Genomic DNA, 57,671 nt, shown 5'->3' with positions numbered 1-57,671 from the left:
CTTCAGCCACTGGGTAATGGTGCCCTCGGTGACGGACTCACCGAGCTCCGGCATCTCGACGTTGGTGCCGGAGGCGGAACCGGAAGACTTCTTCTTTGCAGGCTTGTCTTCGTCCGCAGAATCCTTGTCGGACGAGTCTGCGTCCTTCTCCTCGGCAGCGGAGTCGTCTTCGGCGTCGTCGCTGTCGGAGTTCTCGTCCTTTTCGTCAGCGTCGCCGATCACGGCGATAACGGAGCCGACGTCGACGGTGTCATCCTCGTCGGCCTTCAGCTCCAGGAGGGTGCCGGAAACAGGGGAGGGAACCTCGGTATCGACCTTGTCGGTGGAGACCTCGAGCAACGGCTCGTCGGCTTCAACGGTGTCGCCGCCTTCCTTCAGCCACTGGGTAATGGTGCCTTCGGTAACGGATTCGCCCAGCTCGGGCATTTCAACGGAGTGCGCCATGAGTGTTAAGACTCCTCTAACGTCGGAAAATAATACGGAAGGTTCAAGACTATCTTACAGGTCACCAACTTACTCCGCGCCGCAATGGTGTAGGCGCTTCCCCGCGAGGTCACGGCTATAGACTGATACCCCGTGTTCAACTTCTTCCGTCGCTCCGCAAAGTCCCCACTGCGCCCGCCGCGGGCTCCCGGTGACACCATCCGCGAAGCCGATGCGCACGCTCTTCGTCGATGGGCGGCGGGGCGCGCATTCGTGGAAGCATTCGTCGAGCCGGAGACCGTGATCAACGAGATGTCGGTCGTGCTTATTGACGAAGAAGGCGATTTCATCCGCCGGCCCATTGGCGGGCCGCGGGGAATCGACGCGCTTGCCCGGTTACTCGGATGCCCGGTCTACGACGTCGAAGAAACCGGTTATCCCCAACGCATGCGGGAAAAGATGGAACGCGACCGCATCCTGCGCAAACGGCGCGAACAACGCGAACGCCGCGCCCGTTTCGAGCGCGGCGAAAACCCCGGTCCGGCGTTTTAACTACTTATTCTGCGGCGTCGCGGTCCGCGATCTTGCGCAGGGTAGCGAGGATGGTGCGGGTAGGAACGCCCGTGGCGCGCTTCGGGTGGTAGCCACGGGGGCCGCCGCCGTTCCACGCCGGTCCGGCGACGTCGATGTGAGCCCAATCGACTTCGTCGCCCACAAACCGGCTCAGGTAAGTGGCGGCGTATTCCATTCCGCCTTCCCGCTTGGCGTTGATGTTGCGGATGTCCGCCACGGCGGACTTCACGTCCTCCTCGTGCTCTTCCAACAGCGGCATCGCCCAGGCGCTCTCTCCCACGGAGCGCCCCGTGGCAGCAACCTGATCGCGGAACTCGTCGGTGCCCATGACACCGGCGGTGCGATCGCCCAAAGCCACCATCTGCGCACCGGTGAGCGTGGCGGTGTCGATGAGGAAAGTCGGATCGTCTTCACAGGCACGCGCAATGGCGTCGGCCAAGACGACGCGGCCCTCCGCATCGGTGTTGAGGATCTCGGAGGTGATCCCGCCGTAGTGGGTAATGACGTCGCCCGGGCGGGTAGCGCTACCGGACGGCATGTTTTCCGCCAACGGCAGGGTAGCGGTGATGGGAACCGGCAGCTGCAGGCGCGCGGCGGCGATGATTGCCGCGGCCACGGCCGCGGAGCCGCCCATGTCCATCACCATGTCCCACATGCCGGAGCCAGGCTTGAGGGAAATGCCGCCGGTGTCGAACGTGATTCCCTTGCCCACAAGCGCGACGGTGTCCGAGTTAGCGGGAGCGTCCGGCGCCCACTTCAGGCGCACCAACCGCGGCGGGCGGGTGGAGCCACGGCCGACCGCGAGGATGCCGCCGTAGCCCTGGCGGGACAGCTCTACCTCGTCGAGGAGCTCCACCTCGATGCCGACGGCCTCGGCCTCCTTCTTCAGAAACGCCGCGTAGGTCTCCGGGTACAGCTCGTTGGAGGGAGTATTCACCAAGTCGCGAGCCATGGCGGTGGCTTCCGCGGCAATACGAGCGGCTTCGAATTCGGCGCGGGAGTCCTCAGTGTCTTCGGTAATGAAGACAAAGCGTGCCTTCGCGGCGGACTCTTCCTTATCTTCCCCCGTATTTGCGGGGGTGTGGATGCCCGCGTAGCGGTAACCACCCAGCAGGACGCCTTCGACAGCCGGGGCCAGCCCGAATTCAGGCAGGGTAGTCGTCACGGTCAGAGGCGCACCCTGCGCCTTAGCCACGTCGTGGGCGGCGCGGGAGGCAGCGCCGGCGGCGCGGCGCACGGTTTCCGAATCGACCTGAGCGGCATCCCCGAGACCGACGGCGATGAGGGTGGCCACCGGGGCATCGGCAGGCGCCGGCACGACGGACACCTTTTCCGCGGCTCCAGAGGCACCAACGGCGCGCAACGAGCGGTAAATAGATTCAGTCAGCGCCCCCGGCAGTGCATCGCTAGCCGGAACTTCGAGTTCCCCGTCGCCGGTGAAGACCGGAATCAACAGAGCATCAGTTGCGTCAGCGGCAGGTTCGGACGCAGCGGTGGGCAGCGCGGAAGCCACATCGACTGCGGGTAGGTAGCCCCGAGCAGGGAGTTCGCCCGTGGCTGCAGCTGGGTTCTGGTCCGTAGTCATGAAAACCTCCTTGTGCTAAGCCCGCGCCGGTGAGGCGGGCGGTGACGGTTCCGGGGCAAGGCCCGGTGCCTCCCCGGTTAGGTCATTACTGTACTGATTAGCCGGACACGTGTGACCGAAATCCGCGTACATTGGCATCCATGGCACAGCTTGATTACACGATTAACCGCACTGACAATCCCGTAAGCGACGAGCGCCGGAAGGAGATCCTCTCCGATCCCGGCTTCGGCGTGTACCACACCGACCACATGGTCACGATCGACTGGAACGAGGACGACGGCTGGCACAATGCGCAGGTGACCGCCTACGCGCCGCTGGAGCTCGAGCCGAACACCTCGGTCTTCCACTACGGTCAGGCGATCTTCGAAGGCATCAAGGCGTACCGCCAGCCGGATGGGACCATCAAGACGTTCCGCCCGGAGCAGAACGCCCGGCGTTTCCAGCACTCCGCTGAGCGCTTGGCTATGCCGCAGTTGCCGGAAGACGAGTTCATCAACTCCCTGGCACAGCTGGTGGACGTGGACCAGGCATGGGTTCCGGAAGCCGGTGGCGAGGATTCCCTCTACCTGCGCCCGTTCATGATCTCCACCGAGTCTTCCCTGGGCGTAAAGCCGTCTAGCACCTACCGCTACGTGGTCATGGCCTCCCCGGCGGGCGCATACTTCGAGGGTGGAGTGAAGCCGGTGTCGGTGTGGATCTGCGAAGACTATGTCCGTGCCGCGCCGGGCGGGACTGGCGATGCCAAGTTTGCCGGCAATTACGCCGGCTCGCTCTTGGCGCAGCAGCAGGCTTCCGAAAAGGACTGCGACCAGGTGGTCTGGCTCGACGCCATCGAGCGCGACTACATCGAGGAGCTCGGCGGCATGAACCTGTTCTTCGTCTACGGCACGGGCAACGACGCCAAGATTGTCACCCCGGAGCTGTCTGGTTCCCTCCTCGCGGGCATCACCCGTGATTCCCTTCTGCAGGTGGCCAAGGACTCCGGCTACGAAGTCGAGGAGCGGCGCATCACCAAGGAAGAGTGGAAGGAAGCTGCCGAGTCCGGTGAGATGTCCGAGACTTTCGCTTGTGGCACTGCGGCCGTGATTACCCCGGTAGGTGTCGTCCGCAGCAAGGACGGCGAGTTCACCATCAACGACAACGAAGCCGGCGACATCACGATGGGGCTGCGGGAAAAGCTCACCGACATCCAGCGCGGTGAAGCCGCAGACAACCACGACTGGCTGCACACCCTGGTGAGCTAGTCACTACTGAGAGCGCTCGCCGTCTCGATGGCCGTATTGATCATCGGGAGGGCGAGCAGCGCACCGATATCCAAATCCGCGCGCACATCGAGCTCCAACAGGGGGCTGACGCCTAGTTCGCGGATGGCTATCCGGTGCGCCGGATCGTGGCTGCTGCCGGTGGCCAACACCCAGTCGGCGCAGCCGCGGTGGAGGCGATCTGCGAAGACGGCGGCGGTGGTAGTCACCATGCCGTCCACGATGACTGGCGTCCGGCGAGCGGCAGCCCGCGCCGTGAGCGCCATGAGGGCGACAATTTCGGGGGAACCGACGCGACGGAGAAGGTCGGCAGGAGTTGAGTGCGTGGGGCCGGGAGTTTGCCCGGCGCCAGGGGTGTTCCCGGCGCCAGGGGCGTTCCCGGCCTCGGGGGAGTTCGCGGTTGCGGGGGAGGCGAAGCGGGCGCGAAACATTGCGTCGCGGATGATGGTAACCGTGGCTTTCCAGGCGGCATCGTCACGCGCGGCGGTTGGCCCCGTGCCCACGATCGCGACCGGTTCGGTGCGGGTGAGCGCGCCCATCAGCGCGGCGGCGGTGACTGCGCTTGCGGATCCGAAGGTCAGGGGAATTAGCGCCTGCGCGCCGGAATCAATAGCGGTGTCGGCGGCGGACGCCCCGATTTCTACTGCGCGGTCGTAAGTCGCTTCATCCATCGCGTCCGCCGCATCGATGCTGCCCGCCGGGGTAGTGGTCCATTCGTCGATGAGCTGCAGGTGCGCCCCCGCTGCGCGCACTGCGCCGGCTATCGGACCGGAGTGCGAGCGCAGCTCATTAGTCCAGTTCTCCACGTCGGTCGCGGTGGTTTCCGTCGCCCGCGCGCCGGCGACGTCGCGGTCGGCGCATCCATGCACTCCGGGGATGGCAATCGCATGGACATCGTCAAGCACGTGCGGCGGGGCCGCGGATTGGGCCCCGGCGATCCAGGACGCCACCTCCGCAAGGCGCCCCAAGGAACGGCCGCGGGCAGTGCCGCGTAGTTGCTCGGTGAAAGCTGCGCGGGTGTGGTGGTCAAAGTCCGCGGCGGTCATCTGTTCCATCGTCTACTGCTTTTCTGCCTCGGCGGGGTGTGGTGTAAGCGGAGATTAGACGTCAGCGCCGCGCTCAACCTGCGGGCGCGGGGTGCGCCAACGGCGCGGCTGGGTAGCGCGCATGAACGCGTAGTACCCCAGCGAGAAACCGGTATCGGTCGTTTTCGGGAACTTCTGGCGCACGGCCTTGTTCGCGCGCCGGCCGAGGATGATGCCCTCTACCGTCACGGTGATGATAAAGGCCATCGCCACGATCGTGGCGATCTGGGAAACGCGAGGCGCGATGTTGCCCAAGAAAAGGATGAGCAGCATGACCAACGCGGCCGGCATCGTCCACTCCAGTACGTAGCGGTGCGCGTCGACGTAATCGCGGACGTAGCGCCGCACCTCGCCCTTGTCGCGGGCCATGAGGTAGCGCTCGTCGCCGGCTGCCATCTTTTCCTGCGCGTTGCGGCTGCGTTCGCGGTTCTCCGCGCGCTCCTGGCGCTTGTAGTCCTTCCACTCTTCCTTGGACATGGAAGCCTTCAGCTCCTTGCGGTGCTGATGTTGCTGCGCAGGCGAGAGCTTGTTGGGGTCGCGCTGCACGCCCTTAGCGCGCTCTTGGTCCTTTCGCTTTGGGGTAGGGCGCCCCTTCGGCGGGGTGTAGCCACCGGTGTGGTGGGTGGGGCGGTCGCTGGAGGCGGAGCTGTTGCTTGCCGATGCCCCAGCGTCGCCGCCGCGTGCCGATGCGTCTGCGGCATCGCCGCGCTTATCCTCGTCGCGCGAAAGCGGGCGCGCTACGCCTTGAGATTCCTTGTTCTTCCACGGGAGTTTCACGTTGCTTAGATTACAAGGTCAGGGGGTGGTGATGGCCAACTGGGAATAGGCCAGGGGACAATGGGGTTGAGGAAAACGTAGTGGGGAAGACGTCATCTTCCCTCAAGCGGGTGGCCGCGCGTACTGTGGTGCCTGGAAACTATTTTGGACGTTCCTACTGACTACAAGGAGTAACTATGACAGCCCCAGCTTCTGCTACTGGTGTCATCCTTACTGATGCAGCAGCCGCGAAGGCGAAGTCGCTGCTCGATCAGGAAGGACGCGAAGATCTGTCCCTGCGCATCGCTGTGCAGCCGGGCGGCTGCGCCGGCCTGCGCTACCAGCTTTACTTCGACGATCGCTCCCTAGACGGCGACAAGGTCGACGAGGTCGGCGGCATCAACTTGGTCGTGGACAAAATGTCCCTGCCGTACCTCAGCGGCGCGAAGATCGATTTCGCGGACACCATCGAGGCACAGGGTTTCACCATCGATAACCCGAACGCCACTGGCTCCTGCGCTTGCGGCGACTCCTTTAACTAAATAGTCTGCGGCCGCAGCTTGGCCGTAGCACGCGTAAAGCCCCTCGGCACCCAGCGAGTTTTCCGTCTCGCGGGGCCCGAGGGGCTTTTTGCTTACGCTGCGTAGGTGGTGGGTCCTAGAGACGCACCGGGTAATCGCGCTCTTCGATCTGCGGGTCGATGCGGTCTTCAACGAAGATGCCGTGCCAGATCATGAAGGACAGAACCGTCCACAGGCGACGGGAGTGATCGGAGACGCCATCGCGGTGCTCGCGCAGCATCTCGAGGACTTCCTTCTTGTTGAAGATGTCGTCCGTCTCGGATTCGCGAATCTGCTCTTGAGCCCAGCCGTAGAGTTCGTCGCCGGCCAGCCAGTGGCGCATCGGCACTGGGAAGCCAAGCTTCTTACGGTGCAGGACGTGCGGCGGAACAATCTGCTCGAGAGCCTTGCGCAGCGCGTACTTGGTCGTGCCGTGGGAGATCTTCAGGTCGTGCGGAATCGTTTCCGCGACGCGGAAGACTTCCTTGTCCAAGAACGGCACGCGCAGCTCCAGCGAGTTAGCCATGTTCATCTTGTCTGCCTTGACCAAGATGTCGCCGCGCATCCAGGTGAACAGGTCGAGGTGCTGCATGCGGGCCACCGGATCCATATCCTCCGACTGCGCATAAATCGGCGCGGTGACCTCGCGGTGGTCCCATTCGCGCTTGGCCCAAGGGAGCACGCGCTGGAGCTGAGAGTAGTTGAAGGAACGTGCGTTGCCGTAGTAGCGCTCCTCCATAGTCATGGACCCGCGCTCTAGCAGCGACTTGCCCTTCATACCGTCCGGCAGCACCTGCGACAGCTTGCCCAGGCCGCGGCGCAGCGGGGAGGGGACCTTCTCAAACGGCGCCAAGGAGAGCGGCTCCTTATAAATGGTGTAGCCACCGAAGAGCTCGTCGGCACCCTCGCCCGACAGAACAACCTTGACGTGCTTACGCGCCTCAGCGGCAACGAAGTACAGCGGCACGAGAGACGGATCGGCAACGGGGTTGTCCAGGTACCACATGATCTTCGGGATCGCGTCGGCGTACTCCTCCGGGGAGACCACCTTCACAATGTGTTCGGCGCCAATTGCGGCGGCCGACTCCGCGGCGACATCGACCTCGGAGTAGCCTTCCCGCTCAAATCCCGTGGTGAAGGTCAGCAGATCGGGGTTGTGGCGCTTGGCCAGGGCCGCGATCACCGTCGAGTCGATGCCGCCGGAAAGGAACGAGCCAACCGTGACATCGGCACGCATGTGCTTTTCCACCGAATCTTCCAGGGCTTTAGCGATGCGGTCGAAAAGGTCCTGTTCCTTATCCTTCGGGACCGGCGTGGTCTTGAACTCCGGACGGAAATAGCGGTTCTGCTGCACCTTCTCGCCGGGGCGGAGGGTCACAGTGCAGCCGGATTCCACGCGGCGGATCCCGGCGTGGAGCGATTCTGGCTCGGGGACGTACTGCAGGTCCACGTAGTGCTCGATTGCGCGGCGGTCCAGGCTCAGGTCGAGACCCATTGGCTCCGCCAGGGCGAGAATGGACTTCATCTCCGAGGCAAAGGCGGTGCCCTTGTCGGTAGTGGCGAAGTAGAGCGGCTTGATGCCGAACTGGTCGCGGGCGGCGAACATTGTCTTCGTCTTGGTATCCCAGATGACGATGCCGAACATGCCGCGCAGGTGCTCAACAACCTTGTCACCCCAGTGGTGGTACCCGACCACGATCGGCTCGCCGTCGCCTTCAGTATTAAAGGTGTAGCCAGCCTTCTTCAGCTCTTCGCGGAGCTCGAGGTAGTTGTAGATCTCGCCGTTGAAACTCAGGGCGTAACGGTCGGGTTCGCCCTCGGGGCCCCAGCGCAGCGGCTGGTGGGAGTGTTCGAGGTCAATGATTGAGAGGCGATTGAAACCGAAGACGGCATCATCGTCATGCCAGGTTCCGGCGACATCGGGGCCGCGGTGTCGCATGCAGGTCAGGCCGTTTTCCACGGCCGGCACAAACTCAGCCGCGTTCGAGGATGCGGCGAGAAAGCTCAACAAACCACACATTGGGTGCCAGCTCCTTGCGAAATAAAACGAAAATGATCCGCACCTACTTTACGGCCGATGCACGCCGCAGCCATCGCGCGGCACGGCTTCACTGCCGGGTGGCATCGTGAAGCCGCGTCTCGCGCAGGTGGGTTTACCGGGGTGGGGGATTAGTTGTCCCGCGGACGGGTGCAAACTTTCGGTGGACGTCTCTGACGTGAACCTGTGAAATAAACAACAGGAATAGCGGGGCGGATGGCGTCTCTGACGTGCTCAAATGCACTGCTTGCAGGCACAGTTGGTGAAAAGTAGGCGGGCAGTTTGAGCTGAGAATTCCATCGATGACAGCTGGGGCGGGCATCGACACCTGTCCCGCGGGGCGCATGCTCTATCCTAAGAAAATAGGAATGTTCTCGGAGCGTCCGAGACGTTTGTGTGGACAGAAAGGCAGAACGCACGTGGGACAGCGTATGAAGCGCAACACCGGACGGAAGATGGCCCTCGCTGGCGCTATCGCGTTCGGTGGTTTTGCGCTCGCCGGTTGTGACGTGACCCCGCCATCGTTGATGCAGGATGTGCTCGGATTCGGGTGGCCGGAAGGCATCACCCCGGAGGCGCACGCCATGCACAACTTCTGGATTTGGGTGTGGGTCGTTGCTTGGTTGGTCGGCATCGTCATGTGGGGCTTCTTCCTCACGGCGATCTTCCGGTGGAGCGCCAAGCGCGCGAAGAAGCAGGGTAAGGGAGAGTTCCCGAAGCAGCTGCAGTACAACGTGCCGCTGGAGCTGGTGCTGACCATCATTCCGGTCCTCATCATCATGACGCTGTTCTTCTTCACGGTGCAGACCCAGCAGAAGGTCACCGCCCTGGATAAGAACCCTGAGGTCACCGTCGACGTGACGGCGTTCCAGTGGAACTGGAAGTTCGGCTACAACCACGTCGGTTCCGAGCTTGCACCGGGTGGCAAGGACTACGACGGGACCAACGAGGAAGCCAACGCTCAGGCGGAGAAGACCTCGAAGGATCCGGAAGGCATGAAGAACGCCAATCCGATCCACGGTAAGTCGCAGGGTGACCTTTCCTACCTGAACTACAACGACATCGAGACCGTCGGTACGTCCGACGAGGTTCCGGTTCTGGTTCTCCCGACCGGGACGCCGATTGAGTTCCGCCTCGCCTCTGGCGACGTCTCTCACGCGTTCTGGATTCCGGAGTTCCTGTTCAAGCGCGACGTTTACGCGCACCCGGAAGCTAACCAGCAGGAGCGCACCTTCCAGGTGGAGAAGATCACCGAAGAGGGGGCCTTCGTTGGTCGCTGTGCAGAGATGTGCGGTACCTACCACTCCATGATGAACTTCGAGCTGCGTACCGTCAGCCCGGAAAAGTTCCGCGAGTACATGAAGTTCCGTCAGGACAACCCGGATGCTCCGAACTCCGCGGCACTTGACCACATCGGTGAGGATCCGTACGCAACGACCACCCAGCCGTTCAACTCCAAGCGTGACACCGCCGACGGCGATAACGTCGTCGACGCAAACGTGCGGGCGAACTCCTAAGGAGCCAGAACCATGCGAGCTACATCTAAGGTCTTCTACAGCATCGCCGTCTACCTCATCGTTTCGCTGATTGTTTACATCTTCGGCGTGAACTTTGTGAAGGACGACGGCTACCTCTTCGGTCCGGAGTGGGTCGGCATTGTCGGTATGGCGCTGGCTGCGTTGCTGTCCATCATGCTGGGCGCATACCTCCACTTCACCGATAACCGCAGTGACATCGTTCCCGAGGATTGGGAAGAGGCTGAGGTGGAAGACGGTGCTGGAATTTACGGCTTCTTCGCACCGACTTCCGTCTGGCCTTTCTGGATGACCATGTCCATCGCTGTCCTGGGCTTGGGCATCATCTTCCTCTACTTCTGGATGATTGCGCTGGGCGCCGCCATGCTTGTGTACTCCGTGGCTCGCCTGTCCCTGCAGTACGCAATGCCGAAGGAAAAGCACTAACCCACACGCGGGTGCCCAAAGACCCCGGTTCCGAGAACTCCGTTCTCAGAGCCGGGGTCTTCTCGTCGTATAGAAGGGGTCATAAGTTCCCGCGAAAACGGATCTTTTTACGTGGGGCGCTGCGTCGGCGTGAAATTGGGGAGTGGCCCATTGCGTGCGAAGGTATATCCGCCGGCGATGACCGCCGATTATCGCAGCTCATTGACGGTTACGCGCGGGGGTCAACCGAAAGTTGCAACGGGCTCGGGAAACGGGGTTCCCAGTTGTGAGAAATGACACACAGGAGTTGCTGAGCCTTAACCGATGAGATCGGAAGGATTTCTCTCAATCTCCGCCGATGGCGGTTTGAACGTGAACGCGGTGTTGGAGCGGGCGCGCTACCTGCACGGAAGTGGGGGAGTGGGTGGCGTGGCTTCGTCAGCGAGGTTTGCCGGCCGCGCCAAGTGACGCAGGGCGCGAAGAATCCAAGCGGCAGAGGTTGAAAATTGAGCCGTTTTGCTGGGGGTAATGGGATGACTCGGGCCAGCTGAGCCGTCATACTGATAGGCGTGACGAGCGCAATTTCAAACCAAGGTACGGCAGCACCACGTGTTGCCACGCTGAACCGACCCAACATGGTCAGCGTGGGCACCATCGTGTTCCTGTCTCAGGAATTGATGTTCTTCGCCGGTCTGTTCGCGATGTGGTTTACATCCCGAGCTAACGGCCAGGACGGAGACTGGTCTGCACAGACCAGCAACCTCAACGTGGCCTTCGGTGGCATCATCACCGCAGTCCTTATCCTGTCCTCCGTTACCTCGCAGTTCGGCGTCTTCGCAGCCGAAAGGGGTGACGTTTACAAGCTACGATTGTGGTACGCGGTCACCATCGCACTCGGTGTCGTCTTCTTGGGTCTTGTGGCCTTCGAGTGGACCGAGATGGTGACGGAAGGCGTAACCGTCCAAGCGTCCGTGTTTGGCTCCGTCTTCTTCATTCTGACGGGCTTCCACGCCGCGCACGTGACGGCAGGCATCATCGCGTTCTGCATCATTATGGCGCGTCTTGCCAAGACGAAGTTCACGCCGGCGCAGGCTACCGCCGCCATGGCGGTGTCCTACTACTGGCACTTCGTCGACATCATCTGGATCGGTGTGTTCGTCGTCATCTACATCATCCAGTAGGGCCGTAGGGTGACCGAGCAGCCCTCGGCCTTACAGCCACTCACTTTCCGGGCACGAGTTATCTGAAGGAAAATGATGGATAGCATTCCGAACAACTCCGCGCAGTCCCCCGAGCGGTCTGCGGCAGCGGCGGCGGGCAAGAAGTCCCGTCGTCGCCGCAAGGCTAAGCGCACCTTGGCCGGCGCTTTCGCCCTTACGATTGGTCTGACGGGCGCGGGTGTCCTCGCTTCTGCGTTGACCCCTGATTCCCAGGTGGCGACCGCAGAGAAGGACGACCAGGCCCTTATTGATGAAGGCAAGGACATCTACGACACTGCCTGCATCACCTGCCACGGTGGCAACCTGCAGGGTGTCGAAGAACGTGGTCCTGCTCTGACCGGCATTGGCGCGGGTTCGACCTACTTCCAGGTCCACTCCGGCCGTATGCCGATGATGTCCAACGATGCCCAGGCGGAGCGCAAACAGCCGCGCTACACTGAGCAGCAGACGCTGGCGCTCGCTGCCTACGTGGCCTCCCAGGGTGGTGGCCCGGACATCGTGTACAACGATGACGGCACCATCGCCCAGGAATCCCTGCGCGGCCGCAACTACAACGGCCAGATTCAGGCAGAGGACATCGCCAAGGGCTCCGAGCTGTTCCGTATGAACTGCGCCTCGTGCCACAACTTCACGGGCCAGGGTGGTTCGCTGTCCTCCGGTAAGTACGCGCCGCCGCTGGCCCCCGCCAGCGAGCAGGAGATTTACCAGGCGATGCTCACCGGCCCGCAGAACATGCCGAAGTTCTCTGACCGTCAGCTCACCGCGGACGAGAAGAAGGACATCATCGCCTACATCAAGTCTGCGAACGAGACTCAGTCCCCGGCGGGCTGGGATCTGGGCGGCCTCGGCCCGGTCGCTGAAGGCTTGGCAATGTGGATTATCGGTATCACCGCTCTGGTCGGTATCGCACTGTGGATTGGATCGCGCTCATGACAAACAAGGACACGAAGTACACGGAGGAGGACCTCCGTTCGATGAGCAACGAAGAGCTCGCCGAGCTCGGTACCGAGCTTGACGATGTCACCGTTGCTTACCGCAAGGAGCGCTTCCCCCTGGACAACGATCCGGAGGAAAAGCGCGCAAGCTTTAGCGTCGGCGTGTGGCTGACCATCGGTATCTTGGCCGGCCTCGCCTTCCTGGGCGTTTACCTCTTCTGGCCGTGGCAGTACCAGATGAAGGGCGACGAGAACTTCTGGTACCACACCCTGTACACGCCCTTGCTCGGTGTGACTGCGGGTCTGTCGGTTCTCAGCCTCGGTTTCGCCATCATCCAGTACGTCAAGCGCATCATTCCGGAAGAGATTTCGGTGCAGCGTCGCCACGACGGTCCCTCCGACGAGGTTGACCGTCGCACGCTGACTGCGCTGCTCAACGATTCCTGGAAGACGTCCACCCTGGGCCGCCGCAAGACCCTGCAGGGGTTGCTCGGTGGCGCGGGCGTGCTGGCCGGCCTGGTTGTTATTGCCCCGCTCGGTGGCGCCATCAAGAACCCGTGGAAGGTTCGCCACGAGCTGGACTACTCCGGCGATGGCACTCTGTGGACCTCTGGTTGGACCATGCACGATAAGGGCGTGAAGCTTTACCTCGCCCGTGACACTGGCACTATCGCCGAGGAGCACTCGGATTCCGTCGGCTCCGGCTACACCACGCAGGGTGTGACCCGCCTGGTTCGCGTGCGCCCGGAGGACCTGGCCGCGGGCGGCATGGAAACCGTGTTCCCGCTGGCTGAGGATCACGTCAACGATGGCGACCGTTACGACCCGCAGGCGGATGTGTACGAAGAGCACATGCACTCCATCCACGGCAACCGCAACGCGGTCATGCTTATCCGCCTGCGCCACCAGGACGCCGAGAAGGCCATCGAACGCCAGGGGCAGGAAGACTTCCACCACGGCGATTACTACGCCTTCTCCAAGATTTGTACCCACATTGGCTGCCCGACGTCCCTGTACGAGCAGCAGACCAACCGCATCCTGTGCCCGTGCCACCAGTCGCAGTTCGACGCGCTGCAGTACGGCAAGCCGGTCTTCGGTCCGGCCGCTCGTGCACTGCCGCAGCTGCCGATCACCGTGGACGACGAGGGCTTCCTCGTGGCTCAGGGCAACTTCATCGAGCCTGTCGGCCCGGCATTCTGGGAGCGTGAGTCCTAATGAGCAACAAACTCGCAACTATCGGCGACAACATTGACTCGAGGTACACCGCCTCTGGTCTAATTCGCACGCAGATCAACAAGGTCTTCCCGACCCACTGGTCGTTCATGCTGGGTGAGATGGCGCTCTACAGCTTCATCATCCTGCTGCTGACCGGTATCTATCTGGCGCTGTTCTTCGACCCTTCCATCACGAAGGTCATCTACGACGGTGCCTACACCCCGCTGAACGGCGTGGAGATGTCCCGCGCTTACGCCAGTGCGTTGGACCTGTCCTTTGAGGTGCGCGGCGGTTTGTTCATCCGCCAGATGCACCACTGGGCCGCCCTGATGTTCATGATGTCCATGGTGGCCCACATGCTCCGTATCTTCTTCACCGGCGCATTCCGCCGTCCGCGTGAGGCCAACTGGATTATCGGTTGCGCCCTCATCCTTCTGGGCATGGTCGAGGGCTTCCTCGGTTACTCCCTGCCGGACGACCTGCTGTCCGGTGTTGGCCTGCGCATCATGTCCGCCATCATCTTGGGCATCCCGATCATCGGTACCTGGATGCACTGGGCCATTTTCGGTGGCGACTTCCCGTCCGACCTGATGCTGGACCGTTTCTACATCCTCCACGTGCTGGTTATCCCGGGCATCATCTTGGGTCTCATTGCCGCTCACCTGATGCTCGTCTGGTACCAGAAGCACACCCAGTTCCCGGGGCCGGGCCGCACCGAAAACAACGTCGTTGGTGTGCGCATCATGCCGATCTTCGCCACCAAGGCAATCGGCATGGGCCTGGCTATCGCCGGCATCCTGGCGCTGATGTCCGGTCTGCTGACCATTAACGCCATCTGGAACCTGGGACCGTACAACCCGTCGCAGGTCTCCGCTGGTTCGCAGCCGGATATCTACATGCTGTGGACCGACGGTGTGGCTCGTGTCATGCCGGCGTGGGAGCTCTACATCGGCGGCTACACCATTCCGTCCGCATTCTGGGTCGCCCTGCTCTGTGGTCTGATGGTCATCCTGCTGTTTGCTTACCCGTTCATCGAGAAGGCGATGACCGGCGACGATGCCCACCACAACTTGCTGCAGCGTCCGCGCGACGTGCCAGTTCGTTCCGGTATCGGAGCCATGGCCATCACCTTCTTCCTGCTGGTGACGCTGTCCGGTGGTAACGACCACGTTGCCCACTTCTTCCAGATTTCGCTGAACGCGATGACCTGGGTTGGACGTATCGGCCTGGTCGTTCTGCCGCCGCTGGCTTACTTCATCACCTACCGGCTGTGCGTGGCTCTGCAGCGTTCCGACCGTGAGGTCCTGGAACACGGCGTCGCCACCGGCGTTATCAAGCGCATGCCGAACGGCGCTTACGTGGAGATCCACCAGCCGCTCGGCCCGGTGGACGAGAATGGCCACGCCATCCCGCTGGAGTACTCCGGTTCCTACGTGCCGAAGCAGATGAACCATCTCGGCTACTCCGACAACGAGACCTCTGGCTGGTTCAGCCCGGACGATCCGGAGCTGATGGAGCGCAAGAAGGAAATCGCGAAGAACAACCACCACGAGGAGGCGGAGATGTTCCGTCGCCTCAACGAGCAGAACCGCCGCAACGACGAGGACAACGGCCTCATCTAACGGCTAGCCGCTCACAACTCACCGCCGCTGCTTGGCACCCACAGAACGAACTGTGGGTGTCCGGGTAAGCGGCGGTTTTCTTTTTCTAAAGCTCGGAAGGCGAGTGCGGCATCGCCAAGCACATGCTTGCGGTCCCCGAGTTCCTCCGTGCGGGGTGCGTGGTTTGGCAGCGTCAATCCGCTGTTGCAAAAAGGGGGAAGAGGGGTTGTAAAGCCGGGTGTGAGGCAAAACACACTTGTCTAGTCTGTTTTTTCCCTGAGGGCAACCGGCTTTTAATTGCACCCCTTCGTTTGGGTTATCGGAGCAGGTAGCGGTGCAGTTTGGAGGGCTTTGCTTGGTGTTGTCTGTCGGCAACCTGTTTATGTTGCGGTTAAGTGACGGGAAGATAACGGGGATATAACGAAACCGAGTTGCTTGCCCGATTCGACAGTGCCCGTAACTGTTTCGTAACCTATTTGAGACATTGCAGCACGGACGCGACCGTGGTTCGCGCTAACGCAATAAGAACTGAACATTTCCCGCCGCTATTGACCCCGTCTCCGGGGTCGAGCAGAGACGCCTCTACAGGAACGGGGTCGTCGAAGACGCTAGGCCCATCCCAGGGGTCAATATCGGCTTCCTTCAAACAGTAAGGAGGCCGGCGGCGAAATATGGTTAGGAGAAAATTTCGTGACTCAGCACCGTCGTCAAGGTACCGCCGCTCGTCGTTTCGCTACCGCTACCGTTGCGGCCGCTTCCGCGACCGTAGCTATCCCGGCTGTCGCACAGGGCGCAGAGGTCGTTGTTCCGAACACCGACTACTCGGTCAACGTTGACGGTATTGAGAACGTTCCGCACATCCAGGACGTTCCGAACGTTGAGGCATTCATCCCGTCCATGAGCGCCAACGCTCAGCCGGCTGAGGCTTCCGCAGACAACTTCGAGGCAGCGTCCGGCATGCAGTCCGCCGTTCCGGCCTCTGACAACGCTGCAGTTGTCGATGCTGCTCGCTCCGCAATCGGCTCCCCGTACGGCTGGGGCGCTGCCGGCCCGTCTGCCTTCGACTGCTCCGGCCTGACCTCTTGGGCCTACGGCCAGGCAGGCAAGCAGATCCCGCGCACCTCCGAGGCGCAGGCTGCACAGGGCACCCCGGTGTCCCTGGATGCCCTGCAGCCGGGTGACATCATTGCCTACTACGGCGGTGCTTCCCACGTCGGTATCTACACCGGCAACGGCACCATCATCGATGCCCTGAACGACGGTGTGCCGGTCCAGGAGCGCCCGATCGACTACATGCCGATCCACTCCGCAGTGCGCTTCTAAACCGTAGCGCGCGGTAGCAACCAGTCCCGCACACGCGCTTCGTCTGCACCATCCGGCAGGCGGGGCGCGGTGCGGGACTTCTGCGTTTTCGGCGCACTGCACCGTCGCCTCTCAGACCTCGCTGATAGTCAACATTCGCAGTAGCGCCCAGCCGGCAGACCACCCTCACAGGTCGCATCGGCAACAGTACTTTCTGAATTCTTCCTGACTATTGTGCACTGCAGAAATTGCTCTATAGTTGCATGGGTATCTCTTCTGTCATGACGCCATTGAGGAAGAAAAATCGTGCACGAAAACTCCATCCGCCGCAAGAAGTATGCGGTGCTTGCCGCGCTGACCATCGCGGCGTGTGTCACCCCGGCGGTGTCCGCCCAGGAACTGCCCGGTGATGCCGAGACTCCCGCAGCCGCTGAACACGGTGAGGGGAGCGATGCCGATCTCTCCGCACTGATGGACCGGATCGGCCAGCTGTCGGAACAAGCGACGGCCAAGTCTGAGGAGCTCAAAGCAAAGCAGGACGAGCTCGATAAGGCCAATGAGGAACTGCACGATCTCGAAGGCCGTGCAGCAGCAGCCGGCGCGGACGCCGACTCCGCCGCAGACGCGGCGGCGCAACAGCGTGAAGCAGTCAAGAAACTCGCGGGTAGCCGGTACCGCGGTGTGAACTTCGACTCGGTGACCGCCGCGCTCTCGTCCGGGGATCCGCAGGTGGCCGCCGAGCGTCTTGGATACTTAGGAGCTCTCTCGCGCTCTGCGCGCGCCAGCCTGTCCACCATGAACCGCACCGCCGAGGAAGCGTCTGAGACGCACAGCGACGCTGAGCACGCCGCTGAGCTCGCGGCGCAGAAGCGGGACGGCATTGAGCGCGACAAAGCCCGCCTCGAACGCGAAGCGAAGGAACTGGACCGCCTGAAAGAAGAGGTGGAAAAGCAGGTCGACGATCTCAGCGCCGAGCAGCGCGCAGCGTGGGAAAACCGCCTCAACCCGGTCCGCCCTGATGACGTGAAGGTGCCCACTGGCGGCGACCTGTCCTCTGTGGTCGCTGCCGCGCTGTCCAAGCAGGGCGCCCCCTACGGCTGGGGCGCTCAAGGCCCGGACACGTTCGACTGCTCCGGCCTGATGCTGTGGGCGTACAGCCAGGCGGGTAAATCCATTCCGCGCACCTCCCAGGCGCAGATTGCGGGCGGCACTCCGGTGCCCATCGACAAGCTGGAGCCCGGCGACATCGTTGGCTACTACCCGGGCGTCACCCACGTCGGCATGTACATCGGCAACGGCCAGGTCGTGCACGCCTCCGATTACGGAATCCCAGTGCAGGTCGTTCCGCTGAACTCGATGCCCATTACGGGCACCGCCCGCTACTAGGCGGACGTACCCCGCCACCGGCACCGGGGCTTGTACAGTAAGCCGCATGACGCGGACGCTGCTTGTCACCAACGATTTTCCCCCGACCATCGGGGGAATCCAGTCTTACCTGCGGGACTTCGTAAACACTCTGGATCCCCGCAGCATCGTAGTCTTCGCCTCCACACAGGATGAGCAGGCGGCCGCGGCCTTCGACGCCCAGCAGACGTACCGTGTCCATCGCTGGCCGGGCTCCATTCTCCTTCCTACCCCGAGCGTGTCTCGTCGCATGCAGGAACTCATCCGCGCCGAGGACATCGACACTGTCTGGTTCGGTGCCGCAGCCCCGCTGGCGCTTCTGGGGCCGGCCGCCAAACGTGCCGGCGCGTGGAAAGTCATCGCCACCACTCACGGCCATGAGGTGGGCTGGTCGATGCTTCCTGGAGCGCGGCAGGCGCTGCGGCGCATCGGCACGCACGCGGACGTGGTTACCTACATCTCGCGTTACACGCGGCAGCGTCTCGAGCGCGCCTTCGGCCCGCACCCGGAATGGGTCCACCTACCGTCGGGGGTGTCCACCGACGTCTTTCAACCTGCGACGAAAGAGGACAAAGCCCGGGCACGGGAGGAGCTGGAGCTTGACGATGACGCTGAGGTCATCGTCTGCATATCCCGCCTGGTGGCGAGAAAAGGGCAAGACCAGCTGTTGCGCGCCATGCCACGCATCCGCGAGCAGCGGCCGAACGCGCAGCTGGTCATCGTAGGTTCTGGGGGTTACCGCGCGACGCTGGAGCGGCTCCGTGACATGTACGACCCCACGGCGCGTTTCGTTTCCGCCCGCGGAACCGAGGAGTTGGTGCGCGCACTCCACGCGGCCGACATCTTTGCCATGCCGGCCCGCACCCGGGGCGGCGGTCTCGACGTCGAGGGGCTCGGAATTGTCTACCTCGAGGCGCAGGCGGCAGGTTTGCCCGTGGTCGCCGGGGATTCGGGAGGAGCGCCCGAGACCGTCACGCCCCGTACCGGAATTGTGGTGCGCGGACGGGACGTGGGGGAGATTGCCGCGGGCATCGTCACGCTGCTGAGCCAGCCTGCCCTGCGTGCGCAGATGGGCCAGGAAGCCCGCTCCTACGTGGAACGCGAGTGGACGTGGGACGTGATGGGCAACCGGCTGGCTAAGCTTTTGATGTGACCGGTAAGCAACGGCGGTTGTATCCTGTTAGCCATGCTTAAGGCCGCTTCTGCACCCGAGCCCGGGACACCGCTGACAGCCGGATTCGACGTCGGGGGCACTAATATCCGCGCCGCGCTGGTGGCGCCCGACGGGACGTGCAGCCATCGGATCAACGAAAAGACGCCGCAGGACGCGAAAGAATTAGAAGACCTCTTGGTGCAGCTGGTGGGCCAGTTGAACGAAGCCGCGCGCGCTGCGGGCTACGGCGAGGTCGCCGCGGTGGGCATCGCCATCGCCGGGTTCATCGATCCGACGTGCGAGTGTGTGCGTTTCGCGCCGCACCTTCCGTGGCGCGATGCCCCCGTGCGCCGCACCATGCACGAGCGCTTGGGTGTCCCGGTGCGCATTGAACACGACGCGAACGCGGCTGCGTGGGGCGAGTACCGCTTTGGCGCCGGCCGGGGCGTGGACGAGTGGGTTTTCGTCTCCATCGGCACCGGCATCGGCGCCGCCATCATCCATGACGGTGAGTTGTACCGCGGCGCGCACGGCACCGCACCGGAATTCGGACACATTGTCGTTGACCCCAGCCCACATGGCCGGAAGTGCAGCTGTGGAAAGCGCGGCTGCCTGGAGCGCTATGCTTCCGGCACCGCGCTGCCGGATACCACCCGTGAGCTAAGGCCAAAGTATGAGACCGCTTTGCCTGCCGATGCCGCCGGGCGCGAAGTCACCGACGCCGCGCGGGCCGGGGATCGGCTGGGGCAAGCCGTCATGCACGAGTTCGGCGTCCAGTTGGGGCGCGGCCTGTCCATAGTTGCCGACGTGTTGGATCCGCAGCTCATCGTCGTGGGCGGGGGAGTGGCTGATGATGCCGACTTGTTCCTCGGCACCGCCTGCGAGACGATGCGCGACAACATGGTGGGGGCGGGCTACCGGCCAGTTCCGACCCTGGCGACTACGGAATTGGGCGGGCCAGCCGGTATGATTGGCGTGGCTGATTTAGCCCGGTCTGCTCTCACACCGAAGCAGTAAGGCTCACGGAGTGGAGGCGCGCTCCCGCCTCCCGGGGCCCGCAGACCGGCACGCTTCACGACGCTGAGGAGGAACCACACGTGCGCAATAAATGGTACTGGGCCTTTAAGAATGTCTTTTTTGGCCCAGCGCTGCGGCTGTGGAACCGGCCGTGGTCGGAGGGAATGGACCGCATCCCAAAGACTGGTTCGGCCATTTTGGCCTCCAACCACCAGGCCGTGATGGATTCCTTCTACTTTCCGCTGTTGTGCCCGCGGCAGATCACCTTTTTGGCCAAGTCTGAATACTTCACTACCCCCGGCTTCGTCGGCGGGATTCAGAAATGGTTTTTCACCTCGGTGGGGCAAACACCTATTGACCGCACGGCCAAGTCGGCGTCAGACGGGATGATGGTCTCCGCCCGCCGCGTCCTGGATGCGGGGGATCTGTGGGGGATTTACCCGGAGGGCACTCGGTCGCCGGACGGGCGCGTGTACCGCGGGCGTACCGGGATGGCGCGCGTGGCGATGGACACTGGCGAGCAGGTTATCCCCATCGCGATGATTAACTCGCGCAAGGCGAACCCGATTGGCACCTGGATCCCCCGCCCGGTCAAAGTTGGCGTGCGGGTCGGCGACCCCATTGACCCGCGGGCGTGGGCCGCTGAGCGCGGATTGGATCCGCACGACCACGCGACGGCCCGCGAGTTCACCGACTACGTCATGCGCACTCTTGCAGACCTCGCCGGCAAGCCCTACGTCGATGTGTACGCCTCCGACGTCAAGAAATCCCTGGCAGCCGGCGAGGGGTACCTGCCGGGAGCGGAGCTGTAAACCGGGAGCGGAGCTGAAAACCGGTGCTGAGCTGAAACCCGCAGCAGAAGTTTTACCCACCTTTTCCCACATTTTCGGAGGACGCACACACACGTGCAGGCACAGCAGAAGCAACGCCTGGCCTGGCCCGATGTAGCCAAGGGAGTGTCGATTCTCGGAGTCGTCATCCTGCACATTTCGCTGGCCGTGCCAGGGGCGCAGGAGACGTGGCTAGCTAGCCTCAACAACGTTATCGACCCGCTGCGCATGCCCCTGTTTTTCCTGGTGAGTGGGTTCTTTTCCTACAAGGTGTTCCGGTACAGCCTCCCGCAGCTGTTTCGCCGACGCCTGTGGTACTTCATCATTCCCTACATTGTGTGGTCGGCCGGCGAGCTGTGGACCAACTCGGTGCTCAACCACATCAACTTCGGCGATCCGATTTATTCGGTGCGCCACGTGGCAGTGCAGCTGCTACTGGGGCACACGATGGGCTGGTTCTTGCACGCGCTCATCCTTTTCAACGTCGCCCTCTGGGCAGTGCGGAAGCTGCCTACCCCGCTCGCACTAGCGGCGAGCTTTACCCCCGTGTTCTTCTTGCCGTGGGCGGATACGTACTTCTTCATCGGCAAGGCATTGATGTACTTGCCGGTCTTCATCGGCGGCGCGTACCTGCGGCGGCATATCGCGGATTTCACCGCGGTGGGAAACCGGCTGATCCGGTGGGTTGCCCACCCGCGTCAGGAAGCTCTTCCCGGCGCCGGGGTGGCGGCGTTTTTCGTCGCCGGCGGCTTGTACGCGCTGGGGTATTGGGTGCGCAGTGCATGGGATGCGCGCGAGACGGTTCCGGAAGTGCCGTGGTACCTGCCCGGGCCGGATACCTTGAACGCGGAGCAGATAAAGCTCGTGGTCCGCTTGGTGGAGCAGCTGCTCATGGCGCCGGTGGGCCTGCTCGGGGCAGTAGCCCTTGCCGCGGTACCCCTGGTGAGCCCGGCCCTGCAGTTCGTGGGGCGGCACACGCTGCCGGTCTACCTGTCCCACCCCATCGCACTGGATCTGTCGTTCGGCATGTTGCTCGCACACTCGTCGTTGGAGATCTACCCGGGCGGTCCGTGGCCGGTGCACGCCACGTCCTTCTGGGTGGCTGTCTGCATCGCCGTATGTGCGGCGGGCTCGGTGCTTTTGTGGGCGGCGGGCCGCGTGCCCGTGCTGCGGTGGACCCTCAAACCGCCGGCGCTGGAAGGCCGGCGCGCCTCCCGTGAGCCGCTCGTCGGGGCGGGCAACGTGGACTCATAGCTGGATGTAGCCCGCCGCCACTCGGGGGCGGTGGGTCTACTACGCTTGTAAGGCGTGCGCTATTTCTACGACACCGAGTTCATCGAGGACGGCCGGACCATCGAGCTGGTCTCCGTCGGAGTCGTAGCCGAAGACGGGCGCGAGTATTACGCGGTATCCACGGACTTCGATGCCTCCCGCGCGAACGCTTGGGTGCGGGGGAACGTGCTGGCGAAGCTGCCGTCGGCCGCGAACCCGGTGTGGAAGCCGCGGGATACTATCCGCCAGGAGCTGTTCGCGTTCCTGACTGCCGATGGCGAGCGGCCGGAGCTGTGGGCCTGGGTTGGTGGGTACGACCACGTCGTCATCGCTCAATTGTGGGGAGATATGTCGGAACTGCCCCCGCAGATGCCACGCTTTACGCGCGAGCTCAAGCAGTATTGGGAGTTCGCCGGCAAACCGCAGCTGCCCAAGACCCCGAGCGGTAATCACGACGCGCTTGTCGATGCCCGCCATAACCTCGCCAAGTTCCGGGCCTGCGAGAAAAAGGCCCCGTTGAATAAGGCGAATCGGACTCTGAATAGCTAAGTGGAAAAGCAGTTAGGGATTGACTGTGACCTGGTCGAAAAAGAATAGAGACGCGCTCGAGGCGGTGCTCGCGCGCCCGGCACAGCAGCAACCGACGTGGGGCGCGGGCAGGGTCGCGCAGCTAGCCACAGCGCAGGAGCGCGCAGAGCAGGTGAGCGCGGAGCGGGTGAGCGCGGAGCGAGTGCGTGCGGCTCTGGAGTCGGCCCCGCCTATCGTGGCCACCTCGGAGATCGACGCTTTGCGCACAACGCTGGGGGACGTGGCTCGCGGCGAGGCGTTCCTCCTCCAAGGCGGCGACTGCGCGGAAACCTTCGAGTCCAATACCGAAGGGCACATCCGCGCCAACATCAACACGCTCCTGCAGATGGCCGTCGTCTTGGCCTACGGTGCCTCCTTGCCAGTGGTCAAGGTGGGCAGGATTGCCGGGCAGTACGCCAAGCCACGCTCGTTGGATACGGACGCGCAGGGCCTGCCTAACTACCGCGGAGACCTGGTCAACGGCGTGGAGCCCACCGCCGAGGAGCGGGCGCATGATCCACAGCGGATGTTGCGCGGTTACGCACACTCCGCGATGACCATGAATTTCATCCGGGCGCTCATGGCCTCCGGGACGGCGGATTTGAACCGGCTGCGCGAGTGGAACCGGGAGTTCGTGGTCCGCTCCCAGGCGGGCGAGCGCTACGCGGCACTCGCCGCTGATGTCGAGGATGGCCTGAAATTCATGTCGGCCTGCGGCGTGAACGATTCGCCGCTGCGCACCGCGGATATCTACTGCTCCCACGAAGCCCTGGTGGTGGACTACGAGCGTGCGCTGCTGCGCGAGGCCGTCGACGATGCAGGGAGGGCGCGTCTCTACGACGTTTCCGCCCACCAGCTGTGGGTCGGGGAGCGTACGCGGGGGCTCGAGGATTTCCACGTGAACTTCGCGGCGCTCATTGCCAACCCGGTAGGCATCAAGATCGGCCCGGGGATTACGCCGGAAGAAGCGGTGCGCTACGCCGAGCGCATCGATCCCGATCGCGCGCCGGGCAGGCTCACCGTGGTCTCCCGCATGGGCTCGGACCGAGTGCGCGACGTGCTCCCACCAGTGGTGGAAGCGGTGGAACGCGCGGGCCACAAGGTGGTCTGGCAGTGCGATCCGATGCACGGCAACACCTTTACCTCCTCTAATGGGTATAAGACCCGCGACTTTGCCAAGATTGCCGAAGAGGTGCAGGGCTTTTTCGATGTCCACCGCGAACTGGGCACTCACCCAGGCGGGGTGCACCTGGAATTTACCGGCGAGGACGTCACCGAGTGCCTGGGCGGGGCCGAGGCCATCACGGATGTGGATCTGCCGGGGCGCTACGAGTCTGCCGTGGACCCGCGGCTTAACACCCAGCAGGCCTTGGAGCTGTCCTTCCACATCGCGGAGATGCTCCGCGCTCGTTAGTGCAGCAACGCGGGAACCTGCTCGTAGAGACCGGAGCCGAACCACCAACCGCCGAGTGCCACCATTGCGGTGGCCATGGCGGAAAACAGCAGCCAGACGATGAGCTTGCCGATGCCGCGGTTAGTCAACGGTTTTTCCCGCGGTTCCGGCCGAGTGCCCACAGGCTGCGGGCCGGTTGCCTGCGCTCCCGCCGCCATGGCCGCGGATTGGCTGGCCCGGGGCGCAGGCGCTGGAGGGGCCGGCGGGTGAGCTAAGGGTGCCGCGCCAGGAATCAGCGCCGTTTCGGGCCGGGCGGCCTCGGGCCTGGCGGATTCGGACCCGGCGGCCTGAACCGTCTCTGGGGCGTCAACGCGGGTGGGTTGGTGAGACGAAGATTCGTCGACCCTGCTGGCAAAACTTAGGCGCGGCCGGTCATCCTCAGGCTCGGGTTCGCCTGCGGGCGTGGCAGAAGGATCCCCGGGAGTTACCGCCGTCGATGTGCCGTGGCGGACGGTCTCTGGCGCCGGTGGCTCTACCCGGGTGGGCTCGAAGATGTCGGTGGCGTCGTTCGGACCCATCGTCGTTGGGTGGGCGGCGGTGCGCGCGGCGGCGGAGTTCTCGGGCACGGGGACGCGGAAGCGCGGTAGCTCCAGCTCGCGGGCGACATCGTCAAGCGCGTCCAAAAACTCCCCGGCATCGGTAAACCGCGCTTCGACGTCGCGGGTGGTGGCGGAGGCCACGAGGGCATCGAAAAGCGGTGGCACCCCCTCGATGCGGTCGGAGGGGGCGGGAACGTCGGCGGACAGGCGCGCCGTCGCGTGCGCGAGCGGGGTGCTGCCGGAGAAGGGGACGGTGCCGGTCAGCAGCTCGAAGAGGACGACGCCGAGGGAGTACACGTCGGAGGCGGGGGTGATTTTCTCTCCGGTGACCTGTTCGGGGGAGAGGTAGGAGACCGTGCCGACGATCTGATCGGCGTTGACCGTGTGCGCGGCGGCGGAGCGCACCAGACCAAAATCGCCGACCTTGATGGCGCCGTCGCCGCCGATGAGAACGTTGTCCGGCTTGATGTCACGGTGGACCATCCCCCGGCGGTGCACCACGGTGAGGCCGGTGAGCACCTCCCGCAGCACGGCGGCTGCCGCGTGCGGTGGCATCGGGCCGCGCTCGGCAAGCAGTTCCCGCAGGGTGCCGCCGGTGATGAGCTCCATGATGAGGAACACCGGGTCGCCGTCGGCGGAAAAGTCGTACACCCCGATGAGGTTGGGGTGGGAAAGCTGCGCCATGGCGCGGGCCTCGCGCTCGAAACGGCGGATGAACACTGGGTCATCGAGAAGCTCGTCGTGCATGATCTTCGCCGCCACCGCGCGGCCCAAGCGGAGGTCGATGCAGCGATACACCGTGGACATTCCACCCCGGGCAATGGGGTAATCCACGCGGTAGCGATTCTCAATGATGTCCCCGACCTCAAGTGCGTCCATGCGGTCTAGTATGACCTACTCACGTAGTCAGTGGGTAGCCCACTAGGGTATAAGCCGTGGCTCATTCCAAGGAAGAAGTAGAAGACCTGCTCGCAAACGAAACCATGCTGACCCTCCCGGAGGTAGCGGACATGCTGGGCATTCCGGTGACCCGGGTCAACGACCTGCTTGCTGCGCGGAAGTTCATCGCGTGGAAGCGGGACGGAAAGCGCCTGGTGCCGGCGGCGTTTTTCAGCGGCCCGAATGTGGACAAGCACGTCACCGGGACGATCACGTTGCTGACCGATGGCGGCTATAGCGATACGGACATTTTCGCGCACCTTTTCACTCCGGATGATTCGCTGCCCGGCCGGCCGATCGATGGTCTGAAAGGCGACCTCGCGCGCGAGGTTAAGCGCCGCGCGCAGGCTCTGGCGTTTTAGCGCGGGGCGGCTGGAACAGCCACTGCGCCGCGGCAAACCCGATGAGCGCGCTGGCTAGCATCCAGAAGAAGTTGTACAGCTGGTGGTTTCCGTCCGCCGAGAAAGAGAGGGCGACGAAAATCGATGCCCCGGTGGCCAGTTTGAGCAACCACCGCGGTGGGCGAAACGTCCCCAGCACAGTGATGACGGACGCGTAGTACCACGGCAGGGTCACCGAGTTGAAAATAAACGCAACTTGGTAGGCCGCTGCCGTTCCGGCGATGGCAGAGCGCCGCGTGCGGCGCGATAGCCACCACACCGCGACCAAGCCGACGAGCATGGCGACGGTGGAGATCGCGCGGAAGACATTCAAGACCGCGTTGTAGGTGACGTCGGGGAAAAAGACTGAGGTAATCGGCGCGACCGCGTCGGTGGCCAGGGTGGGCGCCGCCAGCGGGTTAATCACCTTCGCATTGCCGGTGATCTCCGACAGCCACCCCCAGGACGTTCCCGACGCCCAGGTGACCACGGCGAGGGCGAGGACGATCTCTGCAACCGCCCAGATGCCGGCTAGCACGAAAACCCCAGCCCGTCGCAGGAGACTGGCTTCCTTCTCCGGCGCGAAACGCTGGACCGCCAGCCATACCGCGAAGGGCATGGCGATAAGCGCCGTCGCTTTCACCGCAACACCCAAACCGATGAGTATGAACGCGCCGTGGAAGCGGTGCCGCAGGGCCAACAGGAGGGCCACGGACACGATCCCCACCATCAGGGCCTCGTTGTGCATGCCCGCTACCAGGTGAAGCAGCAGGACGGGGTTGCATACCCCGAGCCAGAGCGCCAGGGCAGGATCCCCGCCGAGGCAGCGGGCGATGCGCGGCACGGACCACGCGATGGCGGCGAAACCGATGAGCGCGAGGGCTTTAAAGAAGATGACGCCGGCGACGACGTTGGAATCAACGATGCGGGTGACGATGTCGCCGATCCACAGGTGCAAAGGACCGTACGGGGTGGTGGTGTTCCGCCAATCCTGGGAGACCTCCAACAGGAAGGGGCCCGGGTTGACCGCGGGGCCCTGGGTGTAGGGGTCGAAGCCGTCGCGCACCATCGCGCCCTGCATGAGGTAGGAGTAGACGTCCCGGGACGCCAGCGGAGCTGAAAACGCCAGCGGGGCGATCCACGCCCACAGGGCGCGCCGAAGTCCCGCGATTCCCGTCCGGGTGGGCGCGGCTGGCTGGTGAGATCCGGTGTCCTCCGAGAAAGGCTGGACGAACTGCTTGTACGCCACCACCCACGCGCCGATGAGCAGCACCATGCCGATCCAAAACAGCACCATGCCCATGTTGCGACCGTGGCCGTAGGAGAAGAAACCCAGCCCGAGCTCTTCCAAGATGCCGCCGCGATTGCGGGTAGCGCCCGCCATGAACGACGACACGGCAAGGAATGCGGAACCGGCAACGCCCAGCGGCACGGCGGAGGGGATACGCAGTCGGACGGGATCGCGCACCGCATGTGCTGTGGATGTGGTGGTCACGTGGGGCACCTCCAGAACCGTTCCTATTTCCGCCGTGCGGTGGCCGTGCGGGCGAGGTTTTCTAGGACCTCGACGGTGGAGGCCTCGATGCCGGCTGCGCGGACGCGGCCGATGCCCGACTCGGTGAGCTGGTCAATGCGCGATTCGATCTCCTCCGGCGCGCCGGAGCGGGCGATGGAATCCATCATCGTCGTGATGTCGGAGGGGTCCTCGGAGGCACCGACCAGCCGGCGCAGCTCGCGGGCCGCGTCCGGATCGGAGGAGTCCAAATTTTCCAGGGCCGTAATCAGCAGCACCGTGACCTTCCCCTCCCGGAGATCGTCCCCGGCGGGTTTCCCAGTGACCTGGGGGTCGCCGTAGACACCGAGGAGGTCATCGCGCAGCTGGAACGCCACGCCGATATCGCGGCCGTAGGCGCGGAACGCCTCGACAAGCTCGGGGGAGCCGCCGGCGATCGCGGCGCCGATGTGGAGCGGGCGTTCGATTGTGTACGCGGCGGTTTTAAAGCGGTTGACCGATTCGGCCAACTCCCGTGACTCCGCGCCGCTGGCCTCGAGCGAAATGTCGAGCATCTGGCCGCCGATGACTTCGGCACGCATTGCCCGCCAGGGCTCGCGGACCCGCTGCTGGGCGGCGGGGGACAAGCCGGCATCGGCAAGCATGTCGTCTGCCCACGCCAGAGCCAGATCCCCGACCAGGATCGCCATGGACGTCCCGTAGGCCGCGGCGTCGCCCTCCCATGAGCGGTGGCGGTGGTGCGCTTCCGCTTTGCGATGCACCGTGGGGCTGCCGCGCCGAGAATCTGAGGCATCAATGATGTCGTCGTGGACGAGCGCGCAGGCCTGAATGAACTCTAGGGCTGCCGCCGCCCGTAATGCTGCGGCGGGGTTTTCCTCGCCTGTCAGACCTCCGGCGCCGGTGAATCCGGCCCAGGCGTAGAGCGGGCGGATGCGTTTGCCGCCGCCGAGTACGAACTCCTCCAGGTAGTCCACGGCCTCGTTGACCGGCGCACCCATGTGTGCCATGGCGGGCCGCCGCGCGTCGAAGTACTCTTTTAAAATCTCGTTGACCTGCGACGGGACGTCTTCGATGGCTAGTTCCTCCGGAGGTGTCATTCCTCAAACCTTACCTTGGGGCCAAGGGGAGTCGAGCGCCCAGGATTGCAAAGGGGCGCGGATCCCCGGGGTAGTAGTAATTGCGCAACACGTCGAAGAACCCCGCGCTGCGGTAAAGGCCGAATGCCCCATTGGCCTCACCAGGGACCTCCGGGGTGGACAGCAGGATGTTGCTGGCAGGAAGGTTCCATGCCAAAGCGTCGAGTAAGTGCCGGCCCAAGCCTTTGCCCTGCATGGAAGGGTGCACGTGGATTTCGGCCAGCTCGAAGTAGTCGCGCAGTAGGTCAATCTGCTCTGCAGTGGGGCCACCGGCGAGAGCAAACCCGCGTTGCAGCTGCTTGTCCCACCACGTGTCGCTGTGGCCCAAGAACCCATAGGCAACGCCGACCGGCCCCGCTTCCGACTCAGCAATGACAGCAGTGAATCCAGGTTGCAGGCTATCTACCCGCCATCCGTGGAGACGCCGGTCGAACATGTCCCGCGGGTAGTCCATGGCCGTGAGATAGATGTCCACTAACTGAGGGGCGATGAGGGAAAACTCGCGGGGAGCCAGTCTGCGCAATTGGATAGTCACTCCACCAATCTCACCATGTTGATGCCGCGCGCGGCGGTGGTGTCCACAAACTTTTAGTTCTGGATTCGGGAATAAGTTCGAAACAGTCCGGGTTGAAGAGGTTGGACAGTAGAAAAAGACGAGACGTTATCTATCTATCGAACATGTGAACGAAACATTCCTCGCGGTGTCCGGACCGGTTCGTACTGTCACGGGTGAAGTTACGAGCTGGACACACACCGAGGCTTCAAAGGAGGTACACCGACATGGCTCAGGTCATTTCCGCGACGACGAAATTTGCTCAGCGGGCGCACGCTACCGGCCGGCGCCACCAGGATGGATTGGCCAAGCATTACACCTTCCTGGCCAAGTCGGAGGATCTTCTGACCCGCGCGCGAGCGGCGGCAGCAGACGATCGCTTTAACGATGCCGTGGAGCTGGCGTACCAGGCTGGCTTGCGGGCGGCCGGCGCGTGGATTGCGGTAACCGCTGTGGGCAAGCGTAAGCGGGTGCCGTCCAGTGCATGGGATCAGCTCGCCCTCGTCGGTGGGGCAGGACGCGAGTGGGCGCAGGAATTTCGTGGCTACTCTCGGTTGCGCTCCCGACTGGTTACGGGGCTGGAGGATGCGGCGGACCCAGACGTCGCGCTGCGCCTGTTGGAGACTGCAGCGGAATTTGTTTCTGTGGTGCGCAGTGAAGGGGCGGCAGAGCAAGCCGCCGCCTAGGCCCGCCGCCTCGTTGATTCCTCAATCTGTTGCTCGGGGAACTATCGCATTACGATAAGCGTTAATCTAGACAGAAGAAGCGCGCAGACGATGTACGGATCGCGCATCCGATAGGCGCCCGAACCGTCGATGTGGGAGGAACCGTGTCTCTTTCTGAGCAGGAACAGCGAGTACTGCAGGAGATCGAGCGATCTCTGCTGGCTGACGATCCCAAATTCGGGTCCATGGGACGAAGCAGCGGTTTTGGCGGCGACTCTGACTCGCGCGGTTCCTTCAACCTCCGGGGTATCGCCCTCATTGTCGTCGGACTTGTGGTCATGGTGGGCGGCGTTGCCCTGGCGCAGCACAGCCTGTGGTTCGTCATCCTCTCCATTCTCGGGTTCCTGATCATGTTCGGGGCCGGTATCTGGATGCTGCGCGGCGGCGGATCGTCCGCCGGTCGCGGTGGCGCCGGCGGCTTTTCTCTCGACGACGCTAAGTCCGCGCGTCCGCGCAACGAGAACTCTCGCGCGGCGCGTTTGGAAGACAACTTCCGCCGCCGGTTCGAGGAGAGGTAAGGCTTTCTCACCCTTCCCCGTCTGCACTCGGTGCAGGCGGGGTCTTTTTCGTTTTGCCGCGCGGTAACGCCGGCTCGGGGTCCTAGCACCCACTTTCACCCACTGGCCGCCATCTGACCCCGAATTCCCCACTTTGCCCCACTTGGGGCTGAGCGCCGGTGGATGAGAGGGGCCTGAAGCGAGGGGGTGCCGCGGAGATGGTGGGATAAACCCAGGTGGCTGGCGCCTATTGAGGGTAAGGAGGCGGGTGGTGCACGTGGTAGAGGTGCGGCAAGTGTGGGAAGTGGATGCTGGCGTGGTCTGGGCGGGGTGTTTGTCAAGGGTTAGCCGGGTAGTCTGCCTACGCGAAAATATTGCTTCCACCTGCACGTTTAGCGTGCATGATTTTCGGTGATGTGTCGAGGTGGCGGTTAGTGGGGGAAAGTGGGGTATAGTGGGGCGCAGCGGAGGGCGTGTTGTACAAGTGACTGCATTTTCCCCGCTAGAGGCATCCGGAGAGTCGAGCGAAGGAAGGTGGTCCCGGGGTGTTTCTCGGAACCTATACTCCGAAGCTCGATGACAAGGGCAGGCTGACGCTGCCGGCGAAGTTCCGCGACGAACTGGCTGGCGGGTTGATGGTCACCAAGGGGCAAGATCACTCCTTGGCCGTCTACCCGCGGGACGAGTTCGAGGAACGGGCTCGGAAGGCGGCTGCCGTGTCGCGCACGAACCCGAAAGCCCGCGCGTTTATCCGCAACCTCGCAGCGAGTGCGGACGAGCAACGGCCGGACGGTCATGGGCGGATCACCTTGTCGGCCGGTCACCGTGAGTACGCGGACCTGAAAAAGGAATGCGTGGTCGTCGGTTCGGTGGATTTCCTCGAGATTTGGGACGCGGACGCCTGGTCCGAGTACCAAGCACAAACTGAAGATGCTTACTCGGCAGCAGACGCAGACGACGTTCTGGCCGGTCTGTTGTAGAGGAACGCACGCTCGCACGTCAGTGAGTGCGTGTACGGACTCTGCCCGAGACACCTGCGGTCTGGTGTACTTCCCCGATATCAGAACGCGTGTTTCGGGCGGGGCCCTATACGCACTCGTGTTGACCGCACAATGCACCGAAAACACACAACGCACCACGCGTGTGCGGGACATCGCCTCACACACGCGCCAGCACATGACCGGCCAACAGTGAGAAAGGGGTGGCGGCCGTGAATGATCGGGACACCTTCGGCCACATCCCCGTCATGCGCGAACGCATGGCCGAACTCTTGCAGCCTGCCGTGGAAGCGGCGGGGGATAATGCGGTCATTGTCGATGGCACCTTGGGCGCCGGGGGACACACGGAGTTCTTCCTGCAGACCTTTCCCCACGCAAGCGTGATCGGCATCGACCGCGACGCCGCGTCACTCGCCGGTGCGACTGAGCGGCTCGCGCCCTTTGGCGACCGCTTCGCCCCGGTGCACGCTCGTTTCGACGCGCTGGCTGATTCGCTCGCGACGGGAACTGGGCGGGTCTTCGGCACCGTGCGAAAGACGGGAGTAGCGGGGGCCCTTTTTGACCTGGGGGTTTCCTCGATGCAGTTGGACCAGCGCGATCGCGGGTTTGCCTACAAGACGGATGCGCCTTTGGACATGCGCATGGATCCCAGCCAGCCGCTGACTGCCGCGGATATTCTCAACACCTACAACCACGGTGATATCGCCCGCATCCTCAAGGTATACGGCGACGAGCGCTTTGCCGGAAAGATCGCCTCCGCGGTGGTGCGCGAGCGCGACCGCGAGCCATTCGCCACCTCTGCGCGGCTGGTCGAGTTGCTCTACAGCACCATCCCGGCTGCTGCGCGCCGCACCGGCGGCCATCCCGCTAAACGGACTTTCCAGGCACTGCGCGTGGAGGTCAACCGCGAGTTGGAGGCGTTGGAAAACGTCCTCCCGCAGGTCACCGGCGCCCTCATGGTGGGTGGCCGTGCAGTGTTCATGAGCTATCAGTCGCTGGAAGACCGCATCGTCAAGAAAGCGTTCAAGGAGCTCACGGAATCGAGCGCGCCGGCCGGCTTGCCGATGGATCTGCCGGGTACCGCCCCCGATTTCCGCCTCGTGACCCGGGGCGCCGAAAAGGCGGACGCGGCCGAGAGGGAACGCAATCCACGGTCCGCCTCGGTGCGTGTGCGCTGTATTGAGCGTATGACGACCACGACCGCGGAGGGTGGAACCTGATGCCTGCCAGCCGCTCCGAACCGTCCTATTTCTTATTGCCCCCGTACACCCCGCTTGCACGCTCGCGACAGCAAAGGACCCGAACTCATGGGAACTAGCCGAGACTTCACGACTGGCCCAGATACCGACACGGATCTGCACATGACGTATGCCGCCAGCGGCTCTACCGCGGTGTTGGACCGCGAATCGGATCGCGGCCTTAGCCGCACCCAGCGGCAGGGGCGGTACCAAGCCCGGCAGGACGGCCGTGGCAACGACCGCGCCGCGCAACGCGGCGGTGTGGGGACGCGGCTGGGGTCCCGCGGGGCGAACCGGCCCCAGTTGCCGTCGCGCACGCGCACCCCTCACCCGTCGCCGTCGTCGTACCGTGGCGTGGCCCAACCGCAGCCGGGGAAGACCGGTGCGGCGAAGCGCCTAGGGTCCAAGCAGGTGGTCAGCCGCCGTGGCTGGCGGACGACCCCGATTAAGAAGTACCGGCGGATCTCCCGCGTGTCCGCTATTGCCATCACCATGCTCATCGCCGGTGTGGCGCTGGCGGTATGGCTTTCCGGCCTCGCTACCGCGCAGACATTCAAGGTGCAAAACTTGACGGTTCAGGAATCGCAGCTGAACAACCAGCTGGAGACCCTGAACCGCGACTTGGAGGACGTGCGCTCGACCGCCGACATCGCGCACCGCGCGGCGGACAAGAACATGGGCATTCCGACCCACCCGGGCATCGTGGCCACGAAGGATGACGGGGGCATCGACACCCGGCGCGATCCGGAAGAAGGCATGGAGTCCATCATTGATGTCAACGGCGAGCCAGTACGCCCGGGGCGCGCGTCGAGCGACCCGGACGACACCCGAGACGTCTCCGACAACTTGGAAGCCACCCCGGAAGGTGCGCGCAAGCGCGAGGAAGCCAACGGTGACCGGGATAAGGACAAGCGGGACGCCCACGAGTCCCGCGACTCCCATGAATCCGGTGACAACCATGGCCGTGATGGTTCTGCCGAACGCGGGGAAGCGGAACGCGGTGACGCGGACAATGGCGAGGCCGAGCAGCCTGTGCGCCCGAACCTCCCGGCCCCGGCGCCGTACGAGGCGCGGGTGCAGTAATAGGACTTTCGCCTTCGACAGCCCGCCGTGCGGCGGGTCTGTCCGGTTTTATCGCGCGCGTGAATTACCCTCCCATCAGCGACCCTTCCTATTCCCGCGGACCAGGGCCGTCTTTCGTCTGGAATTGAGGCAGGTGAATACCTACTGTGACCCCCTCTAATGGTCGTAGCGGTGGCCGGAAACGGCGGACCGGGGCCGCAAGCGCCGTGCCCCGACAGGCGGGACACGCAGGCGCCCACAAGGTCACGCCGGCAACACGCGACGCGGCGGCGGCCGGTATCAGCCAGCCGGACATGTTGCGCCGACGGTTGCGCGTCATCATCAGCGCGCTGGTCATCGTCATGCTCGTGCTCATGATCCGCCTCGCCTGGGTCCAGGTCGTATGGGGGCCGGACCTGTCCGCTAAAGCCAGCGCGCAGCGCTCCCACGTGTACGTCGATCCGGCCCGCCGGGGTGACATCACGGACCGCGAAGGTCAACGCCTGGCTTACACGATGCAAGCACGTTCGCTGACTGTCTCGCCCACGCGCCTGCGCGACGAGCTCCGCGAGCAGCAGGAGCAGGAGCTCACCCAGTCCGGCGAGCTGGAGGGCAAGAGCGAAGATGACACCAACAAGCTGCTGGACAAAAAGGTCGAGGCCAAGCTCGATGAGATGGCCAAGGGCATTCCGGAAAAGCTCAAAAGCGCGGGGACCAAGACGGATTCCGTGGACGAAAAGCAGATCCGGGACAAGCTGAAGGCCGATACGCAGTACGAGGTGTTGGTGCGCAACGTCGACCCGGACGTCGCGGTGGACATCGCCGAGGAGTACCACGGCCTGGCCGCCGACCACCAGGACATCCGGCAGTACCCGAACGGGTCCATTGCCGAAAACGTGGTGGGCAAGGTCTCCATGGACGGCCAGGGACAGTTCGGGTTCGAGGCCGCAGGCGACGACACCCTCACTGGCGTCGATGGCCGATCGACTGAGGACGTCTCCGCGGACGGGCAGGTCATCCCGGGTACGTTGCGCGACGAGGTGCAATCTTCCGACGGCAAGAACGTCAAGCTCACCCTGGATCTTGACCTGCAGGCCTTTGTGCAGCAGAAGCTGGAGAAGGCGAAGAAGAACTCGCACGCTAAGGCGGCGGAAGCGGTTGTTCTCGACGTAGCCACGGGGCAGGTGCTCGCGATGGCGAATACCGACACCATCGATCCCAATAAGGACATCGACTCGCAGATCAAGGACGGAAAGGACTTTGAAAACCGGGCTGTCTCGTACCCGTACGAGCCCGGTTCGGTAGCGAAGGTCATAACCGCCGCAGCGTCCTTGGAAGAAAAGATCACGACCCCGGACGAAGTCCATCAGGTGCCAGGATCCATCGACATGTCGGGCGTAACGGTCAACGACGCGTGGCCGCACGGCGTCGAACCGTTTACCACCACCGGCATCTTTGGCAAGTCCTCCAACGTGGGCACGCTCATGCTGGCGGACAAGCTGGGGCAGAAGACTTACGCCAAGTACCTAAACAAGTTCGGCATCGGCGAAGACACCGGCATCGAGCTGCCCAACGAGTCCACCGGTCTGGTCCCGCCCGAAAACAAGTGGTCCGAAGGTACCTTTGCCAACTTGCCCATCGGCCAGGGCATGTCGTGGACGACGCTGCAGATGGCGAGCGTCTACCAAACTTTGGGCAACAACGGCGAGCGCATCGAGCCGCGCATTATCGATGAGGTCACCGGCGAAGACGGCGACTCGGAGCGCGCGGAACCGAAAAAGACGCAAGTGGTCAGCCCCGAAACCGCCCGGACGACCGTGGACATGCTGCGGTCGGTCTTCCAGGAAGATCCGGCCGGTCTGCAAAACGGCACTGCGGCCAACGCGTCGCTCGATTCCTATCAGCTGTCGGGCAAGACGGGCACCGCGCAGAAGGTTGATGAAAACACCGGCGGCTACTCCAACAGCAGCTACTGGATCACCTTCGCCGGCGTTGCGCCTGCCGATGACCCCCGTTTCGCCGTGGCCATCATGCTCGACGAGCCCACTTCCGGCGTCAACGACGACGGCACCGGCGGCCAGTCGGCGGCGCCGGTGTTTAGAGACATCGCGCAGTGGCTGTTAAACCGTGACAACATTCCCACGTCCCCCGAAGCACCGCGCCTGACCCTGCGGGCTGGTTAGGAGAAAGGCACTGACCATCATGAGCACTTTGCACACGCTAAATGAGATCGCGCACGGAACGATCCACGGTGACGGCGACCTGGAGGTGCGCGACATCGGGCTGGACTCGAAGGCCCTGCCGGACGGTGCGCTCTTTGCCGCCCTCCCGGGCACCCGCGTGCACGGCGCGCAGTTCGCAGCCGATACTCCCGCCGCAGCGGCTATCCTCACCGACGCGCAGGGCGTGGAGATTCTCCGTGCGGCAGGGGAGAGCCGCCCTGTGATCGAGGTAGCCGATATCCGCGCGGTGCTGGGGCACGTGGCCGCCGAGATTTACGGTCACCCGACCGACAAGCTCACCGTGGTGGGGGTCACGGGCACCTCCGGCAAGACCACGACAAGCTACCTCGTCGAAGCCGGACTACTGGCAGCCGGGAAGTCGGTCGGGCTCATCGGCACGACGGGCACCCGGATTAACCGCGAGCCGGTGCCGACCACCCTGACCACCCCGGAGGCGCCTACGTTGCAGGCACTGTTCGCGCGGATGGTCAGCGAGGGCGTTACGCACGTGGTCATGGAAGTCTCTTCGCACGCCCTGGAGCTCGGACGCGTGGCGGGAACCCGGTTCGCCGTGGGAGGGTTCACCAACTTGAGCCAGGACCACCTGGACTTCCACCCGACCATGGAAGAGTACTTCTGGGCCAAGGCCCGCCTGTTCGGCGGCAAGCAGGGGGCGGAACATGCGGTGTGCTGCATTGACGATGATTGGGGCCAGCGCATGGCCGAAGTGGCACGCGATGCCGGGCACACCCCGGTCATCGTGGGCACCTCCGCTAAAGTGCGCGACGCAAAGGCACCGGGACGGGTGTATGCGCATCAGAAAGACGTCGATGCGACCGGTGCCCAGGATGTCGCCTTGGCGATTGGCGATGACGCTTACGAGCTGCACCTGCCGCTGCCGGGAGAGTTCAACATCGCCAATGCCGCCCTCGCGGTGGGGATGGCAACGTGCCTGGACGGTGTCGAGCTCACGGAATTCCTCCGCGGCATCGAAAATGTCGCGGTGCCCGGTCGCATGGAACGTGTAGACCGTGGCCAGGACTTCATCGCCGTGGTCGACTACGCGCATAAGCCTGCCGCCATCGAGGCGGTGCTGCAGACGCTGCGCGGGCAGCTCAAAGCCTCGCCGCACCCAGGCGGCGGCATCGCCATCGTGGTCGGCGCGGGAGGCGACCGTGACTCCACTAAACGCCCACTGATGGGGGCGGCGGCCGCCGCGGCGGACTTCGTGGTCGTGACCGATGACAACCCGCGTACCGAGGACCCCGCACCCATCCGTCAGGCGGTCGCGGAGGGCGCCCGAAAGGCCTTGCGTGCCGATGACCGCGCCACGGAGGTCGAGGTAGTCGACGTTGACTCCCGCGCCCGCGCGATTGACGTGGCGGTGGATTGGGTCGGTACCGGCGACGCGGTCATTGTCGTGGGCAAAGGCCACGAGGTTGGCCAAATCGTGGGCACGGAGACCATCCACTTCGACGACCGGGAAGAGTTGGCCCGCGCGGTGGAGGAGAAGCTGTCCGGGCGCGGACATGCAGATTCCGCTGGCGGGGATACGATTGTGCATGAAAACAGCTGCGCAACGGAGAAGGAGCAGCAATGATCGCATTGAGTGTGCAGGAGATTGCGGACATCGTCGGCGGCCGGCTGGACCACGTCGACGACCCGGACGCGCAGGTCACTGGCCCGGTAGAGTTCGACTCCCGCCGGGTGTCTGACGGGGCTCTGTTCGTTGCCTTGCCGGGCGCGCGTGTCGATGGCCACGATTTCGCCGCTGACGCGGTGCGTGGCGGAGCGACGGCCGTACTCGCCGCCCGCCCCGTTGGTGTTCCTGCCATCGTGGTCGAACCGCAGGGGCGCGCCGAGGGAGAAGGCTCCAACGCTGACATTTACGCCAACGACGCGGATGGTTCCGCGGCCGTTGTGGTTCGCGCCCTGTCCGACTTGGCCCGCGCGGTGACCACCCGGCTGGTGCGCGAATCTGGCCTCAACGTCGTGGGTGTGACGGGTTCTGCCGGCAAGACGTCGACGAAAGATCTCCTTGCGAGCGTGCTGCGGGAAGACGGAAACACCGTCGCGCCGCCAGGTTCGTTCAACAATGAAATCGGGCACCCGTACACCGCTTTGAGGTGCGATCCGAATACGAAGTACTTCGTGGCGGAGATGTCCGCGCGCGGCATCGGCCACATCCGGCACCTTGCCACCATCGCCCGCCCGCGCATCGGCATTGTGCTCAACGTGGGTACCGCGCACTTAGGAGAATTCGGATCGCGGGACAACATCGCCCGCGCCAAGGGCGAGTTGGTCGAAGCGCTGCCGGCGGCCGCCGAGGGCGGCGTGGCCGTGCTCAATGCGGATGACCAGTTCGTGTCCGCCATGGCCAGCCGCACGGAGGCGAAGGTCGTGTACTACTCCACGGCGGACCGAAAGGCCGATTACTACGCCACCGAAATCGAACTCGACGCCGTGGCGCGCCCGTCCTTTACTTTCCACTCGCCACAGGCGGAGCCGATCCGCGTCAAACTCCAGGTATTCGGCGCCCACCAGGTGTCCAACGCGCTCGCCGCGGCGGCCGCGGCCTGCGAGGCGGGGCTCCCGGCAGCGGACGTCGTGGCGGCGTTAGGTGGGCATCGCAACGCATCGGCTCACCGCATGGACGTGGTCACCCGGAACGACGGGGTGACCGTGATCAACGATTCGTACAACGCGAACCCGGAATCGATGCGGGCGGCCATCGCCGCGCTGGGCTATACCACCGCGGCTCGCCCGGATGCACGGTCCATCGCGGTCTTGGGCGAAATGAACGAACTCGGCGGGGAGGCAGAAAGCGCCCACCGGCAGGTCGGCGCGGACTTGGCTAAGTACCACGTCAGCCACCTCATCGTGGTGGGGGAGACCCCGGTGTGCTCGGCTCTTGTTGCAGCAGCGCGCGAGCGTGGCATTGCCACCACGCAGGTCGCGGACGTGGACCACGCCGCTGCGGCCGCCGCAGAAATCCTACGTACCCCGCCCGCCGGGGTGGAGGAGTGGAGCGTACGCAAGGAGAAGGACGTCGTCCTAGTCAAGGCGTCGAACGCGGCCGGGCTCTGGCGGGTGGCGGACGCGCTCGTCGGGCCGACTGGCGGCGCGCGTGACACTGCGCCCGGCCACGCCGGCGCGGTGGGCGAGGCCCCCTCGGCAGGCGACGAGTAAAGCTAGCAGTAGCCTGACAATGACACGCCATAAGCATCCGGCCGGCCCCACCAGCCGGGGATGTGTGTGACGCATTTAGCTGTGAGAAGGAACCGAGTCAATTGACCCAGATCATCATCGCGGGAATCGTGAGCTTCCTCGTTGCGATTTTCACCACCCCCGCCGTCATCCGTTATTTCTCCGATGCGGGCAAGGGGCAGGAAATCCGTGAGGAAGGCCCCAAGTCGCACCTGCGGAAGCGCGGTACTCCGACGATGGGTGGTGTCGCCATCATCGTCGGCATCGTGGTGGCCTACCTGGCGGCGGGGATTTACGGCGTCGCCACCGGCCACGACGGTTTTACCGCGTCGGGTTTGCTCGTGCTGTTTCTGACACTGGGCGCGGGCGCGCTCGGTTTCGCCGATGACTTCATCAAGCTGTTTAAGGCCCGGAACCTGGGGCTGAATAAGACGGCCAAGCTCGTCGGGCAGCTGGTCATCGCGCTGGTCTTCGGCATCCTTGTCCTCCAGTTCCCGGACGAGCACGGGGTGACCCCCGGCTCGGAGAAGCTGTCGTTCATCCGCGACATCGACACGGTTGATATCGCCATCGGCGGCGGCATCATCGGCACCATCGCGTTTTTGGTCTTCATGTACATCCTCATCGCGGCGTGGTCGAACGCGGTCAATCTCACCGACGGGCTGGACGGCTTGGCGGCCGGTTCCACCGCGTTGACCCTGGGCGCGTACGTCATCATCACCTTCTGGCAGTTCCGCAATTCCTGCGCCTTCGGGTGGTCCGCGGGCTGCTACGAGGTGCGCGATCCCCTCGACCTCGCGGTGCTTGCCGCCGCGGGCTTGGGCGGCTGCCTCGGGTTCCTGTGGTGGAACGCCGCGCCGGCCAAAATCTTCATGGGCGATACCGGCTCCCTCGCACTTGGCGGCCTCGTCGCCGGCCTGTCGGTCACTACCCGCACCGAGCTGCTCATGATCATCATCGGCGCCCTGTTCGTCGTCGAGGCCGCTTCCGTGGTCATCCAGGTCGCGGTGTTCCGCACCACCAAGCGTCGCTTCTTCCGCATGGCGCCCATCCACCACCACTTCGAAAACGGCGGCTGGCCCGAGACCGCCGTGGTGATTCGCTTCTGGTTGCTGTCCGGTATGGCGGCCATGGGAGGCGCAGCCCTCTTCTACGGCGAGTGGCTGCAGGGCTCCGGCTTGGGGCTGTAACCCATGGATACTGCTACAGCTCCCTCCGCAACTACCCGTGGCTTGGCCGGCCAGCACGTCGTCGTCACCGGCGCCGGGGTTTCCGGCCGCGGCTGCGTACGCACGCTGGTCGCGCTGGGCGCAGCCGTCACCGTGGTCGATGCCAACGAGGAGAACTTGGCGCGGGCGTTGTCCGAATGCCCGGATGCGAAGGGGATGACCAGCGACGCGGCACTCGGGAATGTGCGCGACGGTACCCTGCGCCCAGATTTTGTGGTTACCTCGCCAGGGTGGCGCCCGGATTCGCCCGTGCTGGTGGCATTCCAGCAACACGGCATCGAGGTCATCGGTGACGTAGAGCTGGCCTGGCGGTTGGATCGCGCCGGTCGCTTCGGCTCGCCGCGGACGTGGCTGGCCGTGACCGGAACGAACGGCAAGACCACGACGACCGGCATGCTGGCCGAGATCATGCAAGCGGATGCGCAGGCCACGGGCCGGCGAGCGGAGCCAGCCGGGAATATCGGCCGGTCCGTCTTTGAGCTGCTCGCCGATTCGGACCGGGTAGACGTCCTCGTCGTCGAGCTGTCGTCGTTCCAACTGCACTGGTCGACCACCCTTGCCCCGCACGTGGGAGTGTTGCTCAACGTGGCCGGCGACCACCTGGACTGGCACGGGTCCCTGGAATCCTACGCGGCGGCGAAGGGCAAGATCCTTAGCGGTGAGGTAGCGGTGCTGGGGCGTGACGATGCCGCCGTGGTCCAACAGGCTGACCGGCTGCGCGCCACCGGAAAGCTGGCGGAGACCGCCTTCGCGTTCACCCTCGGCGCCCCCGAGCACGGCGAGGTCGGTGTCGAGCGAGGCCGCCTCGTCGACAACGGGGTCGCTGGGGAAGTGGCTGACCTCGGTCCGGCTACCGGGATTGAGCCGCCGGGGACTGCCGGGCTTTACGATGCCGCCGCTGCCGCCACCGCCGCCCGCGCGGCCGGGGCCAGCGCTCGGGCCGTGGCCGCGGGCCTCGCCGCCTACTCCGTCGACGGGCACCGCGGCGCGGTCGTCGCGCGCGATGGGGGCGTGACGTACATCGACAATTCCAAAGCGACCAACCCGCACGCCGCGGACGCCGCCCTTTCGGCGGCAGACAGCGTGGTGTGGATCGCGGGCGGGCAGCTTAAGGGCGCGGATGTGCACGAGGTCATCGCCAAGCACGGCGACCGCCTGCGCGCGGTCGTTCTGGTGGGGCAGGATCGCAACATCCTCGCCGCGGCTTTGGCCGAAAATGCCCCGACGGTGCCGGTGGAAAGCATTGCGAACACCGACCCGCAAGGGGCAATGGAGGAGGTCGCCGCAGCGGCGCGACGACACGCCGTCGCCGGCGATACCGTCCTTTTGGCGCCTGCTGCTGCATCGTTAGACATGTACTCCGGCATGGCGCAGCGCGGTGACATGTTTGCCGCCGCGGTGGCCCGAACCTGCGCCTCGCAGAACAGTTAAATCACGGCTTCAACCACACCCTGGGGAGACTCGCCACATGACTGCAACCACGACGAAGCGGCCGCGCAGCACACTGCGCACGCGTTTTGCGTCTGCCAGCGATTACCTGGCCAAGCTGCCGGGATTCGATTACCTGGTGCTGCGGATCATCATCTTCCTGCTCGTCGGAATCGGCGTGGTGATGGTGTTTTCCTCGTCCGCGGCGACGTCGCTGACGGACACCGGATCGGTGTGGAACCAGGCGGTGCGCCAGAGCCTCATGGTGGTGGCAGGCCTCATCGTGTTCTGGGTCGCGTTGCGCATGCGGCCCCGAATGATCCGGGTGCTCGTCCCGTGGCTTCTGGGTCTGGCATTCTTGCTGCTTATTGCCGTGCTCATCCCCGGTGTCGGCACCGGTAGGGAAGAGGTCGGTTCCCAGTCGTGGATCATCTTGGGGCCGATTTCGGTGCAGCCCTCGGAGTTCGCCCGCGTGGCCATCGGCCTATTCGGCGCGACCTCGCTGGCGGGCAAGAAGCATCAATCGCTGCGACCGGGGGATCCGTTCGTGGCGTATTCCCTTGTGTCGAGCGCGATGTTCATCCTCATCTTGCTGCAGGGCGATTTGGGCATGGCCATGTCGTTCGCCCTCGTGGTGCTGGCGACACTCTTCTTCGCGGGCGTGGACCTGCGGGTCGTGGGCACGGTCATTGCTTTTGCGTTTGCCGCAATGGTCTTTGTCTTTTTGGGCGGCGGATTCCGCTCGCACCGCTTCCACACCTATTTCGACGCCCTGCGCGGAAATATTGAGGACACGCAAGGGACGGGATTCCAGGCGTACCAGGGCTTTTTGTCACTGGCGGACGGTGGCCTCGGCGGCGTCGGTATCGGGCAATCGCGCGCCAAGTGGTTCTACCTGCCGGAGGCCAAGAACGACTTTGTCTTCGCCATCGTCGGTGAGGAGCTGGGCCTGTGGGGCGGCTTGCTGGTCATCTTCCTGTTTACGGCCCTAGGTTTCTTCGGCATCCGGACCGCGATGCGCGCGCAGTCGCAGTTCCAGTCCTTGGTTGCCGCGACGCTGACTGCCGGCGTGGTCTCGCAGGCCTTTTTCAACATCGGCTACGTCATCGGCCTGCTGCCCGTGACCGGCATTCAGCTGCCGATGATCTCTGCCGGCGGCACCGCGGCGATCATCACCATTGGCTCGATGGGGCTTCTGTGCAACGTGGCCCGGCACGAGCCGGAGCAGATCTCCGCGATGCAGAACTACGGCCGGCCGTTGTTCGATCGGCTCTTTGCCATTCCGGAGCCCGAGCCGCTGGGTGCGCCGCGCCGCGGCGGCAAACGCCGGGCGGATGGCACCGGTGCCCCGCGCGATTCGGTGCTGACCGCCGGCAGCCGGGCCCGCGGCACCCGCGGGGCCGAGGGGGCGAGCTCGCACGAGCGGCGATTCGGCCCATCGGTGACTGGCGGGCGTGCCGCGGGACGCGGCGACGGAGGCCATGACGGTCGCGTGACCCGTTCCGCCCGCCGGGAAGGCGGAAGTCGCCGGGCAGACGGGAGTCGCCGGGAAGACGGAAGTCGCCGAGCGGGTGACGCCCGCCGCGCGGGAGGCAGTGGCCGCCCAGGCCGCGGCGGTCGCGGAGGCAACTCGCCGCGCTGGTAGCGTATAGCGCATGGATCCGCACTCTTTATCCATCGTTATCGCAGGTGGCGGCACTGCCGGCCACATTGAACCCGCACTCGCGGTAGGCGAGGAATTGCGCGCCCACTACGGGGCGCGTGTGACCGCGCTCGGCACGACCAAGGGCCTCGAGCGCGACATCATCCCGCAACGCGGCTTCGACTTGGAGCTCGTCACCCCGGTGCCCATTCCGCGGAAGCTGTCGAAGCAGACCTTTGCGCTGCCTTTCACCATTTCGAAATCGGTGCGGGAGACGCGCCGCGTGTTGAAAAAGGCCAAGGCCGATGCCGTTTTCGGCACCGGCGGCTACGTGGCGGCCTCGGCGTACCTGGCAGCCCGCTCGCTCGGCATCCCTTTCTTCGTGTTGGAGACCAACGCATTGTCCGGCATCGCCAACAAGCTCGGCGTTCGCATGGGCGGCACCGGGTTTAACGCGCACGCCGATTCCGGTATGCCGGGCGAGGTCGTGGGCATCCCCGTGCGCCCGGGCATGGGAGCGGACCCGAACGGAACGGTGGCTGCCCGTGCGCGGGAAAAGTGGGGTCTGGATGCGGATCGGCCGACTATCGTGGTCACCGGTGGGTCCCAGGGTGCGCAGTCCATCAATAAGGCAGTGGCAGGGGCCGCCCCGGAGCTGACGGAGAACTACCAGATCCTCCACGCTTACGGGAAAAAGAACGAGGCGCCCGCTGCCCGCGAGCATTACGTCGCGGTGCCGTATATCGACGATATGGCGGGCGCGCTCGCCGTTGCGGATCTCATGGTGTGCCGCTCGGGCGCGATGACCGTCGCCGAAGTGACGGCCGCCGGGGTGCCGGCTATCTACGTTCCGCTTCCGCACGGCAACGGCGAGCAGGCGCTCAACTGCAAGGACGTGGTTGCAGCCGGCGCGGCACGCCAGATCGATGATGCCGACCTCACCCCAGAGCGTTTGCGCGCCGCGGTCGAAGACATTCTTGGTGACGCGGATACGTTCAGGGCGATGCGGGACGCCGCCGCCCACAACGAGGCGGGCGAGGCAGCCGCCGTGATCGCTAGCCGCATCGTTCAGGCGGTGCGCGGCGATGCAGAAGATGCGAAGGATACGGACGATAAGGGAGCCTGCAAGTGAGTGATCTCAGCCGGGTACACATGATCGGCATCGGCGGAGCAGGGATGTCCGGTTTGGCGCGCATCCTGCTTGCTCGGGGCAGCCAGGTCACCGGATCCGATATGAAAGACTCCACGCCGGTGGAAGTGTTGCGCACCATAGGCGCGTCCATTGCCGTGGGGCACGCTGCCGAAAACCTCACCCTGGGCGGACAGGAGCCCACCTGCGTGGTGACCTCCTTTGCGGCGATCCCGCAGGATAACCCGGAGCTGGTGGCCGCGCGGGAGAAGGGCATCGAGGTGATCCGCCGCTCGGATCTCCTCGCCGAGCTCATGCAGGGGCGCCGCCAGATCCTGCTGGCCGGAACCCACGGCAAGACCTCCACGACGTCGCTGACGGTCAGCGCCCTGCAGACGGCGGGGGAGGATCCGTCCTTCGCTATCGGCGGGCAGCTCAACCGCGCGGGCACGAACGCCCATCACGGCACCGGCACGGCTTTCGTTGCCGAGGCGGATGAGTCGGATGCCTCGCTGCTGCGCTACGAGCCGGACGTGGCCGTGGTGACCAATATTGAGCCCGATCACCTCGATTACTTTGGCACCCGCGAGGCCTACTTCCAGGTCTTTGATGACTTCGCTGACCGGCTCAAAGACTCCGGCGTACTCATTGTCTGCGTCGAGGACGATAACGCCGCCCGGCTGGGTCGGCGTGCGATGCAGCGTGGCATCACCGTCGTAGGCTACGGACGAGGCGACGTCGCGCGCGCCAACCATCCGGACATCCCGCTGGGGTGCGAGATTGTGGGCGAGGACGTCGCGGGCGGAGGCACCCACGTCACCGCCCGGCTGCAGGGCCTGCCCGGCCAGGACGACCAGCAGGTAAGCGAGGTGGGGTACGGCGTGCAGATCCCGGGCCACCACATGGTGCTGAACGCGTCCGCCGCCCTGCTTGCCGGCGCTTTCGCCGGCGGGGCAGTGGACAAACTCGCGCGCGGGATTTCCGAGTTCGCCGGGGTGCGCCGCCGCTTTGATTACCACGGCACCGTGGATCGCGGCCCGGCGGCGGGCGCGCGGGTCTACGACGACTACGCCCATCACCCCACGGAGGTGCAGGCAGTGCTGTCCGCAGCGCGCGGGCAGGTCGACGCCGAGGGCAAGGGCGGTCGCGTCATCGCCTGCTTCCAGCCGCACCTATACTCGCGCACCATCGAGTTCGCGGCGGAGTTCGCCGAGGCGCTTTCGCTTGCCGATGCCGCCGTGGTCCTCGACATCTTCGGCGCGCGCGAAAAGCCGGTAGAGGGCGTGACCTCCCGCATCATCACGGAGAAGATCGGGCACGGCACCACGGTGCGTTTCGAGCCGGACTTCACCGCCGCGCCACAGACCGTGGCTGAGCTGGTGGGCGAACACGACATCGTCCTCACCGTGGGGGCGGGGTCGGTCACCATGCTTGCCGATGAGATCCTCGACGCCCTCAACCAGCGTGCTGAGGAGGCTGCTGACTAGTGCGCTTGTCCAAAAAGTCGATTGCCGGCATCATCGCGGCGCTGCTCGCCGTGGCGGTGGTCTGCGGGGTCGCGGTCTGGTCGGTGCCCGTCTTCCGCGTCTCGGAGGTGAAGGTCTCCGGGACCAAGGAGCTGTCGGCCGAAGAGGTCGAAGAAGCCAGCGGCATTCACCACGGCGACAACCTGGTCCGCGTGGACGTCGGCGAGGCGGCGCGTGACGTCGCGGCACTTCCGTGGGTGGCCTCGGCGACCGTGAGCCGGTCGTTTCCCTCGTCTGTCAAGGTGAAGCTGACAGAACACACCCCGGTGGCGTTCGTGAAAGACGACGGCAAGACCCGGCTTATCGATGACCGGGGCGAGGACTTCGCGGAAGGGGAACCGCCCGTCGGCGCAGTGGAGATTACGGGTGATACCGGTACCCCGGATGACAGCGGCGAGGACGCAGACGCCTTGCACACCCCGGAGATGGAAGAGGCGGTGGCTGTCCTCGCGGCGCTGCCGGACGACCTGCGCGGTCAGGTGGGCACGCTCGATATCGAGGAGCGCTACTCGATGCGGTTGCACCTGCGCGACAATCGCACCGTCTACTGGGGTGCGGACGAAGACAACGCCAACAAGGCGCGGGCGATGGCGGCCGCGTTGCAGTTGGAAGGAACGTCGTTCGACGTGTCTAACCCAGAATTAGTGGGCGCGCGCTAACGGGCCCAATACCTACGGTGGCCACCGTAAAACCCAAGGTAGATAACCCTAAAGTAAAGGTTGAGGGTACCGACACGCGCCAAATGAACGCTAAAATTTCAGCCGTGTCATTAAAGATGGAAAGCGACTGCTTTTCACTCACTGGGTGGCCAAGCACATTCCTCGTTTAAGGTTCTGCACAGTACGACAAATACAGCGAAAGGTGAGTTCACCTCCATGAGCACTCCGAGCAACAATCTCGCCGACATCAAGGTCGTTGGTGTCGGCGGCGGCGGCGTTAACGCTGTCAACCGCATGATCGAAGAAGGGCTTAAAGGGGTCCAGTTCGTAGCCATCAACACGGACTCACAGGCCCTCATCTTCTCCGACGCCGACGTGAAGCTCGACATCGGTCGCGAGGCCACCCGCGGCCTGGGTGCCGGTGCGAACCCGGAGGTCGGGCGTACTTCCGCGGAGGATCACAAGTCCGAGATCGAGGATTCCCTGGCGGGCGCGGACATGGTTTTCGTCACCGCCGGTGAGGGCGGCGGAACCGGCACCGGCGCGGCGCCGGTGGTTGCGTCCATCGCCAAGAAGCAGGGCTCGCTGACCGTTGGCGTGGTAACCCGCCCGTTCAAGTTCGAGGGCGCGCGCCGCACCCGCCAGGCTATGGAGGGCATCGAGGCCCTGCGCGAGGTCTGCGACACCCTCATCGTCATCCCGAACGACCGCCTGCTCCAGCTGGGCGATGAGAACCTGTCGATGATGGAGGCGTTCCGTGCCGCCGATGAGGTTCTCTACAACGGCGTGCAGGGTATCTCGAACCTCATCCTCATCCCGGGCATGATCAACGTCGACTTCGCCGACGTGCGCTCGGTCATGGCGGATGCCGGCTCCGCGCTCATGGGGGTCGGTTCCTCTCGCGGTGATAACCGCGTCATGGCCGCGGCCGAGCAGGCCATTAACTCTCCGCTGCTTGAGGCGACAATGGAAGGCGCCAAGGGCGTGCTGCTGTCCGTCGCCGGCGGTTCCGATTTGGGCCTGCAGGAAGTGTACGAGGCCTCGTCCATGGTGGAGGAGAAGGCCGACCGCGACGTCAACCTCATCTTCGGCACCATCATCGACGACAACCTGGGTGATGAAGTGCGCGTCACCATCATCGCTACGGGCTTTGACGCTGAGGCCAACCAGGTGCCGGAGGAGCCGGCGCAGGCTACCAGCGCTGCGGGGCCGGCCCGAGGTCAGCAGGTGACCAACGACGCCATCCGCGAACCGCGTCGTTCCGGCTCCCTCTTCGGCTCCCCGCAGGCTGACGGCCAGGGCCACGACGACTACGTCCCGCGCCACGAGTACCGCGGCGAGGAGCCGGGCCGCCAGGCAGAGCCGCGCCAGGCGGATCCGCGCCAGGCGGAACCACGTCGCGCCGGCGACGAGGGTGGCCTGTTCACCCGCGGTGACCGGTTCGAGCCGGGCTCCGAGCGGGAGAGCTTCCGCGCCGGTGGCGCGGGCTCGCGCGGGGACGTCCGCGACGACGATGACGACCTGGATATCCCGGACTTCATGCGCTAAATCTGCAGCGAACTGCTGACGGTAGGGTTGACCCTATGTCAGCAAGCGAGGAATCCGGCCGCGCAGGAACCACCGCGGCCAACGCATCCGCAGCGCACCCAGAACAACGCCCCTTCCGCATGGTTTTTACTTCCCGTGCGGGAGGGGCGTCGGCGTCTCCGTACGATTCTTTCAATCTGGCCCACCACGTGGGCGATGATCCCGCCGCGGTGGAATCGAATCGCCGCCGCCTCGCGCGGGCCGTCGGGCTAGAGCCCCGCCAGCTGGTGTGGATGGAACAGCTGCACACCAACACCGTCACGGTGGTTGATGCGCCGTCGGCCGAGCCGGTCCCGGCCACCGATGCCCTGGTGACTACTCAGCCTGGCCTGGCATTGGGCGTGCTCGTGGCGGACTGTACGCCGGTGCTGCTTGCCGATGGAAAGGCGCGCGTCGTCGCCGCCGTCCACGCAGGTCGGATGGGCGCCCGCAACGGGGTGGTGGCACAAACCATCCGCGTGATGGAGGAGTGCGGCGCGAGTGCGCGGAATATCGCGGCGCTCATTGGCCCAGCTGCCTCCGGCGACAACTACGAGGTGCCGCAGGCCATGTCCGACGACGTAGAAGCCCACCTGCCCGGGTCGAAGGCCCGAACCCGCAAGGGAACGCCGGGGATTGACGTGCGGGCGGGCATCGTCAAGCAACTGCACGGCCTAGGGGTGACGTCGGTGCAGGTGGATCCGCGGTGCACCATCGCGGATGACACTTTCTTTTCGTACCGCCGCAGCGGGACCACCGGCCGTCAGGCCGGGCTGATTTGGCTGACTGAGGAGGAATCCACGAATGGATAACGACAGGAAGGCCGAGCTGCACGAGAAGCTGGCGGAAACGCGCGCTACGCTTGCGCGGCTCGCGGCAGATAACGGGCGCCACGACGTGCCTGAACTTCTGCCGGTGACCAAGTTTCACCCGGCTCGCGATGTCGCGCTGCTCGGTGAGCTCGGGGTGAAAGACGTGGGAGAAAACCGCGAGCAGGAGGCGCGCGCCAAAGCGGCGGAGGTGCCAGGGATGAACTTCCACATGATCGGCCAGGTGCAGTCGAAGAAGGCCAACCACGTGGCGCGGTGGGCGGCGAGTGTCCACTCGGTCGATTCCGTCAAGCTGGCCCGCGGGTTGGATCGTGGGGTGGCCTTGGCACACGAGCGGGAACAGCGAACCGGAAACCTGCCGGTGTTTATTCAGTACTCGGCGGACGCCGATGCTCAGCGCGGCGGTGTCGCGCCGGACGGGGTGGACGAACTGGTCGCGGAGGTGGAAGAACTTCCGGGGCTCGAGCTGGCGGGCTTCATGGTGGTCCCTCCGGTGGAGGCGGACGCATTCACAGTGTTTTCCACCGTCCGGTCGGTGTGCGATAGCTGGGCGGAGCGTCTCGAGCGGCCGCTGAAACTGTCTGCGGGAATGAGTGCGGATCTTCCCGCGGCGGTGGCCGCCGGGAGCAATATTGTGCGTGTCGGAACAGGTATCCTCGGCCCGCGGCCAGTAGGTTAGGTGACACGCAAAAGCGCACCTCAGAGCGGGTAAATCACATCTTTCACAGCAGTAACATTTAACGCTCTGACCGCCCGAGATTCGCTACTGGCCACACACTTGCACGAGGGGAAGGGACTACATGTCTTTCATCGATAGGACCAAGGAATTCTTCGGTCTGGCACCGGCAGACCTCGACGCCGAGGACCCGTACTACGACGAGCCGCGCTACGAGTCCAACGGCGGCGCTGCGTACTCCCCGCGCTCTGCGGCGGACTACGACCGCCCGGCGGCCCGGCCGGCCTCCGACTACGACCGTCCGGCATCCCGCGTGGCACCGCGCGACGATTTCGCGCCGACCATCGTTCCGATCTCCGTGACCACCTTCAACGAGGCGCAGAAGGTCGGTGACCCGTTCCGCGACGGCGACGTGGTGGTCTTCGAGCTCACCGACGCCGACTTCAAGGTGGCAAAGCGCATCATCGACTTCGCTGCCGGCCTGTGCTTCGGTCTGCGTGGGTCCATGGTCAACCTGACCAAGAAGATGGACACCTCCCGCCGCGTCTTCGCCATCGTTCCGGAAGACACCGACGTCTCCAACTTCGAGCTCGAGCGGTCTGCGGGACTGCGGTAGCCGGGAACGCAATAGCGTGGGTCTGCGCTAGCGCAGGACTGCCACGCAGTTAGGCTGTAACACCATGTCGTACCTCGCATTGATTGCCTACGTGCTGCTTCGCCTGTTTTGGCTGGCGCTCATCGTGCGCATCGTGGTGGAGATGGTGGAGTCTTTCAGCCGTCGCTTCGATCCGCCGCGCTGGTTCATGGTGGCGGCAGAGCCGATTTTCGTGGTCACCGATCCGCCGGTGAAGTTACTTCGGCGAGTTATTCCGCCGCTGCGTCTGGGCGGGATCGGCTTGGACGTGTCCATCATCGTCTTGTTCTTGATTCTTTCCATCCTGACCGTCCTCGTGCGGGGTTTGGCGTTCGGATAACGGCTGTTAACCCAAGGTAAAGGGACGGAGTGGAGTAGTCTTAAGAGCCATAAGTTCTCAAAGATGGCTGGATGTGCAGCTGTTAAATATTGAGGACTTACACGGTGTCCACTAATGTGGCGCCTTGGTTACAAAATTAACTGCAACCCGTATGATTAATCCGTAGATTGTGGTAGAACCGCCTGGCCCGAACGCGGGCGAGGCGGCGAACCTCGACCAGGCCCCGGAATCATTCGGGGTGGCACCGACTTGAAGGGGAAGAGAGCCAATGCCGCTGTCACCAGCTGATGTACACAACGTCGCGTTCAGCAAGCCGCCGATCGGCAAGCGCGGCTACAACGAGGACGAGGTGGATCAGTTCCTGGACCTCGTTGAGGACACCTTGGCGCAGCTCCAGGACGAAAACGACGACCTGCAGGCGCGCGTCGATGAGCTGAGCTCTCAGTCCCACACCGCGGGTGCAGGCGCCGCCTCCGCCGCCGCGGGTTCCCAGGTCGACGAGCGCGCTCTGCGCCAGCAGATTGAGTCCGAGCTGCGCATCGAGTACGACGCCAAGCTGCAGCGCGTGACCGCGGAAGCCCAGCAGTCCGCCGCGGGCAAGCAGGGCGCTTCCTCCGAGGAGCTTTCCTCCGCCAAGAACGACGCGGAGCGCGCCAAGCGCGAGCTGGAGCAGGCCCGCAAGGAGCTGGAGCAGGTGCAGCGCGAGCTGTCCACCGCCCGCCGCGAGAACGAGGACCTCGAGAAGAAGTCCTCCCAGTCTTCCCAGAACTCCGGTTCCGGCAATGCCACCCCGGCCAACCTGGCTGCCGCCGGCGCGAAGACCGCCGACGCCAACGGCCTGGCTACCCCGGAGACCCACATGCAGGCCGCCAAGGTCTTGGGCATGGCGCAGGAGATGGCGGACCGCCTCACCAACGAGGCACGCACCGAGTCCGACTCCATGCTGTCCGAGGCGCGCAACGCTGCCGAGAAGCAGATCAACGAGGCGGAGACCCGCTCGCGCAACCAGCTCGATGACGCCCGCAAGAAGGCGCAGGCGCAGCTGGCTGACGCCGAGTCCCGCTCCCGCAAGCTGGTCGCTGACGCGGAGGAGAAGGCCAAGGAGACCGAGTCCCAGGCAAGCTCCCGCGCCGAGGCTCAGATCCGCCAGGCCGAGGAGAAGGCCGCTTCGCTGCAGCAGGATGCTGAGCGCAAGCACACCGAGGTCATGAACACCGTGAAGCAGCAGCAGCAGGCTCTGGAGGCTCGCATCTCCGAGCTGCGCACCTTCGAGCGCGAGTACCGCACCCGCCTGAAGACGCTGCTCGAGTCCCAGCTCGAGGAGCTGGAGACCCGCGGCTCCGCCGCACCGAACGGCAGCAACAACTAACACGCTGCGGACTCTTCGCCCTTAACCCCCGGCGGGACAACCGGTCGCTCACTCGCACCGGATGCCCTGCCGGGGGATTGCGCTATTCTAGGGACGTCGTACCCACCCCGCCCAGGAGTATCGCCCCCGCCATGCTGGTTGCCGCCCTCGCCTTAGCCGTTGTCTCTTTCGCCGCGCTGGTTGCATTCGTCCTCACCGGGCAGGAATGGGCACTGTGGGTAGTCTTCGCCTCAGCGGCCTTGGGCGCCAGCGCCGTTGTTGCCGATTTTTGGCGCAAAGCCCGAGCCGATCGGCGCCGGCGAGCAGAGCACCTGCGCAGCTACAACCGCGAACCCTAAAGTCCCCGGGGTGCCCACTCCCCGAAACGTGTCCGCTCGACGTGGCCGCGCTATACTGTGCAGCCAGATGCGATGATCCGGCAATCACCGGGGAGCATTCCGGAAGAACGGGGCAGCAACACGTCGGCTTCGCCCTCAGTAGAACCGGACGGGTGGGACCGACACCTCCTTCACTGCCAACGAAGCGGAGCTCTTCGACTCGGAGGGCTCAAGCGGGGTGGTACCGCGCGTTTCCCGCGTCCCCGCACCTAACACCGAGCGTGTGTGCGCTTTGACCGCACACCCCCGTTGCGCATGTGGAGGAAAAAATTATGAGCGGTAAGGAAGACGTCGGAAACACGTATCCGAAGGTCGACATGACCGGCGGATCGACCCGCTTCCCAGACATGGAAGCCGAGGTCCAGCGCTACTGGAAGGACGACGACACCTTCCAGGCGTCCCTGGAAAAGACCGAGGGAAAGCCGGAATACATCTGCTACGACGGCCCGCCGTTTGCGAACGGCCTGCCCCACTACGGGCACCTTCTGACCGGCTATGTGAAGGACATCGTCCCGCGTTACCGCACCATGGCGGGCAACTACGTCCCGCGCATTTTCGGCTGGGACTGCCACGGCCTGCCGGCGGAGCTCGAGGCGGAAAAGCAGCTCGGCATCACGGACAAGGGCCAGATCGAAGAGATGGGCCTAGAGAAGTTCAACGAGTACTGCGCCCAGTCTGTCCTGCGCTACACCGACGAGTGGAAGGACTACGTCACCCGGCAGGCTCGCTGGGTTGACTTCGACAACGGCTACAAGACCATGAACCAAGACTTCATGGAATCGGTGATGTGGGCCTTCAAGGAGCTCTACGACAAGGGCCTCATCTACCAGGGCTTTAGGGTCCTGCCGTACTCGTGGGCCGAGCACACTCCGCTGTCTAACCAAGAAACGCGCATGGATGATTCCTACCGCATGCGCCAAGACCCGACGCTGACAGTGACGTTCCCGCTGACGGGCGCACGCGAGGGCTCTGCCGCCGAGCAGACGCTGGCGGAGAACCCGGAGCTGGGCAGCACCGCCGCGCTGGCGTGGACGACCACCCCGTGGACCCTGCCGTCGAACTCCGCGCTGGCTGTCCACCCTGACGTCGAGTACGTCCTGGTGAAGGCCGCTGGAGATAACGAGTTCGCCGGCCAAAGCTTCCTCATCGCCGAGCCCCTGCGCGAGTCCTACGCCAAGGAACTGGGCGAGGACGCCGAAATCCTGAAGACCTTCCGCGGCGCCGACCTGGTGGGCTTTACTTACCAGCCGATCTTCGACTTCTTCGCCGACATGCGCAACGGCTTCCAGATCCTCGCCGCGGACTACGTGACCACCGACGACGGCACGGGCATCGTCCACCAAGCCCCGGCTTTCGGTGAGGACGATATGAACACCTGCCACGCGCACGACATCGAGCTGGTCATCCCGGTCGACGATGATGGGCAGTTCACCGCGCAGGTCCCGCCCTACCAGGGGCAGCTGGTCTTCGATGCCAACAAGGACATCATCAAAGACCTCAAACAGGCCGGCCGCGTGGTCCGCCACGTGACCATCGAGCACTCCTACCCGCACTCCTGGCGCTCCGGCGAGCCGCTTATCTACAAGGCGATGCCGGCGTGGTTCGTGAAGGTTACCGAGTTCCGGGACCGCATGGTGGAGCTCAACCACAACGAGATCGAGTGGATGCCGGAGCATATTCGCGACGGCCAGTTTGGCAAGTGGCTGGAGGGCGCGCGCGATTGGAACATCTCGCGTACTCGCTACTGGGGCAGCCCCATCCCGGTGTGGATTTCGGATAACGACGAGTACCCGCGCGTAGATGTCTACGGCTCCTTGGACGAGCTGGAGCGCGATTTTGGCACCCGCCCGGAATCGTTGCACCGCCCGCACATCGACGAGCTGGTGCGTCCGAACCCGGACGATCCGACCGGCAAGTCCATGATGCGCCGCGTGCCGGACGTGCTGGACTGCTGGTTCGAATCGGCGTCGATGCCGTTCGCGCAGAAGCACTACCCGTTTGAGAACAAGGATTGGTTCGACACCCACCACCCGTCGGACTTCATCGTCGAGTACTCCGGCCAGACCCGTGGCTGGTTCTACGTCATGCACGTGATGTCCACCGCGTTGTTCGACCGCCCGGCGTTTAAGAAGGTCGTCGCCCACGGCATCGTGCTTGGCGATGACGGCCTGAAGATGTCCAAGTCGAAGGGCAACTACCCGGACGTCAACGAGGTCTTTGACCGCGATGGCTCGGACGCCATGCGCTGGTTCTTGATGTCCAGCCCGATCCTGCGCGGCGGCAACCTCATCGTCACCGAGAAGGGCATCCGCGAGGGAGTGCGCCAGGCGCTGCTGCCGCTGTGGAATGCGTACACCTTCCTGCAGCTCTACAGCTCTAAGGAAGCGCAGTTCGACACCTCCTCCGAGCATGTATTGGACCGCTACATCCTGGCCAAGACCCGGGATCTGGTTGACCAGGTTGGTGGCGCGCTGGCGGGCACCGACATCGCCGCAGCCACCGAGGCAGTGCGTCTGTATGCGGACGCGCTGACCAACTGGTACGTGCGTCGCTCCCGCGATCGTTTCTGGGCGGGCGACGCCGAGCACCCAGAGGCCTTCAACACCTTGTACACCGTCCTGGTGACGGTGTCCCGCGCGGTCGCGCCGCTGCTTCCGCACATTGCCGAGGTCATCTACCGCGGTCTGACGGGGGAGCGCTCCGTCCACCTGGCCGACTACCCGGTTGCGGCGGACTACCCGCGCAACGACGAGCTGGTGCAGGCCATGGATATCACCCGCGAGGTGTGCTCGGCGGCGTCCTCGGTGCGTAAGTCCAACAAGCTGCGCAACCGCCTGCCGCTGCCCAAGCTCACCGTCGCCGTGCCGAACTCGGCGCAACTGGCGGACTACACCGACATCATCCGGGACGAGGTCAACGTCAAGGAAGTCGAGCTGACTGACGATGTCGACTCGGTGGGCACCTTCGAGGTCGTCTGCAACGCGAAGGTCGCGGGCCCGCGCCTGGGCAAGGACGTGCAGCGCGCGATCAAGAACCTGAAGGCGGGCAACTACGAGCGCCGCGGCGACGAGGTCGTCGTGGACGGCGACATCGTCCTGCAGCCCGACGAGTACACCGAGCGCTTGAAGGCGGCCAACCCGGAGTCCACCGCCCGCGTCGAAGGCCTGGGCGGCCTGGTCGTCCTCGATACCGAGACCACGGAGGAACTCGAAGCAGAAGGCTGGGCGGCCGATGTCATCCGCGGCATCCAGGGCGCGCGCAAGGACGAGGACTTCGCGGTCTCCGACCGCATCCACGCCACCTTAAGCGTGCCGGCGGACAAGGAAGAGTGGACCACCCGCCACGCGGATCACATCGCCGGGGAGACGCTGGCGACCGACTTCCAGGTGACCACCGACGAGCTCACCGGCGAAGGCGTGCACGAGGTCATGAAGGGAGTCGCGGTCCAGGTCGCACGTGCCTAGACCGAAGCGCGGTACCCGCCGCGTAAACGGTTAGGGTGAAAGCCATGCGTCGCTGGGTCCTGCACATCGATATGGACGCGTTCTTCGCGTCCTGCGAGCAGCTGACCCGACCCACCCTGCGCGGCCGGCCGGTCCTCGTCGGCGGGGCGGGCGGCCGCGGGGTCGTGGCTGGTGCCTCCTACGAGGCCCGGCGTTTTGGGGCGCACTCCGCCATGCCGATGTTCCGTGCGACCCAGCTGGTAGGTGTCACCGCGGTGGTGGTGTCTCCGCGCCGCGCTGTGTATTCCGCGGCGTCGCGGCGAGTCTTTCAGCTCATCGCCGAGCGCGTCGACGTGTTCGAGCAGCTGTCCATCGACGAGGCCTACATGGAGCCCGCCGAACTGGCCGGGGCCAGCCCCGACGAGGTCTACGAGTGGGCAGAGAAGCTGCGCGCCGATATCCGCACCGAAACAGGTCTGCCGTGCTCGGTGGGCGCGGGGGCCGGCAAGCAGTTTGCCAAGGTGGCGTCTGGGGAAGCCAAACCTGACGGGACGTTTGTCATCCCGGCGGAAAAGCACGAAGAGATCTTGTACCCGCTCGGTGCGAACAAACTGTGGGGCGTGGGGCCGGTGACGGCCTCGAAACTGCATGCGCTCGGGATGGACACCATCGGCGATCTCGCGGCGATGAGTCAGCGCGAGGTAGAGATCTCGCTCGGCAAAACCATTGGACTGCAGCTGTGGCAGCTCGCGCGCGGACACGACGACCGGCCGGTGTCCCCGCGTGCGGTGGCAAAGCAGATTTCGGCGGAGCACACCTACCCGCAGGATCTCACCACCGTGACAGAGGTGGACGAGGCCATCGTCCGCGCCGCCGAGGGAGCACACCGCCGACTGCTTCGCGATGGCCGCGGCGCCCGCACCGTGACCGTGAAACTGCGGATGGCCGATTTTCGCATCGAATCGCGCTCATTGACGCTGCCGTACGCCACCGATGACTTCGACACGCTCAAAGCAGGCGCGTTCCGGTTGGCCCGCTACCCGCAAGAGTTGGGCGGCATCCGGCTTGTCGGCGTCGGCTTCTCCGGGCTGGAGGAAACCCGGCAGGACGTGTTGTTTCCGGAGTTGGATAGGGAAGTGGTGCGCCCCACCCCGCCGGACACCGATTTCGAGGTAGGCGTGACCGATGGCAGTGAGGTGGAAGCGTCCATCGTCAGTAGCGACGGGGCCGCGGAATCCGGATGGCGCGCCACCCAGGATGTCTTCCACCCGGAATTTGGTCACGGGTGGATCCAGGGGACCGGGCATGGGGTGGTGAGCGTGCGCTTTGAAACGCGCTCCACCGGCCCCGGGCGCACCCGATCCTTTAACGTGGACGATCCGGATCTCGCGCCGGCAGATCCGCTGGACTCCCTGGACTGGGCGGAGTGGTTTGCTGCCCAGGCGAGGGAAGAAGAAGGCGAGTAAAGGCTCGGTCAGGCGGAAAACCGCGCGAACAGGGTTGCCGGCTCGGTGCCTGTGGCTACTGCCGCGGCGAGCAGCATGCGCGCTTGCCCGGCGCGCAGGCGGCCGGTGGGGAGGGCGCCCTTGTCGCCCAGGCTCGCGCCGCCGCCGGCCCCGCCGT

General features: G+C 64.6%; 51 protein-coding genes (2 of these 51 cut by a window edge). 41 read left to right on the top strand and 10 right to left on the bottom strand.

Annotation, left to right across the window (positions count from 1 at the left end):
* On the bottom strand, nucleotides 1–444 hold the beginning of the coding sequence (sucB, locus tag CMASS_RS07265) for a 2-oxoglutarate dehydrogenase, E2 component, dihydrolipoamide succinyltransferase (RefSeq protein WP_022862354.1). It extends 1,722 nt beyond the left edge of the window; only the first 444 of its 2,166 coding nucleotides appear in the window; its start codon is at nucleotides 442–444; its stop codon lies off the left edge, out of view.
* A 132-nt stretch (nucleotides 445–576) separates the two neighbouring features.
* On the opposite strand from sucB, the gene CMASS_RS07260 reads away from it, so the two are divergent.
* Nucleotides 577–975, top strand: coding sequence for a hypothetical protein (locus tag CMASS_RS07260; protein ID WP_022862353.1), 399 nt, complete (start codon nucleotides 577–579; stop codon nucleotides 973–975).
* 4 nt (nucleotides 976–979) lie between these two features.
* Here CMASS_RS07260 and CMASS_RS07255 read toward each other — a convergent pair whose 3' ends face one another.
* Complete coding sequence (locus CMASS_RS07255) at nucleotides 980–2,581, bottom strand: leucyl aminopeptidase (protein WP_022862352.1); 1,602 nt, start codon at nucleotides 2,579–2,581, stop codon at nucleotides 980–982.
* Between the two features lie 140 nt (nucleotides 2,582–2,721).
* Between CMASS_RS07255 and CMASS_RS07250 the strand changes: the two genes are divergently transcribed.
* Entirely contained in the window at nucleotides 2,722–3,825 is a 1,104-nt protein-coding gene (locus tag CMASS_RS07250; RefSeq protein ID WP_022862351.1) for a branched-chain amino acid aminotransferase, read from the top strand.
* On the opposite strand, the gene CMASS_RS07245 is transcribed toward CMASS_RS07250, so the two are convergent.
* Nucleotides 3,822–4,898: a nicotinate-nucleotide--dimethylbenzimidazole phosphoribosyltransferase gene (locus CMASS_RS07245; RefSeq protein ID WP_022862350.1), complete on the bottom strand. Its 1,077-nt coding sequence runs from the start codon at nucleotides 4,896–4,898 to the stop codon at nucleotides 3,822–3,824. The two genes, CMASS_RS07250 and CMASS_RS07245, sit on opposite strands and share 4 nt — an antisense overlap.
* A gap of 45 nt (nucleotides 4,899–4,943) precedes the next feature.
* A complete protein-coding gene (locus CMASS_RS07240) occupies nucleotides 4,944–5,705 on the bottom strand; it encodes a DUF3043 domain-containing protein (protein ID WP_022862349.1) in 762 nt (253 codons plus the stop codon).
* Nucleotides 5,706–5,881: 176 nt separating this feature from the next.
* Between CMASS_RS07240 and CMASS_RS07235 the strand changes: the two genes are divergently transcribed.
* Nucleotides 5,882–6,226 carry a HesB/IscA family protein gene (locus CMASS_RS07235; RefSeq protein WP_022862348.1) on the top strand — a complete coding sequence of 115 codons (345 nt, stop codon included), beginning with the start codon at nucleotides 5,882–5,884 and terminating at the stop codon, nucleotides 6,224–6,226.
* A 115-nt stretch (nucleotides 6,227–6,341) separates the two neighbouring features.
* On the opposite strand, the gene asnB is transcribed toward CMASS_RS07235, so the two are convergent.
* Nucleotides 6,342–8,264: an asparagine synthase (glutamine-hydrolyzing) gene (gene asnB / locus CMASS_RS07230; RefSeq protein WP_022862347.1), complete on the bottom strand. Its 1,923-nt coding sequence runs from the start codon at nucleotides 8,262–8,264 to the stop codon at nucleotides 6,342–6,344.
* Nucleotides 8,265–8,701: 437 nt separating this feature from the next.
* On the opposite strand from asnB, the gene ctaC reads away from it, so the two are divergent.
* The 14 genes from ctaC to CMASS_RS07160 all read left to right on the top strand — a co-directional run bounded on the left by ctaC (nucleotide 8,702) and on the right by CMASS_RS07160 (nucleotide 24,152).
* The gene (ctaC, locus tag CMASS_RS07225; RefSeq protein WP_027018517.1) at nucleotides 8,702–9,799 is read left to right on the top strand and encodes an aa3-type cytochrome oxidase subunit II; all 1,098 of its coding nucleotides are present in this window, start codon (nucleotides 8,702–8,704) and stop codon (nucleotides 9,797–9,799) included.
* A gap of 12 nt (nucleotides 9,800–9,811) precedes the next feature.
* Nucleotides 9,812–10,243 carry an aa3-type cytochrome oxidase subunit IV gene (gene ctaF, locus CMASS_RS07220; protein ID WP_022862345.1) on the top strand — a complete coding sequence of 144 codons (432 nt, stop codon included), beginning with the start codon at nucleotides 9,812–9,814 and terminating at the stop codon, nucleotides 10,241–10,243.
* A gap of 548 nt (nucleotides 10,244–10,791) precedes the next feature.
* Entirely contained in the window at nucleotides 10,792–11,403 is a 612-nt protein-coding gene (ctaE, locus tag CMASS_RS07215) for an aa3-type cytochrome oxidase subunit III (protein WP_205617716.1), read from the top strand.
* Between the two features lie 72 nt (nucleotides 11,404–11,475).
* Nucleotides 11,476–12,375, top strand: a complete 900-nt coding sequence (gene qcrC / locus CMASS_RS07210) for a cytochrome bc1 complex diheme cytochrome c subunit (protein ID WP_027018516.1) — start codon at nucleotides 11,476–11,478, stop codon at nucleotides 12,373–12,375.
* On the top strand, nucleotides 12,372–13,592 hold the full coding sequence (gene qcrA / locus CMASS_RS07205; RefSeq protein ID WP_027018515.1) for a cytochrome bc1 complex Rieske iron-sulfur subunit: 1,221 nt from the start codon (nucleotides 12,372–12,374) through the stop codon (nucleotides 13,590–13,592). The genes qcrC and qcrA overlap by 4 nt, the downstream gene beginning before the upstream one ends.
* Nucleotides 13,592–15,214: a cytochrome bc1 complex cytochrome b subunit gene (gene qcrB, locus CMASS_RS07200; protein ID WP_022862341.1), complete on the top strand. Its 1,623-nt coding sequence runs from the start codon at nucleotides 13,592–13,594 to the stop codon at nucleotides 15,212–15,214. Before qcrA ends, qcrB begins: the two co-directional genes overlap by 1 nt.
* Before the next feature lie 669 nt (nucleotides 15,215–15,883).
* Nucleotides 15,884–16,516, top strand: a complete 633-nt coding sequence (locus CMASS_RS07195) for a C40 family peptidase (RefSeq protein WP_022862340.1) — start codon at nucleotides 15,884–15,886, stop codon at nucleotides 16,514–16,516.
* A 285-nt stretch (nucleotides 16,517–16,801) separates the two neighbouring features.
* Complete coding sequence (locus CMASS_RS07190; RefSeq protein WP_022862339.1) at nucleotides 16,802–17,881, top strand: C40 family peptidase; 1,080 nt, start codon at nucleotides 16,802–16,804, stop codon at nucleotides 17,879–17,881.
* A gap of 46 nt (nucleotides 17,882–17,927) precedes the next feature.
* Nucleotides 17,928–19,052 carry a glycosyltransferase family 4 protein gene (locus CMASS_RS07185; protein ID WP_022862338.1) on the top strand — a complete coding sequence of 375 codons (1,125 nt, stop codon included), beginning with the start codon at nucleotides 17,928–17,930 and terminating at the stop codon, nucleotides 19,050–19,052.
* Nucleotides 19,053–19,085: 33 nt separating this feature from the next.
* Entirely contained in the window at nucleotides 19,086–20,069 is a 984-nt protein-coding gene (locus CMASS_RS07180; protein WP_022862337.1) for an ROK family protein, read from the top strand.
* Between the two features lie 80 nt (nucleotides 20,070–20,149).
* Complete coding sequence (locus tag CMASS_RS07175) at nucleotides 20,150–20,881, top strand: lysophospholipid acyltransferase family protein (protein WP_022862336.1); 732 nt, start codon at nucleotides 20,150–20,152, stop codon at nucleotides 20,879–20,881.
* A gap of 93 nt (nucleotides 20,882–20,974) precedes the next feature.
* Nucleotides 20,975–22,153, top strand: a complete 1,179-nt coding sequence (locus tag CMASS_RS07170; RefSeq protein ID WP_022862335.1) for an acyltransferase family protein — start codon at nucleotides 20,975–20,977, stop codon at nucleotides 22,151–22,153.
* Between the two features lie 54 nt (nucleotides 22,154–22,207).
* Nucleotides 22,208–22,720 (top strand): polyadenylate-specific 3'-exoribonuclease AS, encoded by a 513-nt coding sequence (locus CMASS_RS07165; RefSeq protein WP_022862334.1) that lies wholly within the window; start codon nucleotides 22,208–22,210, stop codon nucleotides 22,718–22,720.
* Between the two features lie 25 nt (nucleotides 22,721–22,745).
* Complete coding sequence (locus tag CMASS_RS07160; RefSeq protein WP_022862333.1) at nucleotides 22,746–24,152, top strand: class II 3-deoxy-7-phosphoheptulonate synthase; 1,407 nt, start codon at nucleotides 22,746–22,748, stop codon at nucleotides 24,150–24,152.
* On the opposite strand, the gene CMASS_RS07155 is transcribed toward CMASS_RS07160, so the two are convergent.
* Nucleotides 24,149–25,609: a protein kinase domain-containing protein gene (locus CMASS_RS07155; RefSeq protein ID WP_022862332.1), complete on the bottom strand. Its 1,461-nt coding sequence runs from the start codon at nucleotides 25,607–25,609 to the stop codon at nucleotides 24,149–24,151. The two genes, CMASS_RS07160 and CMASS_RS07155, sit on opposite strands and share 4 nt — an antisense overlap.
* Before the next feature lie 56 nt (nucleotides 25,610–25,665).
* On the opposite strand from CMASS_RS07155, the gene CMASS_RS07150 reads away from it, so the two are divergent.
* On the top strand, nucleotides 25,666–26,031 hold the full coding sequence (locus tag CMASS_RS07150) for an Rv2175c family DNA-binding protein (protein WP_022862331.1): 366 nt from the start codon (nucleotides 25,666–25,668) through the stop codon (nucleotides 26,029–26,031).
* On the opposite strand, the gene CMASS_RS07145 is transcribed toward CMASS_RS07150, so the two are convergent.
* Genes CMASS_RS07145 through CMASS_RS07135 form a run of 3 tightly spaced genes read right to left on the bottom strand, consistent with a single transcriptional unit; the run spans nucleotide 26,000 to nucleotide 29,233 of the window.
* Nucleotides 26,000–27,544 carry an alpha-(1->6)-mannopyranosyltransferase A gene (locus CMASS_RS07145; RefSeq protein WP_240482737.1) on the bottom strand — a complete coding sequence of 515 codons (1,545 nt, stop codon included), beginning with the start codon at nucleotides 27,542–27,544 and terminating at the stop codon, nucleotides 26,000–26,002. The genes CMASS_RS07150 and CMASS_RS07145 overlap by 32 nt on opposite strands.
* A 23-nt stretch (nucleotides 27,545–27,567) precedes the next feature.
* Complete coding sequence (locus tag CMASS_RS07140; RefSeq protein WP_022862329.1) at nucleotides 27,568–28,659, bottom strand: polyprenyl synthetase family protein; 1,092 nt, start codon at nucleotides 28,657–28,659, stop codon at nucleotides 27,568–27,570.
* A 10-nt stretch (nucleotides 28,660–28,669) separates the two neighbouring features.
* Nucleotides 28,670–29,233 carry a GNAT family N-acetyltransferase gene (locus CMASS_RS07135; protein WP_022862328.1) on the bottom strand — a complete coding sequence of 188 codons (564 nt, stop codon included), beginning with the start codon at nucleotides 29,231–29,233 and terminating at the stop codon, nucleotides 28,670–28,672.
* Between the two features lie 245 nt (nucleotides 29,234–29,478).
* Here CMASS_RS07135 and CMASS_RS07130 point away from each other — a divergent pair, with 245 nt between their 5' ends.
* The 23 genes from CMASS_RS07130 to CMASS_RS07020 all read left to right on the top strand — a co-directional run bounded on the left by CMASS_RS07130 (nucleotide 29,479) and on the right by CMASS_RS07020 (nucleotide 57,514).
* Nucleotides 29,479–29,937 (top strand): SAV_6107 family HEPN domain-containing protein, encoded by a 459-nt coding sequence (locus CMASS_RS07130; RefSeq protein ID WP_022862327.1) that lies wholly within the window; start codon nucleotides 29,479–29,481, stop codon nucleotides 29,935–29,937.
* A 143-nt stretch (nucleotides 29,938–30,080) separates the two neighbouring features.
* Nucleotides 30,081–30,494: a DUF3040 domain-containing protein gene (locus tag CMASS_RS07125; RefSeq protein WP_022862326.1), complete on the top strand. Its 414-nt coding sequence runs from the start codon at nucleotides 30,081–30,083 to the stop codon at nucleotides 30,492–30,494.
* Between the two features lie 524 nt (nucleotides 30,495–31,018).
* Nucleotides 31,019–31,453, top strand: a complete 435-nt coding sequence (gene mraZ, locus CMASS_RS07120; protein ID WP_027018511.1) for a division/cell wall cluster transcriptional repressor MraZ — start codon at nucleotides 31,019–31,021, stop codon at nucleotides 31,451–31,453.
* 230 nt (nucleotides 31,454–31,683) lie between these two features.
* Nucleotides 31,684–32,691 (top strand): 16S rRNA (cytosine(1402)-N(4))-methyltransferase RsmH, encoded by a 1,008-nt coding sequence (gene rsmH / locus CMASS_RS07115; RefSeq protein ID WP_273665883.1) that lies wholly within the window; start codon nucleotides 31,684–31,686, stop codon nucleotides 32,689–32,691.
* Between the two features lie 87 nt (nucleotides 32,692–32,778).
* Nucleotides 32,779–33,792, top strand: a complete 1,014-nt coding sequence (ftsL, locus tag CMASS_RS07110) for a cell division protein FtsL (RefSeq protein WP_156831752.1) — start codon at nucleotides 32,779–32,781, stop codon at nucleotides 33,790–33,792.
* Nucleotides 33,793–34,085: 293 nt separating this feature from the next.
* A complete protein-coding gene (locus CMASS_RS07105) occupies nucleotides 34,086–35,954 on the top strand; it encodes a peptidoglycan D,D-transpeptidase FtsI family protein (protein ID WP_022862323.1) in 1,869 nt (622 codons plus the stop codon).
* Nucleotides 35,955–35,973: 19 nt separating this feature from the next.
* Nucleotides 35,974–37,593, top strand: a complete 1,620-nt coding sequence (locus CMASS_RS07100; RefSeq protein ID WP_022862322.1) for a UDP-N-acetylmuramoyl-L-alanyl-D-glutamate--2,6-diaminopimelate ligase — start codon at nucleotides 35,974–35,976, stop codon at nucleotides 37,591–37,593.
* The gene (locus tag CMASS_RS07095) at nucleotides 37,590–39,182 is read left to right on the top strand and encodes a UDP-N-acetylmuramoyl-tripeptide--D-alanyl-D-alanine ligase (RefSeq protein WP_022862321.1); all 1,593 of its coding nucleotides are present in this window, start codon (nucleotides 37,590–37,592) and stop codon (nucleotides 39,180–39,182) included. The genes CMASS_RS07100 and CMASS_RS07095 overlap by 4 nt, the downstream gene beginning before the upstream one ends.
* Before the next feature lie 101 nt (nucleotides 39,183–39,283).
* Entirely contained in the window at nucleotides 39,284–40,390 is a 1,107-nt protein-coding gene (gene mraY, locus CMASS_RS07090) for a phospho-N-acetylmuramoyl-pentapeptide-transferase (RefSeq protein WP_022862320.1), read from the top strand.
* Nucleotides 40,391–40,393: 3 nt separating this feature from the next.
* On the top strand, nucleotides 40,394–41,860 hold the full coding sequence (gene murD, locus CMASS_RS07085) for a UDP-N-acetylmuramoyl-L-alanine--D-glutamate ligase (RefSeq protein WP_051126779.1): 1,467 nt from the start codon (nucleotides 40,394–40,396) through the stop codon (nucleotides 41,858–41,860).
* Between the two features lie 37 nt (nucleotides 41,861–41,897).
* On the top strand, nucleotides 41,898–43,502 hold the full coding sequence (locus CMASS_RS07080) for an FtsW/RodA/SpoVE family cell cycle protein (protein WP_022862318.1): 1,605 nt from the start codon (nucleotides 41,898–41,900) through the stop codon (nucleotides 43,500–43,502).
* Between the two features lie 10 nt (nucleotides 43,503–43,512).
* A complete protein-coding gene (gene murG / locus CMASS_RS07075) occupies nucleotides 43,513–44,631 on the top strand; it encodes an undecaprenyldiphospho-muramoylpentapeptide beta-N-acetylglucosaminyltransferase (protein ID WP_022862317.1) in 1,119 nt (372 codons plus the stop codon).
* 20 nt (nucleotides 44,632–44,651) lie between these two features.
* Nucleotides 44,652–46,115, top strand: coding sequence for a UDP-N-acetylmuramate--L-alanine ligase (gene murC, locus CMASS_RS07070; protein WP_051126778.1), 1,464 nt, complete (start codon nucleotides 44,652–44,654; stop codon nucleotides 46,113–46,115).
* Nucleotides 46,115–46,813, top strand: coding sequence for a cell division protein FtsQ/DivIB (locus CMASS_RS07065; protein ID WP_022862315.1), 699 nt, complete (start codon nucleotides 46,115–46,117; stop codon nucleotides 46,811–46,813). The genes murC and CMASS_RS07065 overlap by 1 nt, the downstream gene beginning before the upstream one ends.
* A gap of 216 nt (nucleotides 46,814–47,029) precedes the next feature.
* Entirely contained in the window at nucleotides 47,030–48,361 is a 1,332-nt protein-coding gene (gene ftsZ / locus CMASS_RS07060; protein WP_022862314.1) for a cell division protein FtsZ, read from the top strand.
* Nucleotides 48,362–48,480: 119 nt separating this feature from the next.
* Nucleotides 48,481–49,191 carry a peptidoglycan editing factor PgeF gene (pgeF, locus tag CMASS_RS07055; RefSeq protein ID WP_033399439.1) on the top strand — a complete coding sequence of 237 codons (711 nt, stop codon included), beginning with the start codon at nucleotides 48,481–48,483 and terminating at the stop codon, nucleotides 49,189–49,191.
* Nucleotides 49,184–49,888 carry a YggS family pyridoxal phosphate-dependent enzyme gene (locus CMASS_RS07050; protein WP_022862312.1) on the top strand — a complete coding sequence of 235 codons (705 nt, stop codon included), beginning with the start codon at nucleotides 49,184–49,186 and terminating at the stop codon, nucleotides 49,886–49,888. Before pgeF ends, CMASS_RS07050 begins: the two co-directional genes overlap by 8 nt.
* Before the next feature lie 121 nt (nucleotides 49,889–50,009).
* Nucleotides 50,010–50,501 (top strand): cell division protein SepF, encoded by a 492-nt coding sequence (locus tag CMASS_RS07045; protein WP_022862311.1) that lies wholly within the window; start codon nucleotides 50,010–50,012, stop codon nucleotides 50,499–50,501.
* 64 nt (nucleotides 50,502–50,565) lie between these two features.
* The gene (locus CMASS_RS07040) at nucleotides 50,566–50,859 is read left to right on the top strand and encodes a YggT family protein (protein WP_022862310.1); all 294 of its coding nucleotides are present in this window, start codon (nucleotides 50,566–50,568) and stop codon (nucleotides 50,857–50,859) included.
* 268 nt (nucleotides 50,860–51,127) lie between these two features.
* Nucleotides 51,128–52,228 (top strand): DivIVA domain-containing protein, encoded by a 1,101-nt coding sequence (locus CMASS_RS07035; protein ID WP_022862309.1) that lies wholly within the window; start codon nucleotides 51,128–51,130, stop codon nucleotides 52,226–52,228.
* 131 nt (nucleotides 52,229–52,359) lie between these two features.
* Nucleotides 52,360–52,566, top strand: a complete 207-nt coding sequence (locus CMASS_RS07030) for a hypothetical protein (protein ID WP_022862308.1) — start codon at nucleotides 52,360–52,362, stop codon at nucleotides 52,564–52,566.
* 311 nt (nucleotides 52,567–52,877) lie between these two features.
* Complete coding sequence (gene ileS, locus CMASS_RS07025) at nucleotides 52,878–56,069, top strand: isoleucine--tRNA ligase (protein WP_022862307.1); 3,192 nt, start codon at nucleotides 52,878–52,880, stop codon at nucleotides 56,067–56,069.
* 44 nt (nucleotides 56,070–56,113) lie between these two features.
* The gene (locus CMASS_RS07020; RefSeq protein WP_022862306.1) at nucleotides 56,114–57,514 is read left to right on the top strand and encodes a DNA polymerase IV; all 1,401 of its coding nucleotides are present in this window, start codon (nucleotides 56,114–56,116) and stop codon (nucleotides 57,512–57,514) included.
* 8 nt (nucleotides 57,515–57,522) lie between these two features.
* Here CMASS_RS07020 and CMASS_RS07015 read toward each other — a convergent pair whose 3' ends face one another.
* Nucleotides 57,523–57,671 carry the 3' end of an asparaginase gene (locus CMASS_RS07015; protein WP_022862305.1) on the bottom strand. It continues 877 nt past the right edge of the window, so 149 of the gene's 1,026 nt are visible here — the last part of the coding sequence; its start codon lies off the right edge, out of view; its stop codon occupies nucleotides 57,523–57,525.

This window comes from Corynebacterium massiliense DSM 45435 (assembly GCF_028609805.1).
GTDB lineage: Bacteria > Actinomycetota > Actinomycetes > Mycobacteriales > Mycobacteriaceae > Corynebacterium > Corynebacterium massiliense.
The sequence above is the reverse complement of the archived record's forward strand: the minus strand, read 5'-3'. Positions and strand labels throughout refer to the sequence as shown.

Excerpts from the sequence above, each read along its gene's own strand:
- CMASS_RS07255 (WP_022862352.1), bottom strand. The coding sequence starts at position 2,581 with ATGACTACGGACCAGAACCCAGCTGCAGCCACGGGCGAACTCCCTGCT.
- CMASS_RS07250 (WP_022862351.1), top strand. The coding sequence starts at position 2,722 with ATGGCACAGCTTGATTACACGATTAACCGCACTGACAATCCCGTAAGC.
- CMASS_RS07245 (WP_022862350.1), bottom strand. The coding sequence starts at position 4,898 with ATGGAACAGATGACCGCCGCGGACTTTGACCACCACACCCGCGCAGCT.
- CMASS_RS07235 (WP_022862348.1), top strand. The coding sequence starts at position 5,882 with ATGACAGCCCCAGCTTCTGCTACTGGTGTCATCCTTACTGATGCAGCA.
- asnB (WP_022862347.1), bottom strand. The coding sequence starts at position 8,264 with ATGTGTGGTTTGTTGAGCTTTCTCGCCGCATCCTCGAACGCGGCTGAG.
- ctaF (WP_022862345.1), top strand. The coding sequence starts at position 9,812 with ATGCGAGCTACATCTAAGGTCTTCTACAGCATCGCCGTCTACCTCATC.
- qcrC (WP_027018516.1), top strand. The coding sequence starts at position 11,476 with ATGATGGATAGCATTCCGAACAACTCCGCGCAGTCCCCCGAGCGGTCT.
- qcrA (WP_027018515.1), top strand. The coding sequence starts at position 12,372 with ATGACAAACAAGGACACGAAGTACACGGAGGAGGACCTCCGTTCGATG.
- qcrB (WP_022862341.1), top strand. The coding sequence starts at position 13,592 with ATGAGCAACAAACTCGCAACTATCGGCGACAACATTGACTCGAGGTAC.
- CMASS_RS07185 (WP_022862338.1), top strand. The coding sequence starts at position 17,928 with ATGACGCGGACGCTGCTTGTCACCAACGATTTTCCCCCGACCATCGGG.
- CMASS_RS07180 (WP_022862337.1), top strand. The coding sequence starts at position 19,086 with ATGCTTAAGGCCGCTTCTGCACCCGAGCCCGGGACACCGCTGACAGCC.
- CMASS_RS07155 (WP_022862332.1), bottom strand. The coding sequence starts at position 25,609 with ATGGACGCACTTGAGGTCGGGGACATCATTGAGAATCGCTACCGCGTG.
- CMASS_RS07140 (WP_022862329.1), bottom strand. The coding sequence starts at position 28,659 with ATGACACCTCCGGAGGAACTAGCCATCGAAGACGTCCCGTCGCAGGTC.
- CMASS_RS07130 (WP_022862327.1), top strand. The coding sequence starts at position 29,479 with ATGGCTCAGGTCATTTCCGCGACGACGAAATTTGCTCAGCGGGCGCAC.
- ftsL (WP_156831752.1), top strand. The coding sequence starts at position 32,779 with ATGGGAACTAGCCGAGACTTCACGACTGGCCCAGATACCGACACGGAT.
- CMASS_RS07105 (WP_022862323.1), top strand. The coding sequence starts at position 34,086 with ATGTTGCGCCGACGGTTGCGCGTCATCATCAGCGCGCTGGTCATCGTC.
- CMASS_RS07100 (WP_022862322.1), top strand. The coding sequence starts at position 35,974 with ATGAGCACTTTGCACACGCTAAATGAGATCGCGCACGGAACGATCCAC.
- CMASS_RS07095 (WP_022862321.1), top strand. The coding sequence starts at position 37,590 with ATGATCGCATTGAGTGTGCAGGAGATTGCGGACATCGTCGGCGGCCGG.
- murD (WP_051126779.1), top strand. The coding sequence starts at position 40,394 with ATGGATACTGCTACAGCTCCCTCCGCAACTACCCGTGGCTTGGCCGGC.
- CMASS_RS07080 (WP_022862318.1), top strand. The coding sequence starts at position 41,898 with ATGACTGCAACCACGACGAAGCGGCCGCGCAGCACACTGCGCACGCGT.
- murG (WP_022862317.1), top strand. The coding sequence starts at position 43,513 with ATGGATCCGCACTCTTTATCCATCGTTATCGCAGGTGGCGGCACTGCC.
- murC (WP_051126778.1), top strand. The coding sequence starts at position 44,652 with ATGATCGGCATCGGCGGAGCAGGGATGTCCGGTTTGGCGCGCATCCTG.
- ftsZ (WP_022862314.1), top strand. The coding sequence starts at position 47,030 with ATGAGCACTCCGAGCAACAATCTCGCCGACATCAAGGTCGTTGGTGTC.
- pgeF (WP_033399439.1), top strand. The coding sequence starts at position 48,481 with ATGGTTTTTACTTCCCGTGCGGGAGGGGCGTCGGCGTCTCCGTACGAT.
- CMASS_RS07050 (WP_022862312.1), top strand. The coding sequence starts at position 49,184 with ATGGATAACGACAGGAAGGCCGAGCTGCACGAGAAGCTGGCGGAAACG.
- CMASS_RS07045 (WP_022862311.1), top strand. The coding sequence starts at position 50,010 with ATGTCTTTCATCGATAGGACCAAGGAATTCTTCGGTCTGGCACCGGCA.
- CMASS_RS07040 (WP_022862310.1), top strand. The coding sequence starts at position 50,566 with ATGTCGTACCTCGCATTGATTGCCTACGTGCTGCTTCGCCTGTTTTGG.
- CMASS_RS07035 (WP_022862309.1), top strand. The coding sequence starts at position 51,128 with ATGCCGCTGTCACCAGCTGATGTACACAACGTCGCGTTCAGCAAGCCG.
- CMASS_RS07030 (WP_022862308.1), top strand. The coding sequence starts at position 52,360 with ATGCTGGTTGCCGCCCTCGCCTTAGCCGTTGTCTCTTTCGCCGCGCTG.
- ileS (WP_022862307.1), top strand. The coding sequence starts at position 52,878 with ATGAGCGGTAAGGAAGACGTCGGAAACACGTATCCGAAGGTCGACATG.
- CMASS_RS07020 (WP_022862306.1), top strand. The coding sequence starts at position 56,114 with ATGCGTCGCTGGGTCCTGCACATCGATATGGACGCGTTCTTCGCGTCC.